This window comes from Nonomuraea sp. NPDC005501 (assembly GCF_040605905.1).
In the GTDB taxonomy this organism is placed as follows: domain Bacteria; phylum Actinomycetota; class Actinomycetes; order Streptosporangiales; family Streptosporangiaceae; genus Nonomuraea.
Genome location: NZ_JBEXDT010000077.1, coordinates 1 through 46,779, shown reverse-complemented (window position 1 = coordinate 46,779; position 46,779 = coordinate 1). Strand labels below are relative to the sequence as shown.

Sequence of the window (46,779 nt, the reverse complement as noted above, 5' to 3'; positions counted from 1 at the left end):
CGGACACGGGCGGGGGGGTCGCGGGCGCGGACGCCGGGGCGGGAGCCGCGGGCGACTCCGGGGCGGGCTCGGGGGGCGGCTCTGGGGCGGCCGACAAGCGGGCCGCCAAGGCCGCCGAGTGGCGGGGCATCGACGTCGGGTCGCCGTTCGACCATCAGCGCTCGGGCATCCTGTACGTCGCCAAGCACCTCCCCCAGCCGGGCCGCGACGGCCTGCCCGAGGCGTACGTCGACGAGATCGCCGAGCTCATCGAGGCGGCCGGCGGGCGGACGCTGGGCCTGTTCTCCTCCATGCGGGCCGCCAAGGCCGCCACCGAGGCGCTGCGTGACCGGCTGGACGTCCCGCTGCTGTGCCAGGGGGACGACTCGACGATGCTGCTGGTCAAGCAGTTCGCCGAGGACGAGCCGACCTGCCTGTTCGGCACGCTGTCACTGTGGCAGGGCGTGGACGTGCCGGGGCCGTCGCTGCGGCTGGTGGTCATCGACCGGGTGCCGTTCCCGCGCCCGGACGACCCGCTGACCTCGGCCCGGCAGCGGCACGTGGCGGCCAAGGGCGGCAACGGGTTCATGACGGTCGCCGCCACCCACGCCGCACTGCTGCTGGCCCAGGGCACGGGCCGGCTGCTGCGCTCGCAGAACGACAGGGGCGTCATCGCGGTGCTCGACCCCCGGCTGGCCACGGCCCGCTACAGCGGCTTCCTGCTGGGCTCCCTGCCGCCGTTCTGGCGCACCACCGACCCGGCCGTCCCCCGCGCCGCCCTCCAACGCCTGTCCACGGACCCGTCCTGACCCGCCCTTCCTGACCCGCCCGGCCGGCCGGTCCCGACCGGGCCCCCATGCCTGATCCGCTCCACCGGACGTCCGGCGTTCAGGTCCTCCTCACCAGGTGACCGGGAGTTCGTAGGCGCCGTAGATGACGGCGTCCTCCTTGAACGCCAGGTCCTCGACCGGCGCGGCGAGCCGCAGGGTGGGGATGCGGCGGAACAGCGTGTCGAAGACGATCTGCAGCTCCATCCGGGCCAGGTTCTGGCCGAGGCACTGGTGCGGGCCGAAGCCGAAGGCGAGGTGGTGGCGGGCCCCGCGCTCGACATCCAGTTCGGCCGGATTCTCGAACGCCGCCGGGTCCCAGTCGGCCGACAGGCTGGAGACGATGACGCCCTCGCCGGCGGCGATGCTGACCCCGCCGATCTGCGCGTCCTCGGTGGCCACCCGGGAGACGACCGTGTCGGTGATGGTGAAGTAGCGCAGCAGCTCCTCCACGGCCATGGGCGTCCTGCCCGGGTCGGCCGTGATCAGAGCCAGTTGCTCCGGGTGGGTGAGCAGCCCGATCACGCCGAGCGAGATCATGTTCGCCGTGGTCTCGTGTCCGGCGGTCAGCAGCAGGAAGGCCAGGCTCACCAGGCCCTCGTGGTCGAGGGCGCCCTCCTGGCGTTGCCGGGCGATCTGCCGGCTGAACAGGTCATCGCCGGGTTCGGACTCCTTGCGGCTGATCAGGTCGTCGATGTAGGCGCGAAGTTCGGCGAAGGCCCGCTGGCGGTCCTGCGGCGACGAGGTCCGGCGTACCGCCACGGTGGTGCGGCTCTGGAAGTAGTCGTGATCGGTGTAGGGCACGCCGAGCAGCTCGCAGATCACCAGCGAGGGCACCGGCAGGGACAGCGCCTGCACCAGGTCGACCGGGCGCCGGTCGGTGGCGAGCATGTCATCGACGAACCGGTCGACGATGCCCTGGATGCGCGGGCGCAGCGCGGCCAGCCGCTTCACGGTGAACTCGCCGATCACCGGACGCCGGGCCGCGGAGTGTTCCGCGCCGTCCATGCCGATCATCAACGGCGGCCGGCTGCGGATCTGCTGCAGGGTCGCCGCGTCGACGTTGAAGATCGGGAAGCCGTCCTTGCGCCGGTCGGAGGAGAAGCGGCGGTCGGCGAGGATGGCACGGCCTTCCTCATACCCTGCCACCCACCATGCCTCGCCGCCGTTCACCAGGCGGACCTTGCTGATCGGCGCCCGCTCGCGGAGCCGTTCGTACTCGGCGGGCGGGGCGAACGGGCAGCCACGCTCGACCGGCAGCTCCAGGCCGGCGAGGTCGCCGGCCACGCTCTTCGTCATGAATGACCTCCCAGTGATGGATCTGGCTGAGTTCGTTGCGCCATCGACGAGCCCGGGTCGCTTCGAGGCCGGGGGCCGGCTCGTCGCCGGTGTTCATCGCAGGGTGAGGGGGATCTCGGATTCGATGCGGGTGAGCTTCTCCGGGTTGCGGACGTAGTAGAGGCCGGTGATGCGGCCGCTCTCGACCCGGATCGCTATGACGCCGTCGATCTCGCCGTCCGCGCGGAGGAGGAGTGCCGGGTTGCCGTTGACCACCGTGTGGTCGGCGGTGAGCGCGACTTCGGCCTTGCCGACGGCGCCGACGATGAAGCGGGCCACCTTGCCGGCCCCGACGATCGGCCGCGCCGCGGCCTGCTTGACGCCGCCGCCGTCGCTCACCAGGACGACCTCGGAGGCGAGCACGTCAAGGAGGCCCTGCAGGTCCCTGGTCTCCAGCGCGCGCTGGAACGACTCCAGAGCCGCCCGGGCCTGGTCCGGGGAGACCACCTCGCGGGGGCGGCGGGCCTCGACGTGCCGGCGGGCGCGGTGCGCGATCTGCCGGACGGCCGCGGGGCTCTTGCCGACGGCGTCCGCGATCTCGTCGTAGCCGACGTCGAAGGCCTCGCGCAGCACGAAGACGACGCGCTCGGTGGGCGACAGCGTCTCGAGGACGAGCATGAGCGCCATCGACACGCTCTCGGCGAGCTCGACGTCCTCGGCCACGTCCGGCGCCGTGAGCAGCGGCTCGGGCAGCCAGGGGCCGACGTACGCCTCCTTGCGGCGCTTCATGGTGCGCAGCCGGTCGAGCGACCGCCGGGTCGTGATCCGCACCAGGTAGGCGCGCTCGTCGTGCACCTGCTCCACGTCGACCTTCATCCACCGCAGCCAGGTTTCCTGGAGGACGTCCTCGGCGTCGGCCACCGATCCGAGCATCTCGTAGGCCACGGTGAAGAGCAGGTTGCGGTGCGCGACGAACGCCTCGGTGGCGGTGTCCGTCCGGCCGCCACCGGCGAGCGGCCCGGCCGCGCCCGTCGTCGGCCCGCTGCGCTCGTTCATGGCCGGCTCCCGCCTCTTGCTCTCAACATGCTCTCAACGTTGCTCTCATCTGTGCTCCACGCATAAGACGCCGGCCCCCACCGCGGTGTGACATCCGCGATCGGTGGTGTATGTCACATGACCGCCCTGTCACAAAGTCCGGGTCGCCGGCGCCTCATGGTTGTCAGGACGCCGCGTGGACGACCCGCGCGGCACCGCAGAAGGAACGGAAAGACATCATGAGCAAGGTCTGGCTCGTCACCGGTTCGTCCCGCGGCCTCGGCCGTGACTTCGTCGAGGCCGCGCTGTCACGCGGCGACAAGGTGGCCGCGACCGCCCGGAACACCGACAGCTTCGACGAGCTGGTCGCCACCTACGGCGACGCGGTGCTCCCGCTCCAGATGGACGTGACCGACAAGGCCGCCGTCTTCGAGGGCGTCAAGCGGGCCAAGGAGCACTTCGGCCGTCTCGACGTCATCGTGAACAACGCCGGCTACGCCCAGGTCGGCGCGATCGAGGAGCTGACCGAGCAGCAGCTGCGCGACCAGCTGGAGACCAACGTGTTCGGCGCGGTGTGGGTCGTTCAGGCCGCGCTGCCCTACCTGCGCGAGCAGCGCTCGGGGCACATCGTCCAGCTGTCCTCCGCGGCCGGGCTCATCGCCATGCCGCTCGGCGGCGCGTACCACGCCTCCAAGTGGGCCCTGGAAGGCCTGAATGAGGCCCTCGCGCACGAGGTCGCCGACTTCGGCATCAAGGTGACCATCATCGAGCCCGGCGGCTTCGCCACCAGGTCCGGCAAGAACCCCGATCCCCTCAACAACGGTCACCTGGCCGAGACCAACCCGGTCTACGACGGCCTCCGCCGGCGCCTCGCGGGCATGGTGGGAAACCAGCCCGCCGGCGACCCGGCCGCCGCGGCCCAGGCCCTCCTCAAGATCGTCGACTCCGACACCCCGCCCCTGCGGGTGCTCTTCGGCCTGGGCTTCTACCCGATGCTCCAGCAGGCCTACGCCGACCGGCTCAAGACCTGGGCCGACTGGCAGGACCTCTCGGCGGAGGCCCAGGGCAAGCTCGCGAGTGCGTGAGCCGGTCCGACCTGCGTACCGCGGCAGGTGTCAGTGCTCCCAGGGCGCGAGGTCCGGGCGCTTGGGGTCGAGGCCGTCGCCCGAGGAGGTGCCGCGCAGTCGCCGGCTCACCCAGGGCACCAGGTGCTCGCGGATCCACTGCGCGTCCTCGCGCCGCCTGGCCCGGGGGTCCGTCGTCCGCTCCGGCCACGTCCTGCGCCAGTCGTCGAACGGCACCCCCAGCACGTCCAGCACCCGGGCCGCGACCAGCCTGTGGCCGTCCTCGTTCATGTGCAGCCGGTCGTCGCTCCAGGCGCGCCAGTCGCGCAGACCCTGCATCGACCACTGGTCGACCAGCTTGCAGCCGTACAGGTCGGCGATCGAGCGGATGTGCAGGTAGAAGATGGCGAAGCGGCCGCGCAGGCGGCGCATCAGCGGCGTGTCGCGCGGGTCGACGCCGGTGAACAGCAGCACGTCGGCCCCGCTCGCCCGCAGGTCGCGCACGGCCCCGGCCAGGGTCTTGGCCATGACGTCCGGGTCGCTGCCCGGCCGCAGCAGGTCATTGCCCCCCGCGCACAGGCTGACCAGGTCGGGCGCCATCTGCACGGCCAGGGGCACCTGCTGCTCGACGATCTGCCCGAGCAGCTTGCCGCGGACCGCGAGGTTGGCGTAACGGAACGACGGGTCGTCGGCGGCCAGGCGCTCGGCGACCCGGTCGGCCCAGCCGCGGTAGTGGCCGTCGTGGCCCGGGTCGTTGAGGCCTTCGGTGAAGCTGTCGCCGAGCGCGACGAAGGAGCCGTAGTGTCTCATGACGGTCTCAGTGGGAGATCTCCTGGTAGGCGGCTTCGAGCAGCTCCTCGGACGGGTCCTCCAGGCGGCCCGGCTTGGCCAGCCCGTCGAGAACCACGAAGCGCTGCTTGGCGCCGCGGTTCTTCTTGTCCAGCCGCATGTGGTCGCGCAGGCGCGGCCAGGCGTCGGCGCGGTAGGCCGTGGGCAGGCCGACGGCGGTGAGCACGGAACGGGTGCGCTCGACCAGGTCGGCGCCGACCCGGCCGTCGAGCCGGGACAGCTCGGCCGCGTACACCATGCCGATCGCCACGGCCTCGCCGTGGCGCATGTGGTACTGCTCGGCCCGCTCGATGGCGTGGCCGAGCGTGTGGCCGTAGTTGAGGATCTCGCGCAGCCCGGCCTCGCGCAGGTCGGCGCCCACGACGTCGGCCTTGACCTGGATCTTGCGCTCGATCAGCTCGCGCGTGTGGCGGCCCTCGGGGCGGGTGGCGTCGGCGGGGTCCTGCTCGATGAGGTCGAGGATGACCGGGTCGGCGATGAACCCGCCCTTGATGATCTCCGCGAGCCCCGCCACGTAGTCGGCCCGCGGCATGCTGCCCAGCGTCGCCAGGTCGCACAGCACGCCCGAGGGCGGCAGGAACGTCCCGACGAGGTTCTTGCCCTCGGGCGTGTCGATGCCGTTCTTGCCGCCGACGGCGGCGTCGACCATCGCGAGCAGCGTCGTCGGGACCAGCACCACCTGGAGGCCGCGCAGCCACGTGGCCGCCACGAACCCGGCCAGGTCGGTCGTGGCCCCGCCCCCGACGCCCACCACGGCGTCGGAGCGGGTGACGCCGTAGCGGCCGAACGCCGACCACAGCTGCGCCGCCACCTCGACGGTCTTGGCCTGCTCGCCGTCGGGCACGGGCAGCGCCACCACGTCGAACCCGGCGTCCGACAGCGACGCGCACACCGGACGGGCGATCTCCGGCAGCCCGGCCGGGTGGACCACCGCGACCGTGCGCACGCCCGGCTTGAGCAGCCCCGGCAGCTCGCTCAGCACGCCGGTGCCGACCACCACGTCGTACGGGCTGTCGCCGCGCACGGTGATCCTCGTCGCGGTCATGAGGCGAGCCCCTTCAGGATCTCGTCGGCCAGCTCCTCAGGGGCGCGCTGGTCGGTGACGACGGTCAGGACGGCGAGCCGCTCGTAGACGGGCCGCCGCTCCTCCATGAGCTTCTTGAGCCGGCTGCGCGGGTTGAGCACGAGCAGCGGCCGGGCCGAGGCCAGGCCGACCCGCTGCACCGCGTCGGCCAGCCCCACCTGGAGGTAGACGACGGGGTGGCCGGCGAGCAGCGCCTGCGTCTCCTCGTTGAGCACGGCGCCGCCGCCGAGCGACAGCACGCCGTCGTGCTCGGCCAGCGCTCGCCGGACGGCGGCGTGCTCCAACTGGCGGAAACGGTCCTCACCGTCCTCGACGAAGATGTCGGCGACGGACTTGCCGGCGACGGCCTCCACGTCGGCGTCGGTGTCGCGGAAGGCGACGCCGAGCCGCTCGGCGAGCAGCCGGCCGAGGGTGGTCTTGCCGGACCCGGGCGGTCCGATCAGCACGGCTCTGGTCACTTGATCACCATGGAGGAGAGGTAGCCGGACAGGTTACGGGCGACTTCCTCGACGGAGTCGCCGCCGAACTTCTCGAGCGCGGCGTCGGCCAGCACCAGCGCGACCATCGCCTCGGCCACGACGCCCGCGGCCGGGACCGCGCACACGTCGGAGCGCTCGTGGTGGGCCTTGGCGGCCTCGCCGGTCTTGACGTCGATCGTGGCCAGCGCCCGCGGCACGGTGGAGATCGGCTTCATGGCGGCGCTGACCCGCAGGACCTCGCCGTTGGTCATGCCGCCCTCGACGCCGCCGGCGCGGTTGGTGATGCGCCTGACGCCGTCCTCGGTCGTGTACTCGATCTCGTCGTGGGCGCGGGAGCCGGGGCGGCGGGCCGTCTCGAACCCGTCGCCGACCGCCACGCCCTTGATCGCCTGGATGCCCATGAGCGCGGCGGCCAGTCGGGAGTCGAGGCGGCGGTCCCAGTGGGTGTAGCTGCCCAGGCCGGGCGGCAGGCCGTAGGCGAGCACCTCGACGACGCCGCCGAGCGTGTCACCGTCCTTGTGGGCCTGGTCGATGACGGCCACCATGGCGGCGCTGCCCTCGGGGTCGGCGCACCTGACCGGGTCGTCGTCGATCCGGGCCAGGTCGCCCGGGCCGGGCAGGGTCTCGGCCGGTGTCCCGGCGCCGCCGATCTCGGTGACGTGGCTGAGGATGTCGACGCCGAGCGCCTGCTTGAGGAAGCGCCTGGCCACCTCGCCCAGCGCCACCCGGGCCGCCGTCTCGCGGGCACTGGCCCGGTCGAGGACCTGCCGCGCGTCGTCGAAGCCGTACTTCTGCATGCCCGCCAGGTCGGCGTGGCCGGGACGGGGCCGCGAGCGCGGCGCGTTGCGCGCCAGCCCCTCCAGCTCGGCCGGGTCGACGGGGTCGGCCGCCATGACCTTCTCCCACTTGGGCCACTCGGTGTTGCCGACGCGCACGGCGATCGGGCTGCCCATGGTGCGGCCGTGGCGGACGCCGCCGGCGATCGTCACCTGGTCCTGCTCGAACTTCATCCGGGCGCCGCGCCCATAGCCGAGGCGGCGGCGGCGCAGCGCCTCGTCGATGGCGGCCGTGGTCACCTCGACCCCGGCCGGCAGGCCCTCCATGACGGCAACGAGCTCCGGCCCGTGAGACTCTCCGGCGGTCAACCAGCGCAACATGCGTCCAAGTCTTCCACGTCCCGCCCAGTGGGATGGCCCACCGTTCACCAGCCGAGACGCGCACCCACCCGATCCGCCCTGGATCCGCCGTTTGTCCGCTCATCCGTCGAGGCAGACGGCCACCAGGGCGCCGAGGAGCATGAACGGCCCCAGCGGGAACTGGGTGTCGCGGGTGGCCCGCCCGGTAAGGAGGAGCGCGAGGGCGTACAGGGCGCCGAGGAGCTGCCCGGCGACGGCGGCCACGGCCCACGCCTCCCAGCCCCGCGCGGCGGCGGCCATGCCGATGAGCCCGGCCAGCTTCACGTCGCCGAGCCCCATCGCGGCCGGCCTGACCAGCCACAGCACGCCGTACACGGCCGCGAGCGCCGCGGCGCCCAGCAGGGCGCGCGGCACCTCTCCGGTGGGCAGCAGGCTGAGGGCCAGCAGCGGGTACGAGGGCAGGGTGATCGCGTCGGGCAGCCGGGAGGTACGCCAGTCGATCAGCGCGAGGGCGGTGCCGGCGACGGCGAGGTAGACGTACGGCAGCCCGGCACGCCAGGCGACCAGGGCGGTGACGGCGGCGGTGGCGACCTCCACGGTCGGCGGCCAGGCGGGGACGGGCCAGGTGCGCAGGGCACGGCCGAACGCCGCCCGGGCCTCGGCACGGACGTCCAGGCCGGGGACGGCACGGGCGCCCGTGCGGGAGTCCGCGTCAGGAGCGGCATGGGGATCGGCGTCGGGATCAGCGTCGGGAGCGGCATGGGGAACGGCGTCGGGAGCGGCACGGGGATCGGCGTCGGGATCGGCGTCGGTGAAGCCTCCGGCCAGGACGCGGACGTAGCGGCCGGCGAGGAGTCCGGCCAACGCCGCCAGTGCCACCAGGACCGCCACAGGCCGACCCTAGTGCGGCGACCGGGTCTCGCGCGGCCAGGTTGACGGACTCGGCCGGCACCGGACGCGAGAACCGCCGGACGCCCCACGACAGCCGGACGCGAGAACCGCCGGACGCCCCACGACAGCCGGCAGGCGGACGGGCCGGTCAGCGAGCGGGCGGCGACATGAGTGCGGGCGGACCGGGACGCCAGGTGTGCGGGCGGCGACATCGGCGCCCGGCGGGCCGGGACGTCAGGTCTGTTTGCGGGAGAACCAGCGGCGGCGGCGAGGGGCCGGTCGCACGCGGGCCACCGTCGCGCCCGCGAGCCGGTCGAGCGTGCCCGACGCGACCGCGGCCAGCGCCTCCAGCACCTCGCCCTCGATCACGAACGGCACCGGCCCCGCGACGTCCACGACCACGGCCGCCGCCTGCTCGTGGGCCGCCGCCTGGCACACCTGCGGGGTGCTGGCCTGCACCGGCCGGGCGTCGGGCCGCCACCGCGTCAGCGCGTCCGTGCCCGTGAACGCCAGCACGGCCTGCCTGCCGTCCTTGCCGACGAGCTTGGGCAGCGCCATCTCGCTCTCCTTCTCCTGCCGCAGCCCGTGCTCGCCGACCTCGGACTCGGTCAGCAGGGCGACGACGGGGACCAGGAGCCGGGCCCCGGTGAGCACGGCCAGCACGTCGGCCGGGCCTGCCGTGCCGTCCTGGTAGGAGGCGAGCGCGGCGGCCAGCGCGGGCGCGGCACGTCCGTCGTCGTCCGGGTCGAGAGGTCGCGGGATGGTCGGCACAGTGCCCGACACTACCCTCGCCCCCGGCCGGCGCCCGAACACACCCGCCCGCCCTCAATGCTCCGGCGCCCGAGCGGCTCACTGGATCGCTGTGAGCGCGGCGTTCCTGGCCTGGATGTCGTCCTGGGTCTCCGGCACCATCATGCCCAGGTTGTCGCTGATCTGTACCTTGACGTCGACCAGCTCGCGGTGCTTCTCCTCGTAGCGGCGGAAGGCCTCCCGGTGGTCTTCTCCGGCCGCCAGCTCCGTGGCGAGCAGGTAGGCGCCGGTCAGGGCCAGCTCAGCCCCGGCCCCCGAGGCGGGGGAGGCGCAGTAGGCGGCGTCGCCCACGAGGGCCACCCGGCCGGCCGACCACGACGGCATGCGCACCTGGCTCAGGGCGTCGAAGTAGAGGTCAGGGTCGGCCCGCGCGCCGTCGAGGAGCTGCGGCGCCCGCCACGAGGTCTCGCCGGCGAAGTGCTCCTTCAGCAGCCGGCGCTGCTCATCCAGGTCGTGATGGTCGTAGTCCATCGGCTCCGGACGCCGGAACATGAAGTACGCCTTGGCCTGGGCGTGGTTGCCCGAGCGGTAGATCCCGACCATCTTCCCCGGAGTGTTGAACATCGTGATCGTACGGTCCGCGCCCAGGGCCGCGTCGGCGTTGCCAAAGGCGAAGTAGTAGCCCTTGTAGTCGAGGAATTGCGACTCCGGCCCGAAGGCCAGGCGCCGCACGTTGGAGTGCAGCCCGTCCGCGCCGATGACCAGGTCGAACCGGCCGGTGCCACCGCCTTGGAAGGCAACCGTCACCCCGTCGGGGTCCTGCGCCAGGCTCTTGATCGAGTCGCCGAAGACGTAGTCGACGTCGTCCTTGGTCACGTCGTAGAGGATCTTCACCAGGTCGCCGCGCATGATTTCGATGTCGTTCGCGAGCTCCACGGAGGCCACGCGCTGTCCCGCGGCGTCCACGAACCGCATCTCGCGCACATCGGCCACCGCGACCCGGATGCGCGGCAGGATGCCCATCCGCTCGACCACTTCCAGCGCCTGGTCGCGCACGTCCACGCCTTGGCCGCCGGTCCGCAGCCCGGATGTCCGCTCGACCACCGTGGTCCGGAAGCCGTGCTTGGTCAGCCAGTAGGCCAGGGTCTGCCCGGCGATGCTGGCTCCCGAGATCAGAACTTTCTTGCTCACTGCCACTCCAAAGGTGTCGTCGTCGATGACGCACGCGGGGAACACCGGCCGGTGCGGGAGAAGGTACGGGAGAAACAGGCGGCTCAGCGGTCGGCATCGGGCCGGGCGGAGAGATCATGACGAAGAGTCACCACCATCCGGCGGGGGGCGTCATCCGCCCGCAGCCGCCGGGCGATCGCGTCGATGTCGCCCCACTCGGCGCGTTCGCCGTCCAACCGGGCGAGCCGCCCGTCCGCGAGCAGGTCCAGCAGATAGGCCAGGTCGGGCCCGAACCGGTCGCCGGCCCAGAATCCCTCGATGGCGCGCCGCCGCCCGACCATCTGGTACGGGACGAACGTGGTCGGCTGCTTCGAGCTCGCGCCCACCTGCTGGATGAGGCCGTCCTCGGCCAGCAGGTCGAAGGCCTGTGCCAGCGCCGGCCCGCCGACCGAGTCGATCACGCCGTGCACAGGCGCGGACACCTGGTCCAGCCCGGTGACCACCTCGTCGGCGCCCAGGGCCGCCAGCCGCTCCCGGCTGCCGTGATCACGTACCGCGGCGATGACGTGCGCGCCGGCGAGCCGGCCCAGCTGGACGGCGAAGTGTCCGACCGCGCCCGCGGCTCCGGTGACCAGCAGGCGGCGGCCGGTCAGGGCGCCCAGCCGCCGGATGGCCCGCAGTGCGCTCACCCCGGGCACCAGCAGGACGCCGGCCTGGCCGGGGTCGACCCGCTGCGGCACGATCGCCAGCTCGTGCGTGGGTACGGCACGTAGCTGCGCCCAGGCGTTCCCGGTCGCCAGTGTGGCCACCCGGGTGCCCGGCGCGGGACCGGTGCCGTCGTCGGCCGCCCGCCGCACCACGCCCACCGCGTCGAATCCCGGGACGCTTCCCGGCGGCAGCGTGGCCGCGTGGTCGAGGTTGCGGGCGACCAGGGTGAAACACTCCACCTCGATCACCACGTCGCCGGCCTGCGGGACCGGCTCTGGGGCCTGGCCTGCGCGCACACCCGTGGGGGTGTCGGGGGCGCTGAGCAGCGCATGCATGGAGCCTCTCCCAGCTCGTGATACTGAAATACGCGTTCCACTTAAAGATATGGAATGGCCATTTCAGATGTCAACCCAGCCGCTCAAGAAGCCCCAGGCCGTGATCGCAGGCTGACCAGGCCGGGAGGATTCGTCGTCAGTGGCGGGTGATGGCCGCGACCGGGCCGCCGCCCGAGGGGCCCTGATGGACGGCGGCGACCGAGACGAACACCGCCGGGTCGCCCGTCACCGAGGCCGCCACCCCGCCCACCGCCGCCTTGATCTGCCGGTGCCAGTGGACGTCGGAGTCGTCCAGCATGATGTTGCGCCTGCCGCGTACCCGGCCCGAGGGGTCGGCCTCGCACTTCATGAAGACGTTCACCAGGCGGTCGCCCAGGTCGGAGGGGTGCGGGCGGTCGGGCAGCGCCAGACCGGAGTCACGGATCGCCGCCCAGATGCCGTCGGCGTCCAGGGCGTCCTTCATGACGCTGTGGCCGATCCGGTAGCGGCCGCCGATCCCCCGTACGTTGCCGACCAGCACGATCTGGGCGCGGTCCAGCTCCACCCCCGAGGAGCAGGAGGCGACCGACGAGTACAGGGACAGGTCCTTGTGGATCTGGTCGGCCCGGGGCGGCTCGATCTCGCCGAGGGCGACGGCGATGCCGAGGGCGGTGGTGGAGTTCGACAGGTCCATGGACGGGCCGGTCTCCTCGATGGCCGTGTCCTGGCCGCGGCTCCTCGCCTCCGTGATGGTGGCGAGGGTGAGCAGCGGGGTCTTGGTCTGGACGTAGTGCACGTCGCGCGGGTCGTCGATGCCGGCGATCTTCATGGCCTCCCGGACGCCCGCCGCGACCTTCTCCACCATGGCGGGGCGGCCGATGTCCTCCGGCAGGATCACGTCGCTCATCGCGACGCCGACGGACACGCGCGGCTCGTCCGACGGGACGGCCGCGGCCGGGTCGAGGGTGGCGAAGATCGTGGCGTGCGGGCTGAGGACGCCGTCGGTGCCTCCGGACCACACCAGGGGTACGGTCTCGGGGGCCGGGTGGCCCTTGGCCGCCAGCACGTCACGGAAGGCGCGGTCGGCGAGGATGCGGGTGTAGTCGTTCACGCCGCCGTTGCCCTCGGTCTTGCCGACGACGGCCAGCACCCGGTGCGCCTCGATGACGCCGGCGTCGATGAGCCGTTCCAGGCCGGAGGCGTCGGTCACGCTCTCGATCGGCACCTTGCGCACTTCTGTCGGATCCGGCATCGGTCGCCCCTTCTCCGCCCCTGCCCCGGTCGCTTCCCCGGGGCGAGATACCCGGCCGCCCGGCGGGCGCGTCTCCGGCCCGCGCAAACATCAGGCCAAACCCGCCGGTCCGTCCCTGGCGACGCTACTCACTGCCCCACCCTCCCTTCATGGGCAACATCCGCCAATATCTGCCAATGTCTGCACATCTCGGGACAGCCGGGTGGAGGGCGGGACGGGCGGTAGGGTCGCGGCTGTGATGCGTGAAGCGGCCGTCAACGGAGTCAAGCTGTCCTTCCGCGAGGAGGGTGATCCCACGTCCCCCGCGCTCGTGCTCCTGCACGGGCGCACCGCCGACCACAACGACTGGAACGGCATCACCCAGCACTTCGCCGCCCGCCATCACGTCATCGCGCCCGACCTGCGCGGCCACGGAGCCAGCGAGCACCCCGGCTCCTACGCCGTCCCCGACATGGCCGACGACGTCGCGGCCCTGATCCGGCACCTGGGGATCGGCAGCGCCGTGGTCGTGGGCCATTCGCTGGGCGGGGTCGTCGCGTGCCTGCTGACCATCCGCCATCCCGGCCTGGTGGGGCGGCTGGTGCTGGAGGACCCGCCGCAGCCGTACCCGCTGCAGGGCCGCGCGCCGGTCGAGGAGGACGACTCGACGGGGTTCGACTGGCGGATGATGCACGAGACGGAGCGGCAGCTCGTCACCCCGGACCCGGCCTGGCGCGACGGGCTGCGGGGGATCGCGGCGCCGGCCCTGGTGCTCTCGGGCGGGACGGCGAGCCCGTTCCGGTCGGAGCTGGTGGCCGAGCTGATCCCGGGCGCCCGCCTGGTCACGATCGAGGCGGGTCACCTCGTGCACGTCTCGGCGCGGCGGGAGTTCCTGCGCGCGGTGGACGACTTCCTGGCCGAGCCGGGCGGGTGACGGCGTACCTGGAGATGGGCCGCGTCAGCTCAGGCAGGCACGGAACACCTGGGTCAGCCGGCTGACCACCTCCTCGCGCGCCCCGGGCGTGATCGGCCCGAACAGGTGGCGGAACCGCCCGCTCCCCAGGACGATCACCGTGGCGAGCGAGGCGCGCAGTTCGGCCTCGTCGCCCCCCAGCCTGGTCCTCAGCGGCTCCAGGATCGCCGTGCGGACCCGGTCGTGGGCCAGCTCGCGGATCTGCGGGCTGGACGCCGAGCGCTCCAGCGTGGCCAGGACGGGGCTGTCGCCCTCGGCGGCGAGCCGGTCGGCCACGTACTCGGCCAGCCGCACGGCCAGGTCCTCTCCCTCGTCCAGCACACCGGGGAAGCGCCCCTGCTGCGCCAGGACCTCGGCGAACAGCTCTCTCTTGGAGCCGAAATACCGGTTGATGAGAGCGATGTTGGCGTTCGCCGCGGCGCCCAGCATGCGCATGGTGACCTCGTCGTACCCGTGCTCGGCGAACAGGCGGCAGGCCGCGTCGAGAATGCGCCTGCGGGTGCCCTCCCGGCTCCTTGGTTCCACGCACACGACGATAGGGCGCACCGGCCACGTGTACGTCCCCTGACGGACTGAATGCCGGGGAAGATGGATTACGGGTGGGTATCTTCTACGGTGCGTGGCGTGACCGTAATGTCATAAAGATCCGCCAGGGTGGAGGGGTGGCAACGAGGCTCGGCGATCACATGCGGCAACGGGTGGCGGCGTTCGGGCACATGGGGCCGGCGATCGTCCAGTCGGCCGTCGGCGCCGGGCTGGCCTGGACGGCGGCCATCCACCTGCTCGGCCATCCGCGGCCGTTCTTCGCGCCCATCTCCGTGCTCATCTGTCTCGGTGTCGGCCTCGGCCAGCGGCTGCGCCGCGTCATCGAGCTGGTGGTCGGCGTCAGCCTCGGCGTCGGCGTCGGCGACCTGCTGGTCGCCTGGATCGGCTCCGGCGCGTGGCAGCTCGCCCTCGTCGTCGCCCTGGCCATGGGAACGGCGACGCTTCTGAACGGCGCGCCGCTGTTCGTGGCCCAGTCCGGCTCGTCGGCGGTGCTCGTCGCCACGCTCGTGCCGGGAGCCGGCGGAGGCGGACTCGACCGGATGCTCGACGCCCTGACCGGAGGCGTCATCGCCATCGCCGCGGTGGCGCTGCTGCCGATCAGCCCGTTCACGCTCGCGGCCCGGCACGCCTCCGCGGTGCTCGACGCGCTGTCCACGGTCCTGGAACGGGCGGCCGACGCCATCGAGCGGGGCGACGCCGACCTGGCCGCCGAGGCGCTGGCCGTGGGGCGCGGCACCCAGTCGACCGTCGAGGACTTCCAGCAGGCGCTGGTCACCAGCAAGGAGGTCGCCCTCGTCTCCCCTCTGCACTGGCACCGCCGCACCCGGCTCGCCCGCTACCAGAAGGCATCCGTCCCGATCGACCACGCGCTGCGCAACGCCCGGGTGCTGGCCCGACGCACCCTGGCGTCGCTGGGCGAGCCCACCCCGCCGCCCGTCTCGCTGGCCGCCTCCATGCGCGAGGTGTCGGAGGCGGCACTGCTGCTGCAACTGGAGCTGGCGGCGGGCCGCGACCCCGTCCTGACCCGGCAGGCGCTCACCGCGACCGCCGGGCGGCAGCGGCCCGAGCGGCTCGGCTTCTCCGCCGACGTCATCGTGGCGCAGCTCCGGTCGATCGTGGTGGACCTGATGCTGGCCACCGGCGCCGACCCCGAGACGGCCGGCGCCGCCCTCGCCCCGGTCGAGGGCCCCGGCACGACGACCGGCACGACGACCGACACGACGACCGACACGGAGAACTAGCCGGATGACAGCCGCTTGAGGCGGGTGACCGCCTCGTCGATGACCTCGTCCTTCTTGCAGAAGGCGAACCGGACGAAGTGGCCGCCCCGCTCCGGATGGTCGTAGAAGACCTGCGTCGGGATGGCGACCACGCCGGCCAGCTCCGGCAGCCGGCGCGTCAGCTCCAGCCCGTCGGTGAAGCCCAGCGGCCGGATGTCGGTCTGCACGAAGTACGTGCCCGCGGGCCGCAGCACCTCGAACCCCGCCGCCGCCAGCCCCTCCATCAGCCGGTCGCGCTTGTGCTGGAGCCCGGCCCGCAGCTCCGCCACCCACGCCAGCTCGTGACGCAGGCCGTGGGCGACCGCGAGCTGCCACGGCGCGCTCGCGGTGAACGTCAGGAACTGCTTGACCGTCGTCACCGCCCGCACCAGCTCCACCGGGGCGCACACCCAGCCGGTCTTCCAGCCGGTGACCGAGAACGACTTGCCCGCGGAGGAGATCATCACCGTGCGCTCGCGCATGCCGGGCAGTGTCGCCAGCGGCACGTGCTCCACCCCGTCGAACGTCAGGTGCTCGTACACCTCGTCGGTGATCGCGATCAGCCCCCGCTCCTGGCAGAGCTCCGCGATGACCGTCAGCTCCTCGCGCGTGAACACGGTGCCCGTCGGGTTGTGCGGGGAGTTGACCAGGATCACGCGGGTGCGCGGGGTGACGGCGGCGCGCAGCTCGGCCGGGTCGAAGGTGAACCGCCCCTCGACCGGGCGCAGCGTCACCGCGGTCAGCCGTGCCTGGGCCAGCGCGATCGAGGCGGCGTAGGAGTCGTAGTACGGCTCGAACGCGATGACCTCGTCGCCCGGCTCGCACAGCGCCAGGACGGCCGCCGCGATGGCCTCGGTCGCGCCGACCGTCACGAGCACCTCGCCGTCGGCGGCGTAGCCGAGGCCGTAGTGGGCGGCCCGGTGCTCCGAGACGGCCTGCCGCAGCTCGGGCACGCCGGGACCGGGAGGGTACTGGTTCGCGCCGGACCTGACGGCCCGCACCGCCTCCTCCAGCATCGAGGCGGGCCCGTCGGTGTCGGGGAATCCCTGCCCCAGGTTGATCGAGCCCGTACGCAGGGCCAGCGCGCTCATCTCGGCGAAGATCGTGGTGCCGAACGCGCGCATCCGCGAAACGAGTGGTTCCCTCACGGCACCACCTTAGTGTCCGCGCCCCCGCGACCGGCTGCCGCTGCTCTAGTCTCGACTCCGTGATCACCCGGGTCCTGCTCTCCCTCGCCCTGACGCTCACCCCGCCGACTCCCCCGGCGCCCACCCCACAGACCACCCCGGAGGCCACCCCGGAGGCCCGGGTCCAGGCCGGGATCGAGGCCGGACAGTGCCCCGTCGCCGTGCCGCCGGGGACCACGTGCGGGTTCCTCGTGGTCCCCGAGCGCCGCGACGCGCCCGGCCGCACCATCAAGGTCGGGTACGCCGTCCACCGCTCCACCGCCCCCGCCCGCAGGCCCGACCCGGTCGTCTACATGAGCGGCGGCCCCGGCTCCTCGTCGCTGCAGCTCACCGGCTTCCTCAGCCAGATGTTCCCCGACCGCGACGTGGTGACGATCGAGCAGCGCGGCGGCAGGTACTCCTGGCCCCGGCTCGGCTGCCCCGAGCTGGCGCAGGCCATGCTTGACCGCCTCACCCGGCCCGCCTCCCCCTTACCTCCCGCCGAGGCGGCCGCGCAGTGCCGCACCCGGCTCGAACAGCAGGGCGTGGACCTGCGCGGCTACACCACCAAGGAGATCGCCGCCGACGTCGTCGCCCTGCGCGGCGCCCTCGGCTACCCCTCCTGGAACCTGTTCGGCGTCAGCTACTCCACCCGGGTCATGGTGGACGCCGCCGCGGCCGACCCCGGGGCCGTGCGGTCCGTGCTGCTCGACTCGTTCCTGCCGCAGAGCGTGCCGTGGTACGACGACGTCCGGCGCAACCTCGACGACACCCTGGCCCACCTCGGCCTGAAGGACCGCTTCGACGCGGCGGTCAGGCGGCTCGACGCGACGCCCGCGCGGGTCACCACCGTGGACCCGCTGCGCGGCGCCGAGGTGCGGGCCCGCCTGGACGGCGGCGACGTGGCGACCCTGATGGCCGAGGCGCTGCACGAGACCGGCGTGATCGCCGTCGCCGCCCCGCTGGTCACCGCCCTGGCGAACGGGCACGACGAGCCGCTGCGTCCCCTCACCGACGCGGTCGGCGACGGCCTCACCTCCCACGAGCTCGGCCTGTACGAGGCGGTGCAGTGCCAGGACGAGATCCCCTCCAACGGCTTCGCCGCCCCGTCCCGCCTGTTCACGGTGGACGTCGACAAGGCCGTCTGCGACGCCTGGAAGCTGCCCGCCGCCAAGCCGTCCGCCGCCACCACGCAGGCCCCGGTCCTCGTCGTCGCCGGCCGGTTCGACCCCACCACCCCGCCCCGAACGAGCGAGCCCGCCGCGCGGGCGCTGCCGCACGCCCGGTACGCCGAGTTCGACGGCGTCGGGCACGCGGTCTTCCTGACCAGCACGTGCGCCCGCGAGCGCATGGCCGCCTTCGTCGCCGACCCCGCCTCGGCCGGGACCGGCTGCGCCCGCCCCGAGACCGGCGTGCCGCCCCGGCTGGCCGCCGCCGACCTGCGCGTGACCGGCGCCCCCTACGCGATCTCGAAGGCGCCCTGGCTCGCGGCCCCGCTCGCGCTGTTCGCCCTCGTCGCGCTCGCCCAGCTCGTCGCGGGCGCGCTGCGCGGCCGGGCGCTCACCGCCTTCGCCGGCCTGGCCGGGGTCGCGTCCGCCGGCCTGCTCGCGCAGTCGGCGTACGGGCTGGTCAGCCGGAACGAGACCGCCCTGGCCGTCGGCCTGCCGGCCGCCGTCGAGGCGTACGGCTGGCTGGCGGCCGTCGCGGTCGCGCTCACCCTCGCGAGCCTCGTCGTGCGCCGGACCCTCGGGCAGGCTGGAGCGGCCCTCGTAGGGGCAGGATTCCTCGTATGGTGGTTTGCCTGGTTCGTGTGACATGGAGGGATTCGTCCTGGCTGCCGTGACCCGCATCCGCGCGCTCGACGCCCTCCGCGGCTTCGCGGTGGCCGGGATCATGCTCGTCAACACCTGGCAGCACACGCCCCACAAGCCGCGCACCGGCCTCGACACCACGATCGAGATCCTGTTCCAGAGCCACTTCTACCCGATCTTCTCGCTGCTGTTCGGCATCAGCTTCGTGCTGTTCCTCCAGCGGGCCGGCCGGTTGAGGCTGCTGCCGCGCCTGTTCTGGCTGTTCTGCTTCGGCATCGCCCAGCACGCCTTCTACGAGGGCGAGGTGCTGACCGACTACGCCTTCTACGGCCTCGTCCTGCTGCTGCCCGCCTCCTTCCTGTCCGGCGGGGCGCCGATCCTGCTGCTCTCGACCGGCGTGATCACCTGGGGAGTCCTCACCGGCGGCGGGACCATGATCATCCCGGGCCTGTTCCTGCTCGGCATGGCCCTCATGCAGCTCCGCCCGCCCGCGTGGCTGCTCCCGCCCGTCCTCGCGGTCAGCGCCCTCGCCTCCGCCCTGCTCTCCGGAGCCTGGATGACCAGCGGCGACTGGGCCAACGGCCCCCGTGACCCCCGCGTCTGGATCGTCTACACGCTCGCCACGCTCGCCGGCGCCGTCACCTTCTCCACCGGGTTCCTGCTCCTCCTGCGCACCCGCTGGGGCGATCCGCTGTCGGCCGTCCTCGAACCGCTCGGCCGGATGGCGCTCACCAACTACCTCACCGGCACCGCCGTCGTCGTCCTCACCGCCCCCCTCGTGGCCGCCGACCCCACCCGCTGGTCGGTCGTGGCCGTCGCCGCCCTCACCGTCACCGCCCAGGCCCTGTTCGGCCGCTGGTGGCTGGCCCGCCACCGGTACGGCCCGATGGAGTGGATCTGGCGCTGCCTGACCTGGTTCCGCCGGGTGCCCAACCGGCTAGAGTCGGGCCGTGACCACCATCGCCCTGTGCCAGATCCCGGTCTCCCCTGACCCGCAGGCCAACCTCAAGAGGGTCCGCGAGGCGCTGGCCCGCGCCGAGGGCGCGGACCTGGCGATCTTCCCCGAGGCGACGCTCACCCGCTACGGCAGGCGCATCACCGAGCTCGCCGAGCCGCTCGACGGGCCGTTCGTCACCGGCCTGGCCGAAGCGGCGCGCGAGCACGGCACCGCCGTGATCGCCGGGGTGTTCGAGCCGGGCGGCGGCGACGGGCGCGTCCACAACACCGCCGTGGCGCTCGACGCCGGCGGCGAGCTCAGGGCCGCCTACCGCAAGATCCACCTGTTCGACTCGTTCGGCGCCAGGGAGTCGGAGCTGGTCGCCCCCGGCTCCGAGCCGGCCGTCGTCGAGCTCGCCGGGCTGCGCGTCGGCCTCGTCACCTGCTACGACCTGCGCTTCCCCGAGCTGACCCGGGCACTGGTCGACCGTGGCGCCGACCTGTTCGCGGTCATCGCCGCCTGGGGGTCGGGGCCGCTCAAGGAGGACCACTGGGTCACGCTGGTCCGCGCCCGCGCCCTGGAGAACACCATGTGGACGGCCGCCGTCGGCCAGGCCCCCAACCCGGCCGAGTCGTCCGACGGGTTCGGCGTCGGACGCAGCATGCTCGTCGACCCCCTCGGCGTCGCCCGCGCCGACCTGGGCACGGCCCCCGGCGTCCAGCTCGTCACGGTCGACGCCGAGACCACCGCCGCGGCCCGCGCGACACTCCCCTGCCTCGAACATCGCATTCTCGGGGTCAACAGATCGTAAAATGAGCACGTGAGCAGAACGCACATGCAGAAGGTGGTCCCACCGCGTCTGCTCGTCCCCTACCTCTCGGGCAAGCGCACGGTGATCTCCGGGTACGTCTACCGCGTGCAGGACTGCGCGCGGCTGACCACGCCCCGCGACCTCTACTTCGGGCTCGACCTGTCCTTCGACGGGTCCGAGCTCACCGCCGAGGTGCCCGAGTTGTATGTGATGCGGTGGTACGCCCGCGACGTCGACAGCTACGTCGTCCCCTACGGCCCGCACATGGGCGGCGACTGGAGCGACGTGGCACCGTTCGCCGGCAACGGCTTCACCACCTCGACGCACCACGTGGTGCCCCAGTTCCACACCGTCCCCATGCCGATCCCGGCCGGCGCCGAGATCGTCCACCTCACCGACGATGACGAGCGCCCCTTCGCCGCCTACGACGGGCTGACCTGGCGGCCGGCCGCATGAACGACGAGCTCACCCCCGTGGCCTCGGGGTTCATCGCCCGCTTCGGCGAGCACACCCTGCCCGCCGCGCTCGGCCCCGACAGCGACCAGGTCGTCCTGTTCAGCGAGGAGGAGCTCGACGGGTTCGAGGCGGCCTCCGGCTACTGGCGGCGCGAGGTCGGCCGCGACGAGCTGGAATGGCTCGTCCTCATCCGCACCGTCGGCGCCTTCGGCGGCGAGCCGTGCGTCGTCCTCGACGAGGACGACGACGGCCTGCACATCGCCTACCTCGGCCACAGCGGCATGAAGGCCGAGGCGCTCGGCTACTGGATGGTCGACCACGGCGCCTACGAGGTCGTCGTGCCCCGTGAGGAGGTCGTCTCCATCCGCGTCGAGCGCATCCCGGTCCCCTAGCGACCGGACACGGCGCCGCTCAGGCGCCCAGGTGACGATAACGGGACAGGCGGCCCGCCAGCCTGTCCCCCGTGGGCTGCCCGAGCAGCCCCGCGATCTCGTGCTCCAGCGCCCGCCCCACCCGCTCGCAGAACGCCCGATGCTCGTACGCGGCGTCCGGCCGCTCCGGGATCACCCGGTCCACGATCCCCGAGCGGCGCAGGTCCGTGGCCCGCACCCCCTGCGCCTGGGCGATCTCCGGGGCGAAGTCCACCGACCGGTAGAGGATCGCCGAGGCGCCCTCCGGCGGCAGCGGCGACAACCACGCGTGCTGCGCGCACAACACCCGGTCCGCCGGCAGCAACGCCAGCGCCGCGCCCCCCGCGCCCTCGCCCAGCAGCAGGCAGACCGTCGGCGCGTCCAGGGTCACCATGTCGGCCAGGCAGCGGGCGATCTCCCCCGCCAGCCCGCCCTCCTCGGCCGCCTTCGACAGCGCCGCCCCCGCCGTGTCGATCACCGTCACCAGCGGCAGCCCCAGCTCCGACGCCAGCCGCATGCCGCGCCGCGCGATCCGCAGCCCCGCCGGACCCAGCGGCGCGCTGGACCGCTGGCTGCGCCGGTCCTGCCCCAGCACCACCGCCGGCGCCTCGCCGAACCTCGCCAGCGCCAGCAGCAGCCCCGGGTCGTTCTCGCCCGCGCCGGTGCCGTTCAGCGGAGTCACGTCCGCGGCGGCCAGCTTCAGCAACGACCGCACCCCCGGACGGTCGTCACGCCGCGACCGGCTGATCGCCTCCCACGCCTCGACCGGCCGCAGGTCCTCCTCCGGCGGCTCGCCCGGCGACAGCCCCGCCGTGTCCGCGCACAGCACCGACAGCGCCCGCGCGGCCAGCTCCCGCGCGTCCTCCGCCGGCACCACCGCGTCCACCAGGCCGTGCCGGAACAGGTTCTCCGCGAGCTGCACCCCCTCCGGGAACGGATAGCCGTGCAGCGCCTCGAACACCCTCGGCCCCAGGAACCCGATCAGCGCCCCCGGCTCCGCCGCCGTCACATGACCCAGCGACCCCCACGAGGCGAACACCCCGCCCGTCGTCGGATGACGCAGATACACCACGTGCGGCAGCCCCGCCGCCCGGTGCGCCTGCACCGCCGCAGTGATCTTCACCATCTGCACGAACGCGACCGCGCCCTCCTGCATCCTGGTCCCGCCCGAGGCCGGCGCCGCCAGCAGCGGCAGCCGCTCCCGCTCCGCCCGCTCCACCGCCGAGGTGATCCGCTCGGCCGCCGCCACGCCGATCGACCCCGCCATGAACGAGAACTCGCTCGCCACCACCGCCACCCGCCGCCCGTCCAGCAGCCCCTCACCGGTGATCACCGACTCGTCGTAGCCCGACTTGGCCCGCGCGACGGCCAGCTCCTCGGCGTAGGAGGAGCCCGGCGCGGCCGGATCGGCGGGCGGCGCGTCCCACGACGTCCACGACCCCTTGTCGAGGACCGTTTCGATCAGCGTGCGCGCGTCCGGACGGCTCACCAGGGCTCCTTCGTGTCGAGCGCTATGGCTCCTTCGTGCGTGTCGAGCACTATGGCTCCTTCGTGTCGAGCACCGCTGCAATGTTGACGCACATGTTGTCGACGCTGATTCGGGTGACGCTGCTTCGGGTGACGCTGCTTCGGGTGACGCTGATTCGGGTGACACACATGCTGACGCACGAACGCGCCGGCCGGTGCCACCGACCGGCGCTCAACTCTCGCGCTCCTCCAGCCAGGCGAGCACCGCGTCCCCGTCACCGCCCAGGGCCGGCGGCGGCCTGTGCCGCACCGCCTCCAGCCCCTCGAAGCGCAGCGGCGGGCCGGGCAGCTCGATCCGGCCCAGCACCGGATGCTCCACCTCCACCAGCAGGCCCTGCGACCGGGTCTGATCCCAGGTGTAGACCTCGTCCAGCGAGCGGATCGCGCCCGCCGGCACCCCCACCTCGGCCAGCCGCGCCAGCCAGTGCCCCCGGTCGTGGGCGGCCAGCGCCCGCTCCATGTCCGCGATCAGCTCCTCGCGGTGCGCCCACCGCTCCCGGTTGGAGGCGTAGCGCGGCTCGCCGGGATCGATGCCCAGCAGCGCGGCCACCTTGCGCCACTGGCCGTCGTTGGCCGCCGCGATCTGCAGCACGCCGTCCGCGCAGCGGAACGAGCCGTACGGGGCGATCGAGACGTGGTGGTTGCCGGCCGCCGCCGGGACCTTTCCGCCGACCGTCCACGCCGTGCCGTGGTAGGAGTGCACCCCGGCCACCGCCGCCAGCAGCGACGTGCGCACCACCCGCCCTCTGCCGGTCCGCTCGCGCTCGTACAGCGCCGCCACCACGCCGTACGCGCCGTGGATGCCGGCGAGCAGGTCGGCGATCGACGCGCCCACCCGGTACGGCTCGTCCGGCGAGGGGCCGGTCAGCGACATCAGGCCCGCCTCGCCCTGGGCGATCTGGTCGTAGCCCGGCCGGCCGCCCTCCGGCCCGTCGTGGCCGAAACCGGTGATCGACAGGACGACCAGGCGCGGGTTGAGCTCGTGCAGGCGCTGCACCGGGAAGCCGAGCCGGTCGAGCACGCCGGTGCGGAAGTTCTCCACCATGACGTCGCACTGCCGGACGAGCCGCTCGATCAGCTCCTTGCCCTCCGCCGACTTCAGGTCGACGGTGATGGACTCCTTGTTCCGATTCGCCGCCAGGAAATACGTCGAAATATCGTGATCAGGGCCGACGAACGGCGGCCCCCAGCCCCGCGACTCGTCCCCGCCCTCCGGATGCTCCACCTTGATCACCTTCGCGCCCAGGTCCCCCAGCATCTGAGCGGCGTGCGGCCCCGCCAGCGCCCTGGACAGATCCAGCACCACGATGTCGTCGAGAGGTCCGAGCAAGTTCATCCTCCAGCACGAGTTCCGGGGGTGAAAGGACCATTCTCCTCCCATTCCCCCTGCCTCACCTACTCTGGGTGCGTGCAATCTCTGACCCGCCGCATCGGGAGGCTCGACCCGTCGTGCGGGCCGGTCCGGCTCGTCGCCGTCGACGGCCCGGCCGGGTCGGGCAAGACCACGTACGCCCGGCGGCTCGCCGCCGCCCTCGGCTGCCAGGTCGTCCACAGCGACCACTTCCCCGTGCCGTGGGAGGAAGGACCGGGCCCGTGGTTCGCCGCGCTGGAGGAGGGCGTGCTGCGCCCGCTCGCCGCCGGCCGTCCCGGCGCGTACCGCCGCTACGACTGGACGCGCGGCGCGTACGCCGAGACCGTCACCGTGCCCGTGGCGCCCGTGCTGGTCGTCGAGGGCGTCGGCACGGCCCGCCGCTCCGCCGCCCCGCTGATCGCGTTCACCGTGTGGGTCGAGGCGCCGCGCGACGTGCGGCTGCGGCGGGTGCTCGAACGCGACGGCGCCGAGCTGGAGCCGCGCTGGCACGCCTGGTTCGACGCGGAGGAGAAGTGGTTCGCCGAGGACGGCACCCGCGAGCGCGCCGACCTGGTGCACCGCACCTGAGCGGGCGCTGCCGGACCGCCGCCTTTACAAAGTAGATTACGAGTCGAGGGCGCCGCTCATCCGCAGGAGCGTGTAGGCCGCCACCGAACCCGAGTCGGTGACCTCCCCCGCGCCGACCATGGCCTCGAACTCCGCCCGGCTCACCCACCGCTGCCGCATGTCCTGCTCGGTGTGCTCCCTGCGCGCAGGCCCCGGTTCGAGCCGCGTCGCCAGGTAGACGTGCATCTGCTGGGTGGCCACCCCGTGGGCGTTGTCCAGCGCGCCCAGCCACCGCCAGTGCGCCGCGCGCAGCCCCGTCTCCTCCGCCAGCTCCTTCCTCGCCTCCTCCTCGCGGCTGCTCGCCTCCGCCGAGCCCTGCGGGAAGCTCCACGTCCGGCGGCGCACCGGGTAGCGGTACTCCTCGACCAGGTGGAAGCCGCCGCGCTCCATCGGGATGACCAGCACGAAGTCCGGCTTGTCCATGTAGGCGTACAGGCCGCGCGAGCCGTCGGGCCGCTCGATCTCGTCCTCGCGGACGACCATCCACGGGTTGGAGTAGACGACCTTCGAGGAGATCTGCCGGATCGTGTGACCGTCCGTCACAGGTCGTCCACCTCCGCGTGGGTACGGCCGCCCGACAGTCGCGCGTACCCCGGCCCCCGGTCGAAGAAGCGGCCGGTGCTCGGCCGCAGCCGCGCCCGCAGCTCCGCCGTGCCCTCCTCGTCGATGCGGTCGCCGTCCAGCACCACGCCGTAGTCGCCGAGCGCGCCCGCGATCGACACCCTGCCGTCGCGCACGTCCGCCGCCACCGCCCTCGGGTCGCGATCGTACGGCGAGCCCCACCCGCCGCCGCCCGTCGTCCGGATGCGGATCACCTCGCCCGCCTGCACCGGGTAGTCGTCCACCAGACCGTCCATCTCCTTGCCGGCGATCTCCACCCGGAACGGCCGGCCGGCCAGGCCGCCGTTGACGCCCCAGCACGACAGGATGGACCGGTCGGCGATCGACATGTACGAGGCGTCGCGCAGCATCCGGATGTGCTTGTCGTAGCCGAGCCCGCCCCGGAACAGGCCCGGCCCGCCCGAATCGCACGCCAGCGCCAGCCGCTCCACCCGGAACGGCCAGCGCGCCTCGGCGAACTCCACCGGGATGTTACGCGAGTCGGGCACCACATGGATGGTGTCCTCGCCGTCGGCGTACCACCGGCCGCCGGAGCCCCCGCCCAGGACCTCCCGCATGAGGTACGGCACGCCGTCCGCGCCGACGCCGTGGACGCCGGTGTAGCGGATCGTCTCCTGGTCGGCCGGCATGCGCCCGCCCGTGGCCTTGGCCAGCACGCCGGCCAGGACGCCCAGCAGGCGCAGGATGACGAACGTGCGGGCGTTGGTCGGGGCCGGGAAGACCGGCGTGAGCAGCGTGCCCTTCTCGGGGAAGACCATGTCGATCAGCGGGACGACGCCCTCGTTGACGTCGAGCTCGGCCATCCGCTCCGGCGAGTCGGCGAGGTTGCGCAGGATCGGGGCGAGCCACTTCTTGAGGAAGACGCCGTCGGCGTAGTCGCCCGCGTGGTTGATCGGCCCCTTCGCCTGCGGCGACGTACCGGTGAAGTCGATCGTCAGCGGGGTGGCGGCCTCGTGGTCCACGGTCAGCGTGATCCGCTGGGCGTGCAGGCGGGGCTCGTCCACGCCGTCGTGCTCGGCGTAGTCCTCCCACACGTACACACCCTCGGGAATCTTGGACAGCAGCTCCCGGCGGAACGTCTCCGTGGTCTTGCCGATGATCGCGTCGAAGCACTCCTCGACGGCGGCCCGGCCGTACCTGTCGAACAGCTCGCCGAGGCGGCGCGCGCCCATGAGGCAGGCCGAGCACTCGGCGTCGAGGTCACCGGCCAGCGAGTCGGGCATGCGGGAGTTGCGGGTCATGATGCGCAGCGCGGCCTCGTTCGGCACGCCCTGGTCGCGCAGCTTGATCGGCGGGACCATCAGGCCCTCCTCGTACACGCTGCGCGCGTGCGAGGGCATCGAGCCGGGCACGGAGCCGCCGATGTCGTCGTGGTGACCGAACGCCTGCACGAACGCCACGACCTCGTCCTCGTGGAAGACCGGGACGGTCACGCACAGGTCCGGCAGATGGCCGATGCCGCCCTCGGACAGGTAGACGTCGTTGTGGAAGTACACGTCGCCGGGCCGCATCGTCTCGACCGGGAAGTCACGCACGACCGGCTGGACCAGCGCGCTGTACGAGCGGCCGGTCAGCTTGCGCAGCCGCACGTCATGGATGCCGGCGCGGAAGTCGTGGGCGTCGCGGATCATCGGCGAGCGGGCGGTGCGCGCGATCGCGGTCTCGACCTCCTTCTCCACCGACGCCAGCGTGCCCTCCACGATCTCGACAAGAATCGGGTCAGCCGCGCTCTTCGGGCGCTCGGGCTCAACCGCGCTCTTCGGACGCTCCTGCTCAACCGCGCTCTTCGGGCGCTCCACGCCGCACCTCCACATTGCCGTACTCGTCCACCGTCGCGGTGAACCCGGGATGGACGGGGATGGTCGAGCCGTACTCCTCGATCACCGCGGGGCCCTCGACCACGGCCCCGGCGTCCAGCGCGGCGCGCTGCAGGATCGGCGTGTCGTGCTCCTCCTCGAAACGCACCCGCCGCGTCGCCGGCTCCGCCTCCACCTTCGGGTACGGCCGGCGCCGGATCGGCGGCCGGTTGATCGGCCCGATGCCGGACACGCGCAGGTTGACCCATTCGACGCCCTGGCGGGGGTCGTCCCGGTAGGCGTAGCCGTACAGGCGCTCGTGGGCGTCGTGAAAACGCTCGACGACCTGGGCGCGCCACGCCTCGTCGATCGGCCCCGGCGGGGCCGCGACGCGCACCTCGTACGCCTGGCCGTAGTAGCGCAGGTCGGCGCTGCGGGCATGGACGGGCTCGTCGAAGCCCTCGCGTTCGAGGGCGTCCGCCGCCTCACCCTCCAGCTCGCCGAAGATCCGCGCCGCGGCCTGGAGCGAGAGGTCCCGGGTGACGTACGTACGCACGTAGTCGTTGCGGACGTCCACCGTGAGCAGCCCGAACGCGGAGACGTTGCCCGGCTCGGGCGGCACGATCACGGCGGGCAGGCCCAGGACGTCGATGAGCCGGCACGCCAGCAGCGGCCCCGACCCGCCGAACGTCACGAGCGGGAAGTCCCGCACGTCCAGCCCGCGCTTGACGGTGATCTGCCGGATCGCGTTGCTCTGGTTGAAGGCGCTGATCTCCAGGATGCCCGTGGCGGTGCGCTCGGGGCCGAGGCCGAGCTTGCCCGCCAGCGCCTCGATCCCGGCGCGGGCCGCGTCCACGTCCAGCGGGATCTCGCCGCCGAGCAGGTGCGGCGGGACGCGGCCGAGGAAGACGTGCGCGTCGGTGACCGTCACCTCGGTGCCGCCCCGGCCGTAGCAGAGCGGCCCGGGGTCGGCGCCGGCCGACCTGGGGCCGACCTTCAGCGTGCCCTCGGGCGAGATCCACGCGATCGAGCCGCCGCCCGCGCCCACGGTCACGATGTCGATCATGGGGACCTTGACCGGGAAGCGGCCGACGGAGCCCTCGGTGGTGACGGACGGCTCGCCGTCGATCACCACGGCGACGTCCGTGGAGGTGCCGCCGCCGTCCAGGGTGATCACCGACGGATGGCCGGCGTTGGCGGCCAGCATCGCCGCGCCGAGCGCGCCCGCGGCCGGCCCCGACAGCACGGTGGTGATGGGCTGGTTGACGACCTCGCGGGCCGACAGCACGCCGCCGTTCGACTTCATGACGGAGAACGGCATGCCGAGCCGGGCGGACAGGTCGGCGATGTAGCGGCGCATGACGGGCTTGACCGCGGCGTCGACCAGGGTGGTGACCGAGCGCTCGTACTCGCGGTACTCCCGCAGCACGTCGCTGGAGACGGAGACGACCGCGCCGGGGTGCTCGCGGGCCAGCACGTCGCGCATGCGCCGCTCGTGCTCCGGGTTGGCGTAGGAGTGCAGGAAGCACACGCCGATCGCGGTGATGCCGCGCGCCCGGAACCAGCGGGCCACCTCGACGGCCTGGTCCTCGGCGAACGGGCGCACCTCGGCACCCGTGTGGTCGAGCCGGCCGCCGACGGTCCTGACGAGGTGCACGGGGACGATCCGCGGCGGCTTGACCCAGAAGTACGAGTTGCCGTAGCCGTCGGGGACGCTCTGCCGGCCGATCTCCAGGACGAACTCGAAGCCCTCGGTCGTCACGAACCCGAGCCCCTCGATCCGGTCCTCCAGGAGCTGGTTGGTGGCGACCGTGGTGCCGTGGACCACCGAGGCCACGTCCAGCTCGCCCAGCTTGCGCACGCCCGTGACGAAGCCGTCTGCCGGGTTGGCCGGCGTGGAGGGGGTCTTCGTGGTGACGATCTCACCGGTGTCCTCGTCCACCGCCACGACGTCGGTGAAGGTGCCACCGGTGTCGACGCCGATGCGCACGTTACGCATCCCGCCTCCACGGCGACCGGGCGCTGTCTGTGACCACGCTTCCTCCTGAGGTTTCAGGGGAGAAATGTCCCACGAGGTCAGGGAACACGCCAAGCCCGATAAGGTGGCACCCCGTGACCGACCTGTCTGCCTTGTCCCCCGCTCCACCTGGTACCCGCGACGCGGTGCTCAAGTTCTTCTTCGGCCCCATGGACTGCGGCAAGTCCACGCTGGCCCTGCAGATGAACTACAACCACGGCCGCCAGGGCAGGCGCGGTCTGGTGCTCACCAAGCACGACCGGTCGGGCGGCCCCCAGGTCACCAGCAGGATCGGGCTCGGCCTGGAGGCGATCGAGGTCGAGGACTCCCTGGACCTGGTCGAGCTGGTCCGCGCGCACGACCGCGTCGACTACCTCATCTGCGACGAGGCGTGCTTCTACACGGTCGAGCAGATCGAGCAGCTCGCCGACGTCGTGGACGACCACGGGGTGGACGTGTACGCGTTCGGGCTGGCCTCGGACTTCCGCTCGGTGATGTTCCCGGCGGCGCAGCGGCTGTTCGAGCTGGCCGACGAGGTGTGCCGGCTCCAGGTCGAGGTGCTGTGCTGGTGCGGGCGCCCTGGCCTGCTCAACGGGCGGATCGTGGGCGGGGAGCTGGTGCGGACGGGCGAGCAGGTGGTGATCGGCGACACGGACCTGGCCGCCGACCGGTCGCCGGTCCGCTACCAGGTCCTGTGCCGCCGTCACCACCGCTCGGGCCTGCTGGGCGAGGGCACGCTCTGACTTCTCCGCGGTGTCAGACGGCGCAGGAGCCGTCGTCGCACGCCTCACCGGGGGCGGCGAGCAGCGTGACGGGGGTCTGCCCGGTGCGCTCGGCGACCTCGTCGATGGCGGCCGCGAACGTCTCCTCCGGCTGCGCGCCCGACACGGCGAACTTCTCCTCGAACAGGAAGAGCGGCACCCCGCTGATCCCGAGCCCCGCGGCGCGGTCGAGATGCTCCCTCACCTCGGCGGCGCCCTCGCCTGTGTCCCGCACCCCGGTCTCGGCGGCCAGCTCGGCGAGCACGTCCGGGTCGGCGACGTTCAGGCCGTCGGTGAAGTGGGCGCGGAACAGCCGCTCGGCCATCTCCTCGCCGCGCCCCTGGCGGGAGGCCAGCTCGACCAGCCGGTGCGCCTCGAAGGTGTTGGCGCTGACCGCCCGGTCGAAGCGCAACTCCAGGCCGTCACCGGCCGCCGCCTCCACGACCCGGCCGGTCGTCCGCGCCACGTCGGGGCCGAACTTCCGCGCCAGCGCGTCGAGCAGCGGCTCGCCCTCGGCGGGGGCCTCGGGGCTGAGCTGGAACGGCCGCATCGTGACCTCCAGGGTGCCGCCGCGGGCACGGAACCGCTCGGCCGCGCGGGCGAACCGAGTGTGCCCGATGTAGCACCACGGGCAGGCGACGTCCGAAAAAATCTCCACCTTCATGTACGTCGGCAACCGCGCCGCGATGCCGGACATTCCGCCCGCGCCGCTCTCCCGTTCCGCCCGGGGACGGCGGGCTCAGCCGGCGGTGAGCTCCTCCAGCCGGTACGGCAGGTAGGCCGAGTCGTCCACCAGCGCCGACGCGCCGCGCCACCAGCCGAACCACTCGCCGCTGCGCCACATCCAGTCGGCCCGCTCGATGGCCGCCACCACGTCGCCGACCGTCCGCCACGGCTCGCCCACCTGCTCCAGCGTGGCGCCGTGCCGTACGGCCCAGTCGCGCAGGATCCCGGCCGCGTCCTCCTCCACCTCGCGGGCGTACGGGTCGGGGTCCTCGCCCGGCAGCCGGTGCGGCCCCAGGCCGGCGGCCACGCCCCAGCTCCACTGCGCCTCGGCGGGCCGGGAGTAGCGCAGCGAGTGGAAGTCGAGGTTCGAGCCGAGCTCCTCGTCGGGGCGGCGGGTGACGACCGCGTCGAGCCGGCCGCCGGCGTCGAAGTGCACGACCAGCCGGTCCCCGGGCCGCGCGTCCTCCGGGAGGGCGAACCGGTCCTCCGCCTGCCACGAGTTCAGGTCCACCTCCGCGACGGGGGGTCCCCAGCGCGCGTCGGCGGTGTCGTCGGCGATCCAGGCGGCCAGCATCTCCAGCGCGGTGAGATCGGTCCACGGCTCGATCGCCAGGGCCGTGCCGAGCACCTCGTCCGGCGCGGGCAGCTTGCCGCCGCGCGTCCGGCCCCACCACTCCGTGCCCAGGTCACGCGTGCCGACCACCAGCGCGGCGACGGCGGCCAGCTCGGCCGAGCGCCGGGTCAGGGCCGCGCCCAGCGCGAGATCGAGACAGCGGTCGACCCGCTCGTCGCCGAGCTCGGCGCGGGCGTCGCCGACCAGCGTCTCGGCCGTCGGTCGCTCCTCGCCGAGGAGATCGCGCACGACTCTTCTGGCCTCGGTCCTTGCGTCTTCAGCATGTGCCTGCCGCATACCGCCACGCTACGCCGGGAGATCCTTTTCCGCGAGGGGCGGTCCGGCATTCCCGCAGGCCCCGCCCGCGCGCCCCGCTTTCCGGCCCTGCTCGGCGCCGGTTTCGGGCTCGCCGGCCGCCGCTGCGGTCCGCGCCGCCGTCAGGCCCGGGTCAGCCGTGCCGACCGCCCGAGCGGGCCAGGAGCCGGCCCACCGCCACGCCCGCCAGCGCCACCCCGGCTCCCATGCCGAACGAGGCCAGCATCACCCACGGACGCGTCTCCGTGCGGGCCCCGGCCGGCCGCTCGCGCGCCGGCCGGGCGTAGACCGCGCCCGCCGTCCCCGTTCCGGCGAGCCCCATGCCGGCACCCGCCGTCTCCGTTCCGGCGCGCGGCGGGGCGGACTCGGCGAGGGCCGGCTCGGCCGGGCCGCGCAGGACCTGGTCGACGGCCGAGAAGAACTCGCCGGCCGTCCGCCGCGCCACCGAGCCGAGCATGCGCTGCCCGACCCCGCCGATCATGCCGCCCACCACCGCGTCAGCGTCGTAGTCGACCCGGGTCCCCCCGTCCACCTCGCTCAGCCGTACCTGCACGGTGGCGTCGACCGTGCCCGGGGCGCCCTGGCCGCGCGCCCGCAGCACGAAGCTCTCCGGCGCGAGCGGGTCGGCGAGCGCCACCTCGCCCTGGTAGACGCCCCTGACCGAGGCCACGCCCGCGTTGACCGTCATCCGGTACGTGTCGGGCCCGCTCTCCTCCAGCCGCTCGCAGCCCGGGATGGTGCGCACCAGCACCGCCGGGTCCCGCAGCGCGGCCCACACGCGATCTCTCTCGACGCCGATCACGGCGCTACCTGCGACCTTCACATCGCCACCCTAAGCACGGACCTCCCCCGCGATAAGGGCAACACCTGCCAGAAGCCGGTACGCGTCGCCGCCGGGGTCCGTCGCGCGGGGTAGCCGGGGATCAGCCCACGGGCTGACGCGGCGGCCCTGCCAGGTGCGACATCCTCGGAGACACCGACGAAGGAGCGTGCTGTGACGAAGATCGCAATGCATTGCTCTACAGCTTGTAGTACTACTGGACGTAGATGCACTACGGCCTGTAGAGCGCCGGAACGGGCGAGGGGATATGGACGCACTAGACCTAGCGCGGTGGCAGTTCGGGGTGACCACCGTCTACCACTTTCTGTTCGTGCCGCTGACGATCGGCCTGGGCGTGTTCGTGGCGGGCATGCAGACCGCGTGGCACCGGACCGGCAAGGAGCACTACCTCCGGCTGACCAAGTTCTTCGGGAAGCTGTTCCTGATCAACTTCGCCATGGGCGTGGTGACCGGCATCGTGCAGGAGTTCCAGTTCGGGATGAACTGGAGCGAGTACTCCACCTTCGTCGGTGACGTGTTCGGCGCGCCGCTGGCCATGGAGGCCCTGCTGGCGTTCTTCATGGAGTCCACGTTCCTGGGCCTGTGGATCTTCGGCTGGGAGCGGCTGCCCAAGCGGGTGCACCTGGCGTGCATCTGGGCCGCCGCCATCGGCTCCAACCTGTCCGCGTACTTCATCCTCGCGGCCAACGCCTGGATGAAGCACCCCGTCGGCTACGAGGTCGTCGGCGGCCGCGCCCGCATGACCGACCTGTGGGCCGTGCTCACCAACTCCACCGCCCTCGCCCAGGTGCCCCACGTGATCGGGGCGGCGTTCATCGTGGCGGGCGGCTTCGTGCTCGCGGTGAGCGGCTACTGGCTGCTGCGCACGCGCGACGGCATGTGGCGCGGCGCCGCCCGGGCGGCGCTCGTCATGACCGCGCTCGCCGGGCTCGTCGTGGCCGGCAGCGGCGACATGTCGGGCAAGCTGGCCTACGAGCAGCAGCCGATGAAGCTGGCCTCCGCCGAGGGCCTGGAGCGTGACACCGCCGGCGCGGGCTTCACCGTCGTGCCCGGCATCGAGATCCCCAAGCTGCTCAGCTTCCTGTCCACCAACGACCCCGACGCGACCGTCCAGGGCACCGAGGACATCCAGCGGCGACTGGAGCAGCAGTTCGGCCCCGGCGACTACCGCCCCGACCAGACCGTGGTGTTCTGGTCGTACCGGGTGATGCTCGGCTTCGGCCTGTCCACCGTGGGGCTGTCGGTGCTCGGGCTCTGGCTCACCCGGCGCCGCCGGCCGATGCCCCGCCTCATGGCGCGCCTGTTCGTGCTGGCGCTGCCGCTGCCGCTGCTCGCGGTCACCGCGGGCTGGCTGCTGAGCGAGGTCGGCCGCCAGCCGTGGACGGTCGCGGGCGAGCTGCTGACCGCCGCCAGCGTCTCCCCCGGCGTGAGCCTCACCGAGGTGGCCCTCTCGCTGGCCCTGTTCACCGTCCTGTACGGCGGGCTCGCCGTGGCCGAGGCCGTCCTGCTCGTGCGGCACGTCCGCAAGGGCCCGGAGGAGGAACGGCCCGCGCCCGCCGAGGCGCCGGCCGAGCGGCTCGAACCGTCACTGATGTACTGAATCGTGCTGATGTACTGAGGAGAAGACCGTGATCGACCTGTGGTTCCTGGTCATCGCCTTCCTGTGGACCGGCTACTTCGTGCTGGAGGGGTTCGACTTCGGGGTCGGGATGCTGGCGCCGTTCGTGGGCGGCGACGACGCCGAGCAGCGGCAGAGCCTGCAGACCATCGGCCCGGTGTGGGACGGCAACGAGGTGTGGCTGATCACGGCGGTGGGGGCGATGTTCGCCGCCTTCCCCGCCTGGTACTCCGGGATGTTCAGCTCGTTCTACCTGCCCGTGGTGCTCGTGCTGGCCGGGCTGATCGTGCGCGGCGTCGGGCTGGAGTGGCGCGGCAAGGTCACCCGCCCGGCGTGGTGCGACCTCGGCATCGTGGTCGGCAGCGCGCTGCCCGCCTTCCTGTGGGGGGCCGTCTTCGCCGGCCTGCTGTTCGACGGTGCGGTGGCGGCGCTGGTGGGCGGGGCGTTCACGCTGGCGATGAGCCTGCTGCACGGCGCGGTCTTCCTCGCGCTGCGCACCGAGGGCCACGTGCGGCGGCGGGCCCGGGTGGCGGCGCTGGCCACCGGCGTGGTGACGCTGCCGCTGGGCGTGGTGTCCCTGTCCGGCATCGCCTCGGCGAACGGCTCGGCGACCGGCGCGACCTCGGTGCCGGCTCAGGCGGCGGCGCTGGCGGCCATGGCGGTGCTGGCGGCGGCGGTCGCGCTGATCTGGCGGCGGCGCGAGGGCTGGGCGTTCACGGCCACGGCGGCGGCCATCGCGCTGACGTCGGTGGCGGTGTTCGCCCGGCTCAAGCAGGCGCCGCTGCCCGGACTCACCCTGGCCGAGGCCGCCTCCGCCCCGTACACCCTCACCATGCTGACCTGGATCGGGCTCATCACGCTGCCGTTCGTGCTCGCCTACCAGGCGTGGACGTACTGGGTGTTCCGTAAGCGGGTGGCCCTGCCCCGCTGAGCGCAGCCCGCCCGCGACGGGCGCCTGAGGGTGCTCGCGCGGGCCGGCCCGGTGTCCGGTGCCGCCGTCAGTAGCCGCTGTTCCCGTCGTCCTCCGCCGAGGGCGCCGGCGTCGGCGACTTGGTGCGGTGGTCCTTCAGGTGCAGGTCGCCGTTGAGGGGCTTCTGCAGCGCGCGCAGCACCTTGAGGCTGGACAGGACCGTCCACCGGGGCCCGACGAGGTGCGGGTTGTACTCGGGGGCCCGGTCCATCCACTCGTCCTTGCCGTGCTCGGTGCTGAAGGTGTTGACGAAGAACTCGCCGACCTTGGTCTTGCAGTAGCCGGTGCGGATGTCCACCGCGTCGACCTGGATCTTCGGCTTGCAGCCGACCTTGGCCGAGAGCTGCTCCACCGTGTAGATCTTCTCGGGGGCGGCGGGCTTGGCACCGCCCTGCTGGACTCCGGCGGCGAGCCGGCCGCCACCGGTACCGCCACCGCCGGACGAGCAGGCCGCGACGAGTCCGACCAGCAGCGCAGAAGCGGCCAGACGTGGAAGTGTCGTCATGTGCCGAGATACGCACCCTTTGCGTGGGCGGTTCACCTCATTTCGCCGACGCATGTCCGGGAATGGGCCGCCGTCAGGTGAGGACGACGCAGCCGCGCTCCCGCAGCCGGCGCAGCGGCTCGGGCTCGGCGCCGGAGGGATCCAGGAGCTCGTCGGGGTCGAGCTTGTTCCAGCGCAGGTCGAGCTTCTCCAGCGCGGGCAGCTCGGCGAGCGTGCCGGGCAGGCGCCGCAGCCGGTTGTTGCGCAGGTCGAGCGCGGTGAGCCGGCTCAGCCGCCCGATCTCCGGCGGCAGCTCGGTGAGGAGGTTGTCGCGCAGGTCGAGGAGGCGCAGCCCGGCCAGCTCGCCGATCGACGGGGGCAACGCGGTCAGGTGGTTGCCGCGCAGGTGCAGCTCACGCAGCCGGCCCAGCCGTCCGATGGCCCGGGGCAGCTCCGCCAGCCGGTTGCCGTACAGCCGCAGCTCCACCAGCGACGCCATCCCGCCGATCTCCTCGGGCAGGCGGGTGAGCCTGTTGTCGGTGAGCCCCAGGTACGCGAGCCGGTCCAGCCTGCCGAGCCACGCGGGGGCCTCGGTGAGGAGGTTGTCGCTCAGGTACAGGTAGCCGGTCAGGCCGAGGTCGCCCAGCTCGGCCGGGAGCGAGGTGAGGCGGTTGTGGCCGAGGTCGAGCATGCGCAGGTGGGTGAGCCGGCCGATCGCGGGCGGCACCTCGGTGAGCAGGTTCTCGGCCAGGTTGAGGGACTCCAGCCCGGTCTCGTCCCACAGGCCCGGCGGGAGGGCGGTCAGCCGGTTCCCGCCGGCCGACAGGTGCCGCAGGCGCCCGCCGAACCGGCCGGGCAGGGCCTCGACGGCGTTGCCGTACAGGAAGAGCGTCTCCAGGCCGGGCGGGCACTCGGGGACGGCGCTCAGGCGGTTGCCGTCGAGGTGCAGCGCGCGCAGCGCGGTCAGGCCGGTGAGGCGGGGCAGGGCGGTGAGGCGGTTGCCGTCGAGCCTGAGCTCCTCCAGCGACGGGAGCGCGCCGATCCACGCGGGCAGCTCGGTCAGCTCGTTCCACGCCAGGTCGACGAGGCGGACGGCGGCGAGGCCGGCCGCGTCGCCGGGGACGTGGGTCAGGCCCGCGCCGGGGGCGCGCAGCGCGGTCACGGCCCGGTTGTCGTCTTGCGTGGTCATGGCCGCCGATCATCCCACGGCGTCACCCGGGCGCGTGACGCGGTGGGCACGCAGCTCGAACAGCTCCGACGGCGAGATCGGCATCCGGTCGATGGTGATGCCCTCGGCGTCCTCGATGGCCGAGGCGATGACCGCCGAGACCGGGATGACGCCCGCCTCCCCCGCCCCCTTCACGCCGAGCGGGTTGAGCGGTGACGGCGTCTCCAGGTGGGCGGTCTCGATCCGGGGGATCTCCGTGGCGTACGGCATGAGGAAGTCCATGAACGAGGCGTTGAGCAGCTGCCCGTCCCCGTCGTAGACCATCCGCTCGTACAGCGCGCCGCCGATCCCCTGCGCGACGCCGCCGTGGATCTGCCCCTCGACGATCATCGGGTTGACCAGCCGCCCGCAGTCGTGCACCACCGCGTACCTGACCACCCGGATCTCGGCCGTCAGCGGGTCGGTCTCCACGATCGCGGCGTGCATGCCGGCGGCGAAGGTGGACCTGATCGGCGAGTAGTAGTCGCGTCCCTCCAACCCCGGCTCGTCGCCCTCGGCGACCGGCGGCCGGTCGGGCGAGGAGGCGCCCGCGAACTGGGTGGCCCGCACGGCCTCGTCGTCGAAGGCGTAGCGCAGCGGGTTGGCCAGCACGGCGACCGTGGCCAGCGGGACCGACGCCGACGGCGTCCCCACCACGTGGACGACGCCGTCGGTGATCTCCAGGTCGGCCGGGTCGGCCTCCAGCGCGTCGGCCGCGATGCGCAGCGCCTTGGCCCGCACCTTCCGGCAGGCCAGCGCGATGGCGTTGCCGCTGACGACGGCCGCGCGGGAGGCGAACGTGCCCACCGCGTACCCGAACCTGCGCGTGTCGCCGGTCACCACCGAGATCCGCTCGATGGGCACGCCCAGCTCGGTGGCGGCGATCTGCGCGAACACCGTCTCGTGGCCCTGTCCCTGCGAGGTGAGGCCCGTGGAGACGTGGACGCGGCCGTCGGAGGTGACCTGCACGTGGCCGCCCTCGTACGGGCCGACGCCGGTCCCCTCGACGTAGCAGCCGATCCCGATGCCGCGGCCGGGCCGCCGCTCGAAGGCGTCCCAGCCGATCAGCTCCTTGAGCATGGCGAGCATCCGCGGGTAGTCGCCGCTGTCGTAGATCAGCGGCCGGCCGTCCTGGAAGATCATGCCCTGGTCGTACGGGAACTCGTCCGGCTCGATGAAGTTGGCCCGCCGCACCTCGGTGCGGTCCTTGCCGAGGTGGCGGGCGATCCGGTCCATGGTGCGCTCCATGCAGAACACGCCCTGCGGCCGGCCGGCCCCCCGGTACGGCGTGACCTGCACGGTGTTGGTGTAGATCGCGGAGAACTCCACCCGGTAGGCGCCGATCTTGTACGGCCCGAGGAGCTGGGTGGAGGTGACGATCGGCACGATGATCCCGTACGGCGTGTAGGCGCCGTGGTCGTGCAGGATCGTCACGTCCAGCCCCAGCACGCGCCCGTCGTCGTCGAACCCGACCCGCACGTACTGCACCTGCGCCCGCTCGTGCGCCGAGGAGACGAAGTGCTCGCGCCGGTCCTCGGTCCACTTGACCTCGCGGCCGAGCCTCATCGCGGCCCACGGCACCAGGATCTCCTCCGGCCACGGGTGCACGATCTTCACGCCGAACCCGCCGCCCACGTCCGGCGCGATCACCTCGACGTGCGGCAGCGGCAGGCCGAGCGCGGCGGCCACCGCCATCCGCACGCTGGTCGAGGTCTGGGTGCTGGAGTGGACGCGCAGGTCGGTGCCGTCCCAGCGGGCGTGCACGCCGCGGCCCTCCAGCGGCATGCCGGCGCTGCGCTCGACGTCCAGCCGGAACGCCAGCGTGTGCGGCGCCTCCTCGACGGCCTCCCGGGCGCTCCTGCCGTCGCGGGCCGGGACCTCCTGGACGAGGCGGGCGCCCACGTTGCCGGGCACGTCGTCGTGGACGAGCCGCGCTCCGAGCGCCGCCTCCTCCAGGCCGACGACCGGCTTGAGGGGCTCGTAGTCGACGTTGATGAGCGCGCAGGCGTCCTCGGCGAGGTAGCGGTCGGCGGCCACCACCATGACGACCGGCTCGCCCACGTGGCGGACCACCTCGCGGGCCAGCGGGTACGCGGTGCGGCCGTGGGTGAGCGCGGGGTGCGGGATGAGCAGCGGCAGCGGCCGTCCCACACGCTCGGGCAGGTCCTCCCAGGTGTAGATCGCGACCAGGCCCTCGACGTCGAGGGCGGCGGAGACGTCGATGTCGCGGATGCGGGCGCGGGCGTGCGGGGAGCGGACGAACGCGGCGGCCAGCGCGTCCTGGCCCAGGTCGTCGACGTAGCGGCCCCGGCCGGTCAGCAGCCGCCGGTCCTCGCGCCTGCGCACCGGCTCGCCGAACAGCCTCGTGCTCACGGCGTCTCCTCCGCCAGCAGCTCGGCGGCGCGGTGGACGGCCTTGACGATGTTCTGGTAGCCGGTGCAGCGGCACAGGTTGCCGGAGATGCCCTCCAGCACCTCGTCGTCGGCCGGTGCCGGGTTGTCGCGCAGCAGCGCGGTGACCGTGCAGAGGAAGCCCGGGGTGCAGAAGCCGCACTGGAGGGCGTGGCACTCCTCGAACGCCCGCTGCACCGGCGACAGCCCGTCCGGCCCGGCCAGCCCCTCGACCGTGGTGATCTGCCTGCCGTCCACGGTCACCGCGAGCGTCAGGCAGGAGCGCACCGGCTCGCCGTCGAGCAGGACCGTGCAGCATCCGCAGACGCCGTGCTCGCAGCCGACGTGGGTGCCGGTCAGGCCGAGGTCGTGGCGCAGGCAGTCGGACAGCAGCAGCCGCCCCGGCACCCGCGCCCGGCGGGCGGTGCCGTTCACGACCAGCGTGATCTCGTGCTCCACCGCTCTCCTCACCCTTCGTTCACGACGGGTCCTCATGGTGGGCGGTGGCGTGGGCCGCCGCCTCCCTCAGCACCCGCTCGGCGAGGACGCCCACCAGGTGCAGCCGGTACGCGGCGCTCGCGTGGATGTCGTCCTCCGGCTCCACGGCCCGCCGCACGGCCGCCGTGACCGCCTCCCACGGGACCGTGGCCGCGGGCCGCCGCCCGCACTCCTCCGTCACGTCCGCCACGACCGGGACCGGGCCGACGCCGACGCACGCCACGCGGGCCGCGGCCACGTGCAGGTCCTCGTCCAGCGTCACCACGGCGCACACGCCGGCCAGCGCGTAGTCGCCGTGCCGCCGGGCCACCTCCGCGAACGCCGACCCGGACCTGGGGGGCAGCGCCGGGAAGAACGCCGACACGGCCAGCTCCCCGGCCTCCACCGCCGACTCCAGCGGCCCGGTGAAGAACGCGTCCGCCCCCACCTCCCGCACGGCCGCCCCCGCGCCACCGATCCCGTAGGTCCCACCGCGTCCACCGGGTCCACCGGGTCCACCGGGTCCACCGGATCCGCCCGGCCCGTTCGGGGCGCGGCGGGCCAGTCGTACGGACCCGCCCAGGACGGCCAGCACGGCCGGCAGTTCGGCGGCCGGGTCGGCGTGGACGAGGCTGCCCACGACCGTGCCGCGGTTGCGGATGACCGGGTGGGCGACCAGCCGCAGCGCCTGCCCCAGCAGCGGGTGGACGCCGGAGCGCGCCACCTCGGCCTGCCGCGCCAGCGCCCCCACGGTCACGCCCCCGGCGCCCGCCTCGATCGTGGACAGGCCCGGCAGGCGGTTGACGTCCACCACGTGGGCGGGCGCGGCCAGCCGCATGTTGAGCAGCGGGATCAGGCTCTGCCCCCCGGCGAGCACCTTGCCGTCCACCTCGGCCAGCAGGTCCAGCGCCTCGCGCAGGTCGCGCGGCGCGTGGTAGGCGAACGGCGGCGGCTTCACCCCGCGTCCCTCCTGTCCTCGGCGGCCGACTCTCCCGCGGCCGTCTCCCCCGCACCGGTCCCGCCCGCACCGGTCCCGCCCCCGCCCGGCGCCCCCGCGGCGGCGGCTCCGCCGGGCGCGGGCAGCGGCCGGCCGGCGATCACCCGCAGCAGGTGGTACCCGCCCACCAGCACGATGGTGCCGAGCGCGATCCCCTCCAGCCGGAACTCCGAGCTGATCAGGAACTTCACCGGCCCGACCGCCAGGATGATGCCGGCGCCGATGGGCACCATGTTCAGCGGATCGGCGAAGTCGACCCGGTTCTCGACCCAGATCTTGGCGCCGAGGAGTCCGATCATGCCGTACAGGATGACCGTGACGCCGCCCAGCACGCCGGACGGCGTGGCGGACACCAGCGCGCCGAACTTCGGGCTCAGCCCGAACGCGATCGCGAAGACGCCGGCGATGTAGTAGGCGGCCGTGGAGTAGACCTTGGTGGCGGCCATGACGCCGATGTTCTCGGCGTAGGTGGTGGTGGGCGAGCCGCCGACCGCGCTGGTGACCACGGTGGCGATGCCGTCGGCGGCGATGGCCCGGCCCACGTACGGGTCGACGTCGGTGCGGGTCATCTCGCCGACGGCCTTGACGTGGCCGATGTTCTCGGCGATCAGCGCGATGACCGCGGGCAGCACGAGCAGCGCGGCGGACAAGCGGATGTCGGGCAGGTGGAAGTCCGGCAGCCCCACCCACGGGGCCGACGCCACCTTGGACAGGTCCACCCGGAAGTGCGGCGCGAGGGTCAGCGTCCCGTCGTTGTAGGCGGGCACCTTGCCGAACACCCGGTCGGCCGCCCACGACAGCACGTACCCGATCACCAGCCCGATGAGGATGCCGATCCGGCCGACGAACCCCTTGACCGCCACCACCAGCACGAACGTCACCAGCATCGTGACCAGCGCCATCCACTGGTCCTGCGGCCAGTACACGTCGGCCACCACGTACGCCAGCCCGAACCCGATGAGCATGACCACCCCGCCGGTCACGACGGGCGGGAACATCTTGTGGATGATGCCGACGCCGAGGAAGTGCACCGCCACCCCGGCGAGCGCGAGCACGAGCCCGGCGACGAGGATGGCGCCGGTGACGATCGCGTCGGCCCCGGCGGTGTCGCCCCCGAAGATCGCCCTCAGCGCGAGCACCCCGCCCACGAACGAGGCGCTGGTGCCGAGATAGCTGGGGATCCTGCCCTTGACGATCAGCAGGAACAGGATCGTGGCCACGCCGGACATCATGATCGCGACGTTCGGGTCGAGGCCCATGACGAGCGGGAAGACGAACGTGGCGCCGAACATCGCGACGACGTGCTGCGCGCCGAAGCCGATCATGCGCGGCCAGGTCAGCCGCTCGTCCGGCCTGACCACCTCGCCGGGAGCCAGATGCTTGCCGTCACCGTGCTTGGTCCAGCCGAAAACCATGAAAGCCTCTCTTCAGCCGGGCCGTCGGGCAGTGGCCGCCCCGCAGGCTCCTCCGCGGCGGCTCTCCCCTGTGCGGTCTTTCCCTGTGCGGATCTTTCCGTTGCGGGCACATTAGGCCCGTCGTGGCACTCCTACACGGGCATGATCTGCCAAATTCACGTACAGCACCAGCATTCCCCTCACTCACGCCGCCGCACCTGAACGGTGAGGTCAGTTCCAGTGCGGCGGACGGTGGTAGAGGGCGCCGTCCCCGGTCCGCACCACGTCGGGAAGCTGCGACCGCCGGATGACCGCCGCTCCCAGGGGAAACCAGGCGTCGCTGACCTGCCGCAGATGGTCGGACCGCCTCTGGGGCGGGAACACCGACACAACCCTCGTCTTCCGGCCTCGCCGTGTGTCGAGCTGCTTGATCGCGTGGATGGCCGCGCACAGGTCGGAGTCGGCGGACACCAGAATGACGACGTCCACGCTGTCGGTGGCCACGTCACCCACCATGGCGGCGGCCAGGGCGACGTCGGACTGCTTCTCGGCGTAGGTACGGCGCTGTGCCCCGCAGGCACGGCAGCGGACCACCTGCTCCTGGAACCGCCCGAGGACCACCTCCACCCCTCGGCTCTCCAGCGTGGCGAGGTATGCCTCCTGCCGGGCGCCGGCGGGCGGGTCGTCCCTGATCGCCGCGGTGAAGTAGCGCACGGACACCAGACGCTGCTGGGGCTTGAGGAAGCCGACGGCCAGCGACCACAGGTCCAGCCACAGCAAACTCCGGCGGCCGAGCGCGCGCAACCCGTAGTAGAGGTTGAACCCGTCGATGTACACGCCGACCCGGCCGAGTTCGGGAATCGGCTTGTCCCCCACTGCCATCACGCCCTAACATGGAGTCACCTCGCCCGGGGGTACGTTCCCGGGCTCTACGGCCTCCTTCGGGAGGCCGTTTATTTTTCACCGGCGGGGACGATGATAGTCAACAGTCAGTAATGATGTGGTGACTTTTCGTGAACGGTGTTCGGGTCAGCGGACCTGGATGGTGAAGCCCTCGCCGCTCACCACCTGGCCCGAGCGGATCTTGCAGGTCTTGCGCAGCTCCACCTCGCCGTCCACCAGCACCATGCCCTCGGCGACGAGGTGCTTGGCCATGCCGCCCGTCTCGGTGACGCCGCAGTACTTCAGCAGGTCGCACAGCGGGATGTAGTCGGAGCGCAGTTCGAATTCCACGGCACCCAAGCCTAGACGCGGCTAGATGCCGCGCATCCGCAGGACGTGCAGAGCGAGCGTCAGGTTGAGCCGCAGGTGGGGGTCGTCGGTGAAGTTGCCGAGCAGGCGCTCCAGCTTTCCGATGCGGTAGCGCAGCGTGTTGTAGTGGAAGTGCAGCCGCCGGGCCGTCTCGGCCACGTTGAGGTTGGTCTCCAGGAGTACCTGGAGCGTGCGCCGCAGGTCGGCGTTCTCGGCGTCGGCGTCGGTGGCGAGCGCTCCCAGGGTCTCGCGGACGAACGCGTGCAGCTCCGCCGTGTCCTTCACCAGCGACAGCAGCCGGTAGACGCCGAGCTGGTCGAAGTGGGCGACCGCGCCCGGCCCGTGCAGCTGGCGGCCGACGCGGGCCGCCTTGAGCGCCTGCGTGTACGCCTCGGGCAGCGCCGCGACGCCCGGCGACGGCCGCGACGTGCCGGTGGAGAACGTGGCCGGAGGCGTGTCGGAAAAGGCGGACGCCGCGTCCTTGGCCACCCTGGCGGCGTCCACCGCGGCGTCGAGCACGACCACCACCTCGTGCGAGAAGCCGGCGACGGCGCCGCGCGGGTCGTGGCGGCGCGTCGCCGTGGTCCAGCTCGTGACCAGGCGGTCCTGGGCGGTGCGCTCGTCGCTGTCGGGGTCGAGCTCGGCGACGAGCACGGTGACCGGCCGTTCGAGCTCCCAGCCGAACGCCCGGGCCCGCGCGGTCACCCGCTCGGCGGAGCCGGCGCGGCCGGTGAGGACGTCGCGCAGGAAGTCGGCACGGTACTTGCTCTCGACGGCGGTGACGGCCTCCTGCCGGGTGACGACGAGCGCGGCGACGGTGGCGGCGCGCTCCAGGATGCCGACGTCGCTGTCGCGGATGGAGCTCGACGGGCTGTGGGCGACGATCCGGCCGTGGTGGTGGCCGCCGGCGACGACGGGCACCGACACGAAGTCCCGTCCCCGCCCGCCGCTGCTCAGCGGTGGGGCCGGCCGGGGAGCGGCGGCCGGGACGGCGGGGCCCTCGCGGGCGATCGACTCGCGCAGCACTGTCACGTCGCCCGGCGGCCCCGCCGTCGCCAGCACGCGCCCGGTCCCGTCCACGGCGGCCACGGCCACGTCCAGCAGCCCCGCCACGCCCTCTGTCACCTCCTCCAGCCCGCCGCCGGCCAGCACCACCTGGACCAGCGCCCGGTGCGCCTCCTCGCCCCGCGCCAGCACGGCCGCCTGCCGGTTGAGGATGTCGGTCAGCACCTGGTTGAGGATGTCGTCGAAGCCGACGTCGTCCGGCAGCAGGATCAGCGGGAAAGCGAGCCGGTCCGCCTGCTCCACCATCTCGTCCGGCAGCTCGTCCACGTACCGGCCGAGCTTGATGGCCAGCGCCGACAGCCCCCGCTCGTCGAGGTCGGCGACCAGCCGGCCGAGCGACTGGGGGGTGTTGCGCAGCGGGTAGCCGGTGGTGAGCAGCAGCTCGTGCGGCTTGACCCAGGCGAGGACGTCGGGCACCTCCATGACGTTCAGGCGCTGCACGATGCGTCCGAGGCCGCTCTCCCCCGCGATCAGCCGGGCCTGGGCGAGCGTCGAGACGCCGAGCACCTCGTCGACGGACAGGCCATGGGTGATCGTTCCCGTGCTGGCCGGGCGAACCGGGGGCTCCATGGGGTGATTGTCACCCGGAAGCGGTCTGTCAGGAAGAGCCAACCTTCCCGCGCAGTGTTGGCAAATTTCTCCGTACGGCGTGATTGAACGGTCGTTCTACCGTCAAGGCCCAAGGTCGGGGAGGAGGTCCGGTGACCATCGGTACCCGCGCGAGACGACCGCGCGTCCACGCGACCGGGGCCGCGAGCTCGGCGGTCCGGCCGCTGCTCGACGCGCCGCGACGCCCGGCGCGCGTCCTCGCCGCCTTCCCGGCCGCGACCTACCTTCAGGTCAGGACGGACCGGGAGCCGTCGGTCATCGCGGTGCTCGGCATCGGCGCGACCCGGCTGCCCAACGCGGTGCTGCTGGCGGGCGAGCCGCCGCGCCTCACGGCGGGTGACGACGCGTCGGTGGGCGACGGGGCGGTGCTGCTGGGACGGTTGAGCCTGCGCGCGTCCCGCTGGTGGGACCCGGCCCCGCCGCTCGGCGAGGCGGACCCGGCACGGCTGCGCGACACGGCGGCCGGGCTGACACCGGGCGAACCGGCGCCGGCGGGCCAGGACGCCGTGGAGCTGCTGGCGTCCGGATGCGCGAGCGGGAGGCTGACGGACGTGCTGACGGCCGCCGAGCGGCTCGTCGGACTCGGCCCGGGGCTCACTCCGAGCGGGGACGACGTGCTCGCCGGGCTGCTGGTGGCGCTGCGGCTCCTCGGCGCTGCCACGGGCGCCGCCCGGGCGGTGTGGCTGGCGGACCGGCTGGCGGCCACGGTCACGTACGACGCCCGGACGCGCACCACGCCCCTGTCGGCCACGCTGCTGCACTGCGCGGCGCGGGGACAGGCGTGCCCGGAGGTGATGACGGTGCTGCGGGCGCTGGTGGGACGGCACCCGCTGGAGCCGGCCGTGCGCCGCCTGCACGCCCTCGGCCACACCTCGGGCTCCGACCTCGCCCAGGGGATCACGATCGGCGTCCACGCCGTCCTCGCCCTGGCCTCGCGCCCTCCCGTCGCCGCCGGTCCGGGCGGTGCCGGGTGATGGCGGGAACCGGTGAGGCGGCGGTGGTCCGCGCCGGGATCTACCACGACTCGGTGGCGCTCATGCGGGTCAGCAAAGCCCTGGCCGAGCTGCCCGGCATGCAGGTCGCCCTGGTCGCCATGGCCACCGAGCTGAACCTCGCCATGGCCCGCGACCTCGGCTTCACCACTCCCCCCGCCGGGCCGTCCGACCTGCTCGTGGCGCTGCGCGGCCGGGACGTGGCGCAGGCGGAGCGGGAGCTCGACCGCCTCCTGGCGGACCTGTCCTCCTCGCGCGGCGCCTCGTCGTACGGCGCCTCCTCGTACGGCGCCTCCTCGTACGGCGGGGACGGAGAGGTGCCGTCCCCGCGCACCACCCACTCGGCCGCCGGGCGGGCGCGGGAGTCCGCCGGGGTGGTGCTCGTGTCGGTTCCGGGTGAGCACGTGCTGCCGGAGGCCCTGGACGCCGTCGAGGCGGGCCTCGACGTGATGATCTTCAGTGACGGCGTTCCCGTCCGGCAGGAGGTGCTGCTCAAGCGGCTGGCCGCCGAGCGCGGCGTGCTCGTCATGGGCCCGGACTGCGGCACCGCCGTGATCGCCGGGGTGGGCCTGGGATTCGCGAACGTCCTGCGGCCGGGCCCGGTCGGCGTGGTCGCCGCGTCCGGGACGGGCGCGCAGCAGGTGACGTCCCTGCTGGACCTGGCCGGCACCGGTGTCAGCCACGTGCTCGGCGTCGGCGGCCGGGACCTGTCGGCCGAGGTGGGCGGCCTGTCGGCGGTACGGGCGCTGCGGCTGCTGGACGAGGACCCGGCCACCGAGCTGATCGTGCTCGTCTCCAAGCCCCCGGACCCGCAGGTGGCGCGGGCCGTACAGGATGTGGTGGAGACGCTGCGGACACCGGTCGTGCCCGCGCTGCCCGGACACGGCGACCTGACCGACGCGGCGGCGCCGCCCAGCGAGGCCCGCCACTGGAAGTACATGACGGCGTCGGCGCCGCGGGCCACGG

Annotated in this window: 44 protein-coding genes and 1 pseudogene; 15 read left to right on the top strand and 30 right to left on the bottom strand. The window is 73.2% G+C overall.

Features of this window, described 5'->3' with window-relative positions; translation table 11 throughout:
* The coding region (locus ABZS51_RS30930; RefSeq protein WP_355448298.1) for an ATP-dependent DNA helicase at positions 1 to 788 on the top strand (788 nt) is incomplete at its 5' end.
* Between the two features lie 90 nt (positions 789 to 878).
* On the opposite strand, the gene ABZS51_RS30925 is transcribed toward ABZS51_RS30930, so the two are convergent.
* Together ABZS51_RS30925 and ABZS51_RS30920 are read right to left on the bottom strand one after the other, a co-directional pair.
* Positions 879 to 2,105, bottom strand: a complete 1,227-nt coding sequence (locus ABZS51_RS30925) for a cytochrome P450 (RefSeq protein ID WP_355448295.1) — start codon at positions 2,103 to 2,105, stop codon at positions 879 to 881.
* 93 nt (positions 2,106 to 2,198) lie between these two features.
* A complete protein-coding gene (locus ABZS51_RS30920) occupies positions 2,199 to 3,140 on the bottom strand; it encodes an RNA polymerase sigma-70 factor (protein ID WP_355448292.1) in 942 nt (313 codons plus the stop codon).
* A gap of 218 nt (positions 3,141 to 3,358) precedes the next feature.
* Here ABZS51_RS30920 and ABZS51_RS30915 point away from each other — a divergent pair, with 218 nt between their 5' ends.
* Positions 3,359 to 4,204, top strand: a complete 846-nt coding sequence (locus ABZS51_RS30915) for an SDR family NAD(P)-dependent oxidoreductase (protein ID WP_355448289.1) — start codon at positions 3,359 to 3,361, stop codon at positions 4,202 to 4,204.
* 30 nt (positions 4,205 to 4,234) lie between these two features.
* Here the strand turns inward: ABZS51_RS30915 and ABZS51_RS30910 are convergent, their stop codons facing one another.
* The 9 genes from ABZS51_RS30910 to ABZS51_RS30870 all read right to left on the bottom strand — a co-directional run bounded on the left by ABZS51_RS30910 (position 4,235) and on the right by ABZS51_RS30870 (position 12,816).
* Positions 4,235 to 4,993 carry an SGNH/GDSL hydrolase family protein gene (locus ABZS51_RS30910; protein WP_355448286.1) on the bottom strand — a complete coding sequence of 253 codons (759 nt, stop codon included), beginning with the start codon at positions 4,991 to 4,993 and terminating at the stop codon, positions 4,235 to 4,237.
* 7 nt (positions 4,994 to 5,000) lie between these two features.
* Entirely contained in the window at positions 5,001 to 6,077 is a 1,077-nt protein-coding gene (aroB, locus tag ABZS51_RS30905; protein ID WP_355448283.1) for a 3-dehydroquinate synthase, read from the bottom strand.
* Positions 6,074 to 6,574: a shikimate kinase gene (locus ABZS51_RS30900; RefSeq protein WP_355448280.1), complete on the bottom strand. Its 501-nt coding sequence runs from the start codon at positions 6,572 to 6,574 to the stop codon at positions 6,074 to 6,076. The genes aroB and ABZS51_RS30900 overlap by 4 nt, the downstream gene beginning before the upstream one ends.
* Complete coding sequence (gene aroC / locus ABZS51_RS30895) at positions 6,571 to 7,752, bottom strand: chorismate synthase (protein ID WP_355448277.1); 1,182 nt, start codon at positions 7,750 to 7,752, stop codon at positions 6,571 to 6,573. Before aroC ends, ABZS51_RS30900 begins: the two co-directional genes overlap by 4 nt.
* A gap of 99 nt (positions 7,753 to 7,851) precedes the next feature.
* Positions 7,852 to 8,622 (bottom strand): A24 family peptidase, encoded by a 771-nt coding sequence (locus ABZS51_RS30890; RefSeq protein WP_355448274.1) that lies wholly within the window; start codon positions 8,620 to 8,622, stop codon positions 7,852 to 7,854.
* A 234-nt stretch (positions 8,623 to 8,856) separates the two neighbouring features.
* Positions 8,857 to 9,393, bottom strand: coding sequence for an SseB family protein (locus ABZS51_RS30885; RefSeq protein WP_355448272.1), 537 nt, complete (start codon positions 9,391 to 9,393; stop codon positions 8,857 to 8,859).
* 78 nt (positions 9,394 to 9,471) lie between these two features.
* Positions 9,472 to 10,563, bottom strand: coding sequence for an FAD-dependent monooxygenase (locus tag ABZS51_RS30880; RefSeq protein WP_355448269.1), 1,092 nt, complete (start codon positions 10,561 to 10,563; stop codon positions 9,472 to 9,474).
* Positions 10,564 to 10,646: 83 nt separating this feature from the next.
* Complete coding sequence (locus ABZS51_RS30875; RefSeq protein WP_355448266.1) at positions 10,647 to 11,585, bottom strand: zinc-binding dehydrogenase; 939 nt, start codon at positions 11,583 to 11,585, stop codon at positions 10,647 to 10,649.
* A 136-nt stretch (positions 11,586 to 11,721) separates the two neighbouring features.
* Positions 11,722 to 12,816, bottom strand: a complete 1,095-nt coding sequence (locus ABZS51_RS30870; protein ID WP_310712630.1) for a ring-opening amidohydrolase — start codon at positions 12,814 to 12,816, stop codon at positions 11,722 to 11,724.
* A 238-nt stretch (positions 12,817 to 13,054) separates the two neighbouring features.
* Between ABZS51_RS30870 and ABZS51_RS30865 the strand changes: the two genes are divergently transcribed.
* A complete protein-coding gene (locus tag ABZS51_RS30865) occupies positions 13,055 to 13,729 on the top strand; it encodes an alpha/beta hydrolase (RefSeq protein ID WP_355448300.1) in 675 nt (224 codons plus the stop codon).
* A gap of 24 nt (positions 13,730 to 13,753) precedes the next feature.
* Here ABZS51_RS30865 and ABZS51_RS30860 read toward each other — a convergent pair whose 3' ends face one another.
* Positions 13,754 to 14,293: a TetR family transcriptional regulator gene (locus tag ABZS51_RS30860; protein ID WP_355448263.1), complete on the bottom strand. Its 540-nt coding sequence runs from the start codon at positions 14,291 to 14,293 to the stop codon at positions 13,754 to 13,756.
* A gap of 137 nt (positions 14,294 to 14,430) precedes the next feature.
* Here ABZS51_RS30860 and ABZS51_RS30855 point away from each other — a divergent pair, with 137 nt between their 5' ends.
* Positions 14,431 to 15,555 (top strand): FUSC family protein, encoded by a 1,125-nt coding sequence (locus tag ABZS51_RS30855; protein ID WP_355448260.1) that lies wholly within the window; start codon positions 14,431 to 14,433, stop codon positions 15,553 to 15,555.
* Here ABZS51_RS30855 and ABZS51_RS30850 read toward each other — a convergent pair.
* Positions 15,552 to 16,721: a pyridoxal phosphate-dependent aminotransferase gene (locus tag ABZS51_RS30850; protein WP_355448257.1), complete on the bottom strand. Its 1,170-nt coding sequence runs from the start codon at positions 16,719 to 16,721 to the stop codon at positions 15,552 to 15,554. The genes ABZS51_RS30855 and ABZS51_RS30850 overlap by 4 nt on opposite strands.
* 59 nt (positions 16,722 to 16,780) lie before the next feature.
* Here ABZS51_RS30850 and ABZS51_RS30845 point away from each other — a divergent pair, with 59 nt between their 5' ends.
* Genes ABZS51_RS30845 through ABZS51_RS30825 form a run of 5 tightly spaced genes read left to right on the top strand, consistent with a single transcriptional unit; the run spans position 16,781 to position 21,146 of the window.
* Complete coding sequence (locus tag ABZS51_RS30845; RefSeq protein WP_355448254.1) at positions 16,781 to 18,553, top strand: alpha/beta hydrolase; 1,773 nt, start codon at positions 16,781 to 16,783, stop codon at positions 18,551 to 18,553.
* A 1-nt stretch (position 18,554) separates the two neighbouring features.
* The gene (locus ABZS51_RS30840; protein WP_355448251.1) at positions 18,555 to 19,541 is read left to right on the top strand and encodes a DUF418 domain-containing protein; all 987 of its coding nucleotides are present in this window, start codon (positions 18,555 to 18,557) and stop codon (positions 19,539 to 19,541) included.
* A complete protein-coding gene (locus ABZS51_RS30835) occupies positions 19,501 to 20,298 on the top strand; it encodes a carbon-nitrogen hydrolase family protein (protein WP_355448248.1) in 798 nt (265 codons plus the stop codon). Before ABZS51_RS30840 ends, ABZS51_RS30835 begins: the two co-directional genes overlap by 41 nt.
* A gap of 9 nt (positions 20,299 to 20,307) precedes the next feature.
* Positions 20,308 to 20,754 (top strand): hypothetical protein, encoded by a 447-nt coding sequence (locus tag ABZS51_RS30830; RefSeq protein ID WP_355448245.1) that lies wholly within the window; start codon positions 20,308 to 20,310, stop codon positions 20,752 to 20,754.
* On the top strand, positions 20,751 to 21,146 hold the full coding sequence (locus ABZS51_RS30825; RefSeq protein WP_310712622.1) for a hypothetical protein: 396 nt from the start codon (positions 20,751 to 20,753) through the stop codon (positions 21,144 to 21,146). The genes ABZS51_RS30830 and ABZS51_RS30825 overlap by 4 nt, the downstream gene beginning before the upstream one ends.
* 19 nt (positions 21,147 to 21,165) lie before the next feature.
* Here ABZS51_RS30825 and ABZS51_RS30820 read toward each other — a convergent pair whose 3' ends face one another.
* Positions 21,166 to 22,653 (bottom strand): carboxyl transferase domain-containing protein, encoded by a 1,488-nt coding sequence (locus tag ABZS51_RS30820; protein ID WP_355448242.1) that lies wholly within the window; start codon positions 22,651 to 22,653, stop codon positions 21,166 to 21,168.
* 210 nt (positions 22,654 to 22,863) lie between these two features.
* Positions 22,864 to 24,027, bottom strand: a complete 1,164-nt coding sequence (locus ABZS51_RS30815; protein WP_355448239.1) for a CoA transferase — start codon at positions 24,025 to 24,027, stop codon at positions 22,864 to 22,866.
* A 72-nt stretch (positions 24,028 to 24,099) separates the two neighbouring features.
* Here ABZS51_RS30815 and ABZS51_RS30810 point away from each other — a divergent pair, with 72 nt between their 5' ends.
* A complete protein-coding gene (locus ABZS51_RS30810) occupies positions 24,100 to 24,630 on the top strand; it encodes an AAA family ATPase (RefSeq protein WP_355448236.1) in 531 nt (176 codons plus the stop codon).
* Between the two features lie 36 nt (positions 24,631 to 24,666).
* Here ABZS51_RS30810 and ABZS51_RS30805 read toward each other — a convergent pair whose 3' ends face one another.
* The 3 genes from ABZS51_RS30805 to ABZS51_RS30795 are packed head-to-tail and all read right to left on the bottom strand — an operon-like array spanning position 24,667 to position 29,085.
* Positions 24,667 to 25,212 (bottom strand): NUDIX hydrolase, encoded by a 546-nt coding sequence (locus tag ABZS51_RS30805; RefSeq protein WP_310712618.1) that lies wholly within the window; start codon positions 25,210 to 25,212, stop codon positions 24,667 to 24,669.
* Positions 25,209 to 27,089, bottom strand: coding sequence for a hydantoinase B/oxoprolinase family protein (locus tag ABZS51_RS30800; protein ID WP_355448232.1), 1,881 nt, complete (start codon positions 27,087 to 27,089; stop codon positions 25,209 to 25,211). Before ABZS51_RS30800 ends, ABZS51_RS30805 begins: the two co-directional genes overlap by 4 nt.
* The gene (locus ABZS51_RS30795) at positions 27,064 to 29,085 is read right to left on the bottom strand and encodes a hydantoinase/oxoprolinase family protein (RefSeq protein WP_355448229.1); all 2,022 of its coding nucleotides are present in this window, start codon (positions 29,083 to 29,085) and stop codon (positions 27,064 to 27,066) included. Before ABZS51_RS30795 ends, ABZS51_RS30800 begins: the two co-directional genes overlap by 26 nt.
* Positions 29,086 to 29,198: 113 nt before the next feature.
* On the opposite strand from ABZS51_RS30795, the gene ABZS51_RS30790 reads away from it, so the two are divergent.
* Complete coding sequence (locus tag ABZS51_RS30790) at positions 29,199 to 29,846, top strand: thymidine kinase (protein WP_310712615.1); 648 nt, start codon at positions 29,199 to 29,201, stop codon at positions 29,844 to 29,846.
* A gap of 13 nt (positions 29,847 to 29,859) precedes the next feature.
* Here ABZS51_RS30790 and ABZS51_RS30785 read toward each other — a convergent pair whose 3' ends face one another.
* The 3 genes from ABZS51_RS30785 to ABZS51_RS30775 form a co-directional block, all read right to left on the bottom strand.
* Positions 29,860 to 30,561: a DsbA family oxidoreductase gene (locus ABZS51_RS30785; protein ID WP_355448226.1), complete on the bottom strand. Its 702-nt coding sequence runs from the start codon at positions 30,559 to 30,561 to the stop codon at positions 29,860 to 29,862.
* A gap of 42 nt (positions 30,562 to 30,603) precedes the next feature.
* Positions 30,604 to 31,452, bottom strand: coding sequence for a hypothetical protein (locus ABZS51_RS30780; protein ID WP_355448223.1), 849 nt, complete (start codon positions 31,450 to 31,452; stop codon positions 30,604 to 30,606).
* Between the two features lie 199 nt (positions 31,453 to 31,651).
* A complete protein-coding gene (locus ABZS51_RS30775) occupies positions 31,652 to 32,341 on the bottom strand; it encodes a carbon monoxide dehydrogenase subunit G (RefSeq protein WP_355448220.1) in 690 nt (229 codons plus the stop codon).
* 265 nt (positions 32,342 to 32,606) lie between these two features.
* Here ABZS51_RS30775 and ABZS51_RS30770 point away from each other — a divergent pair, with 265 nt between their 5' ends.
* Entirely contained in the window at positions 32,607 to 33,959 is a 1,353-nt protein-coding gene (locus tag ABZS51_RS30770) for a cytochrome ubiquinol oxidase subunit I (RefSeq protein ID WP_355448217.1), read from the top strand.
* Between the two features lie 28 nt (positions 33,960 to 33,987).
* Complete coding sequence (cydB, locus tag ABZS51_RS30765; protein WP_355448214.1) at positions 33,988 to 34,908, top strand: cytochrome d ubiquinol oxidase subunit II; 921 nt, start codon at positions 33,988 to 33,990, stop codon at positions 34,906 to 34,908.
* A 67-nt stretch (positions 34,909 to 34,975) separates the two neighbouring features.
* Here cydB and ABZS51_RS30760 read toward each other — a convergent pair whose 3' ends face one another.
* From ABZS51_RS30760 to ABZS51_RS30720, 9 genes are all read right to left on the bottom strand, one after another.
* The gene (locus ABZS51_RS30760; RefSeq protein ID WP_310716931.1) at positions 34,976 to 35,452 is read right to left on the bottom strand and encodes a hypothetical protein; all 477 of its coding nucleotides are present in this window, start codon (positions 35,450 to 35,452) and stop codon (positions 34,976 to 34,978) included.
* A 73-nt stretch (positions 35,453 to 35,525) separates the two neighbouring features.
* A complete protein-coding gene (locus ABZS51_RS30755; protein WP_355448211.1) occupies positions 35,526 to 36,620 on the bottom strand; it encodes a leucine-rich repeat domain-containing protein in 1,095 nt (364 codons plus the stop codon).
* Between the two features lie 9 nt (positions 36,621 to 36,629).
* Complete coding sequence (gene cutA / locus ABZS51_RS30750; protein ID WP_355448208.1) at positions 36,630 to 39,011, bottom strand: aerobic carbon-monoxide dehydrogenase large subunit; 2,382 nt, start codon at positions 39,009 to 39,011, stop codon at positions 36,630 to 36,632.
* The gene (locus ABZS51_RS30745; RefSeq protein WP_355448205.1) at positions 39,008 to 39,487 is read right to left on the bottom strand and encodes a (2Fe-2S)-binding protein; all 480 of its coding nucleotides are present in this window, start codon (positions 39,485 to 39,487) and stop codon (positions 39,008 to 39,010) included. Before ABZS51_RS30745 ends, cutA begins: the two co-directional genes overlap by 4 nt.
* A gap of 19 nt (positions 39,488 to 39,506) precedes the next feature.
* The gene (locus tag ABZS51_RS30740) at positions 39,507 to 40,463 is read right to left on the bottom strand and encodes an FAD binding domain-containing protein (RefSeq protein ID WP_355448202.1); all 957 of its coding nucleotides are present in this window, start codon (positions 40,461 to 40,463) and stop codon (positions 39,507 to 39,509) included.
* A complete protein-coding gene (locus tag ABZS51_RS30735) occupies positions 40,460 to 41,917 on the bottom strand; it encodes a solute carrier family 23 protein (protein ID WP_355448200.1) in 1,458 nt (485 codons plus the stop codon). The genes ABZS51_RS30740 and ABZS51_RS30735 overlap by 4 nt, the downstream gene beginning before the upstream one ends.
* Positions 41,918 to 42,127: 210 nt before the next feature.
* Positions 42,128 to 42,778 carry an NYN domain-containing protein gene (locus ABZS51_RS30730; RefSeq protein ID WP_355448197.1) on the bottom strand — a complete coding sequence of 217 codons (651 nt, stop codon included), beginning with the start codon at positions 42,776 to 42,778 and terminating at the stop codon, positions 42,128 to 42,130.
* 147 nt (positions 42,779 to 42,925) lie between these two features.
* Complete coding sequence (locus tag ABZS51_RS30725) at positions 42,926 to 43,129, bottom strand: RNA-binding S4 domain-containing protein (protein WP_310716916.1); 204 nt, start codon at positions 43,127 to 43,129, stop codon at positions 42,926 to 42,928.
* A gap of 21 nt (positions 43,130 to 43,150) precedes the next feature.
* On the bottom strand, positions 43,151 to 44,782 hold the full coding sequence (locus ABZS51_RS30720; protein ID WP_355448194.1) for a PucR family transcriptional regulator ligand-binding domain-containing protein: 1,632 nt from the start codon (positions 44,780 to 44,782) through the stop codon (positions 43,151 to 43,153).
* Positions 44,783 to 44,913: 131 nt separating this feature from the next.
* Between ABZS51_RS30720 and ABZS51_RS30715 the strand changes: the two genes are divergently transcribed.
* Both ABZS51_RS30715 and ABZS51_RS30710 read left to right on the top strand, forming a co-directional pair.
* A complete protein-coding gene (locus ABZS51_RS30715) occupies positions 44,914 to 45,795 on the top strand; it encodes a DUF2877 domain-containing protein (protein WP_355448191.1) in 882 nt (293 codons plus the stop codon).
* A pseudogene (locus tag ABZS51_RS30710) lies at positions 45,795 to 46,779 on the top strand (hypothetical protein); the annotation flags it as partial. The gene ABZS51_RS30715 and the pseudogene ABZS51_RS30710, both read left to right, overlap by 1 nt.

Excerpts from the sequence above, each read along its gene's own strand:
- ABZS51_RS30925 (WP_355448295.1), bottom strand. The coding sequence starts at position 2,105 with ATGACGAAGAGCGTGGCCGGCGACCTCGCCGGCCTGGAGCTGCCGGTC.
- ABZS51_RS30920 (WP_355448292.1), bottom strand. The coding sequence starts at position 3,140 with ATGAACGAGCGCAGCGGGCCGACGACGGGCGCGGCCGGGCCGCTCGCC.
- ABZS51_RS30915 (WP_355448289.1), top strand. The coding sequence starts at position 3,359 with ATGAGCAAGGTCTGGCTCGTCACCGGTTCGTCCCGCGGCCTCGGCCGT.
- ABZS51_RS30910 (WP_355448286.1), bottom strand. The coding sequence starts at position 4,993 with ATGAGACACTACGGCTCCTTCGTCGCGCTCGGCGACAGCTTCACCGAA.
- aroB (WP_355448283.1), bottom strand. The coding sequence starts at position 6,077 with ATGACCGCGACGAGGATCACCGTGCGCGGCGACAGCCCGTACGACGTG.
- aroC (WP_355448277.1), bottom strand. The coding sequence starts at position 7,752 with ATGTTGCGCTGGTTGACCGCCGGAGAGTCTCACGGGCCGGAGCTCGTT.
- ABZS51_RS30875 (WP_355448266.1), bottom strand. The coding sequence starts at position 11,585 with ATGCATGCGCTGCTCAGCGCCCCCGACACCCCCACGGGTGTGCGCGCA.
- ABZS51_RS30870 (WP_310712630.1), bottom strand. The coding sequence starts at position 12,816 with ATGCCGGATCCGACAGAAGTGCGCAAGGTGCCGATCGAGAGCGTGACC.
- ABZS51_RS30865 (WP_355448300.1), top strand. The coding sequence starts at position 13,055 with ATGCGTGAAGCGGCCGTCAACGGAGTCAAGCTGTCCTTCCGCGAGGAG.
- ABZS51_RS30840 (WP_355448251.1), top strand. The coding sequence starts at position 18,555 with ATGGAGGGATTCGTCCTGGCTGCCGTGACCCGCATCCGCGCGCTCGAC.
- ABZS51_RS30825 (WP_310712622.1), top strand. The coding sequence starts at position 20,751 with ATGAACGACGAGCTCACCCCCGTGGCCTCGGGGTTCATCGCCCGCTTC.
- ABZS51_RS30815 (WP_355448239.1), bottom strand. The coding sequence starts at position 24,027 with ATGAACTTGCTCGGACCTCTCGACGACATCGTGGTGCTGGATCTGTCC.
- ABZS51_RS30795 (WP_355448229.1), bottom strand. The coding sequence starts at position 29,085 with ATGCGTAACGTGCGCATCGGCGTCGACACCGGTGGCACCTTCACCGAC.
- ABZS51_RS30785 (WP_355448226.1), bottom strand. The coding sequence starts at position 30,561 with ATGTCCGGCATCGCGGCGCGGTTGCCGACGTACATGAAGGTGGAGATT.
- ABZS51_RS30770 (WP_355448217.1), top strand. The coding sequence starts at position 32,607 with ATGGACGCACTAGACCTAGCGCGGTGGCAGTTCGGGGTGACCACCGTC.
- ABZS51_RS30760 (WP_310716931.1), bottom strand. The coding sequence starts at position 35,452 with ATGACGACACTTCCACGTCTGGCCGCTTCTGCGCTGCTGGTCGGACTC.
- ABZS51_RS30755 (WP_355448211.1), bottom strand. The coding sequence starts at position 36,620 with ATGACCACGCAAGACGACAACCGGGCCGTGACCGCGCTGCGCGCCCCC.
- ABZS51_RS30735 (WP_355448200.1), bottom strand. The coding sequence starts at position 41,917 with ATGGTTTTCGGCTGGACCAAGCACGGTGACGGCAAGCATCTGGCTCCC.
- ABZS51_RS30730 (WP_355448197.1), bottom strand. The coding sequence starts at position 42,778 with ATGGCAGTGGGGGACAAGCCGATTCCCGAACTCGGCCGGGTCGGCGTG.
- ABZS51_RS30720 (WP_355448194.1), bottom strand. The coding sequence starts at position 44,782 with ATGGAGCCCCCGGTTCGCCCGGCCAGCACGGGAACGATCACCCATGGC.